53 protein-coding genes and 1 pseudogene (2 of these 54 only partly in view) are annotated in these 55,193 nt (G+C 71.1%); 32 read left to right on the plus strand and 22 right to left on the minus strand.

Annotated elements, in window-relative coordinates; translation table 11 throughout:
- Window positions 1–1,148, minus strand: partial view of a glutamine synthetase family protein gene (locus ACFYY1_RS31680; RefSeq protein WP_388591643.1) — the 5' portion only. The gene continues 217 nt to the left of window position 1, outside the view; the window shows 1,148 of its 1,365 coding nt (coding positions 1–1,148); its start codon is at window positions 1,146–1,148; its stop codon lies off the left edge, out of view.
- A 313-nt stretch (window positions 1,149–1,461) separates the two neighbouring features.
- On the opposite strand from ACFYY1_RS31680, the gene eat reads away from it, so the two are divergent.
- The 3 genes from eat (at window position 1,462) to ACFYY1_RS31695 (ending at window position 5,268) form a co-directional block, all read left to right on the plus strand.
- Window positions 1,462–2,931, plus strand: a complete 1,470-nt coding sequence (gene eat / locus ACFYY1_RS31685; RefSeq protein WP_388591645.1) for an ethanolamine permease — start codon at window positions 1,462–1,464, stop codon at window positions 2,929–2,931.
- Between the two features lie 112 nt (window positions 2,932–3,043).
- On the plus strand, window positions 3,044–3,754 hold the full coding sequence (locus ACFYY1_RS31690; RefSeq protein ID WP_388591647.1) for a gamma-glutamyl-gamma-aminobutyrate hydrolase family protein: 711 nt from the start codon (window positions 3,044–3,046) through the stop codon (window positions 3,752–3,754).
- Between the two features lie 131 nt (window positions 3,755–3,885).
- The gene (locus ACFYY1_RS31695) at window positions 3,886–5,268 is read left to right on the plus strand and encodes a peptidoglycan DD-metalloendopeptidase family protein (protein ID WP_388591649.1); all 1,383 of its coding nucleotides are present in this window, start codon (window positions 3,886–3,888) and stop codon (window positions 5,266–5,268) included.
- Here the strand turns inward: ACFYY1_RS31695 and ACFYY1_RS31700 are convergent.
- Window positions 5,238–6,458: a DMT family transporter gene (locus ACFYY1_RS31700; RefSeq protein WP_388591651.1), complete on the minus strand. Its 1,221-nt coding sequence runs from the start codon at window positions 6,456–6,458 to the stop codon at window positions 5,238–5,240. The genes ACFYY1_RS31695 and ACFYY1_RS31700 overlap by 31 nt on opposite strands.
- A 180-nt stretch (window positions 6,459–6,638) precedes the next feature.
- On the opposite strand from ACFYY1_RS31700, the gene ACFYY1_RS31705 reads away from it, so the two are divergent.
- Window positions 6,639–7,319: a (2Fe-2S)-binding protein gene (locus tag ACFYY1_RS31705; RefSeq protein WP_388591653.1), complete on the plus strand. Its 681-nt coding sequence runs from the start codon at window positions 6,639–6,641 to the stop codon at window positions 7,317–7,319.
- A gap of 88 nt (window positions 7,320–7,407) precedes the next feature.
- On the opposite strand, the gene ACFYY1_RS31710 is transcribed toward ACFYY1_RS31705, so the two are convergent.
- The 3 genes from ACFYY1_RS31710 to ACFYY1_RS31720 form a co-directional block, all read right to left on the minus strand.
- Window positions 7,408–7,863 carry an ATP-binding protein gene (locus ACFYY1_RS31710; protein ID WP_388591655.1) on the minus strand — a complete coding sequence of 152 codons (456 nt, stop codon included), beginning with the start codon at window positions 7,861–7,863 and terminating at the stop codon, window positions 7,408–7,410.
- Between the two features lie 99 nt (window positions 7,864–7,962).
- Window positions 7,963–9,585, minus strand: coding sequence for an ATP-binding protein (locus ACFYY1_RS31715; RefSeq protein WP_388591657.1), 1,623 nt, complete (start codon window positions 9,583–9,585; stop codon window positions 7,963–7,965).
- A complete protein-coding gene (locus ACFYY1_RS31720; protein WP_388591823.1) occupies window positions 9,582–10,841 on the minus strand; it encodes a SpoIIE family protein phosphatase in 1,260 nt (419 codons plus the stop codon). Before ACFYY1_RS31720 ends, ACFYY1_RS31715 begins: the two co-directional genes overlap by 4 nt.
- Before the next feature lie 292 nt (window positions 10,842–11,133).
- Here ACFYY1_RS31720 and ACFYY1_RS31725 point away from each other — a divergent pair, with 292 nt between their 5' ends.
- On the plus strand, window positions 11,134–12,618 hold the full coding sequence (locus tag ACFYY1_RS31725) for an SDR family NAD(P)-dependent oxidoreductase (RefSeq protein WP_388591659.1): 1,485 nt from the start codon (window positions 11,134–11,136) through the stop codon (window positions 12,616–12,618).
- Window positions 12,619–12,697: 79 nt separating this feature from the next.
- On the opposite strand, the pseudogene ACFYY1_RS31730 reads toward ACFYY1_RS31725, so the two are convergent.
- Window positions 12,698–12,937: pseudogene (locus tag ACFYY1_RS31730) on the minus strand (transposase); the annotation flags it as partial.
- A gap of 402 nt (window positions 12,938–13,339) precedes the next feature.
- Between ACFYY1_RS31730 and ACFYY1_RS31735 the strand changes: the two are divergent.
- From ACFYY1_RS31735 to ACFYY1_RS31745, 3 genes are all read left to right on the plus strand, one after another.
- Window positions 13,340–14,515, plus strand: a complete 1,176-nt coding sequence (locus ACFYY1_RS31735) for a Cmx/CmrA family chloramphenicol efflux MFS transporter (RefSeq protein WP_388591661.1) — start codon at window positions 13,340–13,342, stop codon at window positions 14,513–14,515.
- Window positions 14,512–14,652, plus strand: coding sequence for a hypothetical protein (locus ACFYY1_RS31740; protein ID WP_388591827.1), 141 nt, complete (start codon window positions 14,512–14,514; stop codon window positions 14,650–14,652). Before ACFYY1_RS31735 ends, ACFYY1_RS31740 begins: the two co-directional genes overlap by 4 nt.
- 818 nt (window positions 14,653–15,470) lie before the next feature.
- Window positions 15,471–15,647: a hypothetical protein gene (locus tag ACFYY1_RS31745; protein ID WP_388591663.1), complete on the plus strand. Its 177-nt coding sequence runs from the start codon at window positions 15,471–15,473 to the stop codon at window positions 15,645–15,647.
- Between the two features lie 85 nt (window positions 15,648–15,732).
- Here the strand turns inward: ACFYY1_RS31745 and ACFYY1_RS31750 are convergent, their stop codons facing one another.
- Together ACFYY1_RS31750 and ACFYY1_RS31755 are read right to left on the minus strand one after the other, a co-directional pair.
- A complete protein-coding gene (locus ACFYY1_RS31750; protein ID WP_266727529.1) occupies window positions 15,733–16,107 on the minus strand; it encodes a CrcB family protein in 375 nt (124 codons plus the stop codon).
- A complete protein-coding gene (locus tag ACFYY1_RS31755) occupies window positions 16,104–16,574 on the minus strand; it encodes a fluoride efflux transporter FluC (RefSeq protein ID WP_388591665.1) in 471 nt (156 codons plus the stop codon). Before ACFYY1_RS31755 ends, ACFYY1_RS31750 begins: the two co-directional genes overlap by 4 nt.
- A 200-nt stretch (window positions 16,575–16,774) precedes the next feature.
- On the opposite strand from ACFYY1_RS31755, the gene ACFYY1_RS31760 reads away from it, so the two are divergent.
- The 9 genes from ACFYY1_RS31760 to ACFYY1_RS31800 are packed head-to-tail and all read left to right on the plus strand — an operon-like array spanning window position 16,775 to window position 24,960.
- Window positions 16,775–17,737 carry an urea transporter gene (locus tag ACFYY1_RS31760; RefSeq protein WP_388591667.1) on the plus strand — a complete coding sequence of 321 codons (963 nt, stop codon included), beginning with the start codon at window positions 16,775–16,777 and terminating at the stop codon, window positions 17,735–17,737.
- Window positions 17,738–17,797: 60 nt separating this feature from the next.
- Window positions 17,798–18,103: an urease subunit gamma gene (locus ACFYY1_RS31765; protein WP_388591669.1), complete on the plus strand. Its 306-nt coding sequence runs from the start codon at window positions 17,798–17,800 to the stop codon at window positions 18,101–18,103.
- 4 nt (window positions 18,104–18,107) lie between these two features.
- Complete coding sequence (locus ACFYY1_RS31770; RefSeq protein WP_388591671.1) at window positions 18,108–18,929, plus strand: sirohydrochlorin chelatase; 822 nt, start codon at window positions 18,108–18,110, stop codon at window positions 18,927–18,929.
- On the plus strand, window positions 18,926–19,423 hold the full coding sequence (locus ACFYY1_RS31775) for an urease subunit beta (RefSeq protein WP_388591673.1): 498 nt from the start codon (window positions 18,926–18,928) through the stop codon (window positions 19,421–19,423). Before ACFYY1_RS31770 ends, ACFYY1_RS31775 begins: the two co-directional genes overlap by 4 nt.
- Complete coding sequence (ureC, locus tag ACFYY1_RS31780) at window positions 19,423–21,147, plus strand: urease subunit alpha (protein ID WP_388591675.1); 1,725 nt, start codon at window positions 19,423–19,425, stop codon at window positions 21,145–21,147. Before ACFYY1_RS31775 ends, ureC begins: the two co-directional genes overlap by 1 nt.
- A gap of 4 nt (window positions 21,148–21,151) precedes the next feature.
- Complete coding sequence (locus ACFYY1_RS31785; protein ID WP_388591677.1) at window positions 21,152–21,919, plus strand: urease accessory protein UreF; 768 nt, start codon at window positions 21,152–21,154, stop codon at window positions 21,917–21,919.
- 36 nt (window positions 21,920–21,955) lie between these two features.
- Complete coding sequence (gene ureG / locus ACFYY1_RS31790; protein ID WP_388591679.1) at window positions 21,956–22,576, plus strand: urease accessory protein UreG; 621 nt, start codon at window positions 21,956–21,958, stop codon at window positions 22,574–22,576.
- A gap of 1 nt (window position 22,577) precedes the next feature.
- Complete coding sequence (locus tag ACFYY1_RS31795) at window positions 22,578–23,561, plus strand: urease accessory protein UreD (protein WP_388591681.1); 984 nt, start codon at window positions 22,578–22,580, stop codon at window positions 23,559–23,561.
- Window positions 23,562–23,610: 49 nt separating this feature from the next.
- A complete protein-coding gene (locus ACFYY1_RS31800) occupies window positions 23,611–24,960 on the plus strand; it encodes an ammonium transporter (RefSeq protein WP_388591683.1) in 1,350 nt (449 codons plus the stop codon).
- A 36-nt stretch (window positions 24,961–24,996) separates the two neighbouring features.
- On the opposite strand, the gene ACFYY1_RS31805 is transcribed toward ACFYY1_RS31800, so the two are convergent.
- The 6 genes from ACFYY1_RS31805 to ACFYY1_RS31830 form a co-directional block, all read right to left on the minus strand.
- Complete coding sequence (locus ACFYY1_RS31805; RefSeq protein WP_388591685.1) at window positions 24,997–26,433, minus strand: lipase maturation factor family protein; 1,437 nt, start codon at window positions 26,431–26,433, stop codon at window positions 24,997–24,999.
- A gap of 19 nt (window positions 26,434–26,452) precedes the next feature.
- Entirely contained in the window at window positions 26,453–26,977 is a 525-nt protein-coding gene (locus ACFYY1_RS31810; protein ID WP_388591687.1) for a DUF1990 family protein, read from the minus strand.
- Complete coding sequence (locus ACFYY1_RS31815) at window positions 26,974–27,825, minus strand: YndJ family protein (RefSeq protein WP_388591689.1); 852 nt, start codon at window positions 27,823–27,825, stop codon at window positions 26,974–26,976. The genes ACFYY1_RS31810 and ACFYY1_RS31815 overlap by 4 nt, the downstream gene beginning before the upstream one ends.
- A 128-nt stretch (window positions 27,826–27,953) precedes the next feature.
- Window positions 27,954–29,018, minus strand: coding sequence for a FecCD family ABC transporter permease (locus ACFYY1_RS31820; RefSeq protein WP_388591691.1), 1,065 nt, complete (start codon window positions 29,016–29,018; stop codon window positions 27,954–27,956).
- Window positions 29,015–30,052 carry a FecCD family ABC transporter permease gene (locus ACFYY1_RS31825; protein WP_388591693.1) on the minus strand — a complete coding sequence of 346 codons (1,038 nt, stop codon included), beginning with the start codon at window positions 30,050–30,052 and terminating at the stop codon, window positions 29,015–29,017. The genes ACFYY1_RS31820 and ACFYY1_RS31825 overlap by 4 nt, the downstream gene beginning before the upstream one ends.
- 17 nt (window positions 30,053–30,069) lie before the next feature.
- Window positions 30,070–31,119, minus strand: a complete 1,050-nt coding sequence (locus ACFYY1_RS31830) for an iron-siderophore ABC transporter substrate-binding protein (protein ID WP_388591695.1) — start codon at window positions 31,117–31,119, stop codon at window positions 30,070–30,072.
- Window positions 31,120–31,537: 418 nt separating this feature from the next.
- Between ACFYY1_RS31830 and ACFYY1_RS31835 the strand changes: the two genes are divergently transcribed.
- The gene (locus ACFYY1_RS31835; RefSeq protein ID WP_388591697.1) at window positions 31,538–32,590 is read left to right on the plus strand and encodes a chitinase; all 1,053 of its coding nucleotides are present in this window, start codon (window positions 31,538–31,540) and stop codon (window positions 32,588–32,590) included.
- 112 nt (window positions 32,591–32,702) lie between these two features.
- Here ACFYY1_RS31835 and ACFYY1_RS31840 read toward each other — a convergent pair whose 3' ends face one another.
- Entirely contained in the window at window positions 32,703–34,070 is a 1,368-nt protein-coding gene (locus ACFYY1_RS31840) for an FAD-dependent oxidoreductase (protein WP_388591699.1), read from the minus strand.
- Between the two features lie 258 nt (window positions 34,071–34,328).
- Here ACFYY1_RS31840 and ACFYY1_RS31845 point away from each other — a divergent pair, with 258 nt between their 5' ends.
- The 10 genes from ACFYY1_RS31845 (at window position 34,329) to ACFYY1_RS31890 (ending at window position 45,195) form a co-directional block, all read left to right on the plus strand.
- Window positions 34,329–36,395, plus strand: coding sequence for a SpoIIE family protein phosphatase (locus ACFYY1_RS31845; RefSeq protein WP_388591701.1), 2,067 nt, complete (start codon window positions 34,329–34,331; stop codon window positions 36,393–36,395).
- A gap of 139 nt (window positions 36,396–36,534) precedes the next feature.
- Window positions 36,535–37,923 carry a wax ester/triacylglycerol synthase family O-acyltransferase gene (locus ACFYY1_RS31850; protein WP_388591703.1) on the plus strand — a complete coding sequence of 463 codons (1,389 nt, stop codon included), beginning with the start codon at window positions 36,535–36,537 and terminating at the stop codon, window positions 37,921–37,923.
- 212 nt (window positions 37,924–38,135) lie between these two features.
- Window positions 38,136–39,128 (plus strand): aldo/keto reductase, encoded by a 993-nt coding sequence (locus tag ACFYY1_RS31855; RefSeq protein ID WP_388591825.1) that lies wholly within the window; start codon window positions 38,136–38,138, stop codon window positions 39,126–39,128.
- Window position 39,129: 1 nt separating this feature from the next.
- Window positions 39,130–39,441, plus strand: a complete 312-nt coding sequence (locus tag ACFYY1_RS31860; protein WP_388591705.1) for an L-rhamnose mutarotase — start codon at window positions 39,130–39,132, stop codon at window positions 39,439–39,441.
- Between the two features lies 1 nt (window position 39,442).
- A complete protein-coding gene (locus ACFYY1_RS31865; protein WP_388591707.1) occupies window positions 39,443–40,297 on the plus strand; it encodes an amidohydrolase family protein in 855 nt (284 codons plus the stop codon).
- 106 nt (window positions 40,298–40,403) lie between these two features.
- Complete coding sequence (locus ACFYY1_RS31870; RefSeq protein WP_388591709.1) at window positions 40,404–41,264, plus strand: Fpg/Nei family DNA glycosylase; 861 nt, start codon at window positions 40,404–40,406, stop codon at window positions 41,262–41,264.
- 88 nt (window positions 41,265–41,352) lie between these two features.
- Entirely contained in the window at window positions 41,353–42,105 is a 753-nt protein-coding gene (locus tag ACFYY1_RS31875; protein WP_388591711.1) for a LytR/AlgR family response regulator transcription factor, read from the plus strand.
- A gap of 62 nt (window positions 42,106–42,167) precedes the next feature.
- Window positions 42,168–42,530, plus strand: coding sequence for a hypothetical protein (locus ACFYY1_RS31880; RefSeq protein WP_266727491.1), 363 nt, complete (start codon window positions 42,168–42,170; stop codon window positions 42,528–42,530).
- Entirely contained in the window at window positions 42,527–44,008 is a 1,482-nt protein-coding gene (locus tag ACFYY1_RS31885; protein ID WP_388591714.1) for a cation acetate symporter, read from the plus strand. The genes ACFYY1_RS31880 and ACFYY1_RS31885 overlap by 4 nt, the downstream gene beginning before the upstream one ends.
- Window positions 44,005–45,195: a sensor histidine kinase gene (locus tag ACFYY1_RS31890; protein ID WP_388591717.1), complete on the plus strand. Its 1,191-nt coding sequence runs from the start codon at window positions 44,005–44,007 to the stop codon at window positions 45,193–45,195. The genes ACFYY1_RS31885 and ACFYY1_RS31890 overlap by 4 nt, the downstream gene beginning before the upstream one ends.
- A gap of 19 nt (window positions 45,196–45,214) precedes the next feature.
- Here the strand turns inward: ACFYY1_RS31890 and ACFYY1_RS31895 are convergent, their stop codons facing one another.
- Window positions 45,215–45,733: a hypothetical protein gene (locus ACFYY1_RS31895; RefSeq protein ID WP_388591719.1), complete on the minus strand. Its 519-nt coding sequence runs from the start codon at window positions 45,731–45,733 to the stop codon at window positions 45,215–45,217.
- Window positions 45,734–45,858: 125 nt separating this feature from the next.
- Between ACFYY1_RS31895 and ACFYY1_RS31900 the strand changes: the two genes are divergently transcribed.
- Window positions 45,859–46,056, plus strand: a complete 198-nt coding sequence (locus ACFYY1_RS31900; RefSeq protein ID WP_388591721.1) for a zf-HC2 domain-containing protein — start codon at window positions 45,859–45,861, stop codon at window positions 46,054–46,056.
- Here ACFYY1_RS31900 and ACFYY1_RS31905 read toward each other — a convergent pair.
- The 3 genes from ACFYY1_RS31905 to ACFYY1_RS31915 all read right to left on the minus strand — a co-directional run bounded on the left by ACFYY1_RS31905 (window position 45,990) and on the right by ACFYY1_RS31915 (window position 48,751).
- Window positions 45,990–46,559 carry a sigma-70 family RNA polymerase sigma factor gene (locus tag ACFYY1_RS31905; protein ID WP_388591723.1) on the minus strand — a complete coding sequence of 190 codons (570 nt, stop codon included), beginning with the start codon at window positions 46,557–46,559 and terminating at the stop codon, window positions 45,990–45,992. The two genes, ACFYY1_RS31900 and ACFYY1_RS31905, sit on opposite strands and share 67 nt — an antisense overlap.
- 178 nt (window positions 46,560–46,737) lie before the next feature.
- Window positions 46,738–48,180: an amino acid permease gene (locus ACFYY1_RS31910; protein ID WP_388591725.1), complete on the minus strand. Its 1,443-nt coding sequence runs from the start codon at window positions 48,178–48,180 to the stop codon at window positions 46,738–46,740.
- A 109-nt stretch (window positions 48,181–48,289) separates the two neighbouring features.
- Window positions 48,290–48,751 (minus strand): universal stress protein, encoded by a 462-nt coding sequence (locus ACFYY1_RS31915; RefSeq protein WP_259929010.1) that lies wholly within the window; start codon window positions 48,749–48,751, stop codon window positions 48,290–48,292.
- 201 nt (window positions 48,752–48,952) lie between these two features.
- On the opposite strand from ACFYY1_RS31915, the gene ACFYY1_RS31920 reads away from it, so the two are divergent.
- On the plus strand, window positions 48,953–49,795 hold the full coding sequence (locus ACFYY1_RS31920) for a polysaccharide deacetylase family protein (RefSeq protein ID WP_388591727.1): 843 nt from the start codon (window positions 48,953–48,955) through the stop codon (window positions 49,793–49,795).
- A 113-nt stretch (window positions 49,796–49,908) separates the two neighbouring features.
- Here ACFYY1_RS31920 and ACFYY1_RS31925 read toward each other — a convergent pair whose 3' ends face one another.
- The 3 genes from ACFYY1_RS31925 to ACFYY1_RS31935 form a co-directional block, all read right to left on the minus strand.
- Window positions 49,909–50,436 (minus strand): hypothetical protein, encoded by a 528-nt coding sequence (locus ACFYY1_RS31925; protein WP_388591729.1) that lies wholly within the window; start codon window positions 50,434–50,436, stop codon window positions 49,909–49,911.
- 175 nt (window positions 50,437–50,611) lie between these two features.
- Window positions 50,612–51,379: a hypothetical protein gene (locus ACFYY1_RS31930; protein WP_388591731.1), complete on the minus strand. Its 768-nt coding sequence runs from the start codon at window positions 51,377–51,379 to the stop codon at window positions 50,612–50,614.
- Between the two features lie 16 nt (window positions 51,380–51,395).
- Entirely contained in the window at window positions 51,396–51,527 is a 132-nt protein-coding gene (locus ACFYY1_RS31935; protein WP_351252274.1) for a hypothetical protein, read from the minus strand.
- Between the two features lie 1,020 nt (window positions 51,528–52,547).
- Between ACFYY1_RS31935 and ACFYY1_RS31940 the strand changes: the two genes are divergently transcribed.
- Window positions 52,548–53,366, plus strand: a complete 819-nt coding sequence (locus ACFYY1_RS31940; protein WP_388591733.1) for an SAM-dependent methyltransferase — start codon at window positions 52,548–52,550, stop codon at window positions 53,364–53,366.
- A protein-coding gene (locus tag ACFYY1_RS31945; protein WP_388591735.1) for a putative bifunctional diguanylate cyclase/phosphodiesterase crosses the window boundary here: on the plus strand, window positions 53,363–55,193 show its 5' portion. The gene runs 344 nt beyond the window's last position; 1,831 of the gene's 2,175 nt are visible here — the first part of the coding sequence; it begins with the start codon at window positions 53,363–53,365; its stop codon lies off the right edge, out of view. The genes ACFYY1_RS31940 and ACFYY1_RS31945 overlap by 4 nt, the downstream gene beginning before the upstream one ends.

The raw sequence follows: 55,193 nt of genomic DNA on the forward strand, positions 1-55,193 counted from the left end.
GGCAGCTCCAGCTCGTGCTCCACGCCGTACAGGCCCGCGGCGACCAGTCCGGCGGTGGCGAGGTACGGATTGACGTCCCCGCCGGGCAGCCGGTTCTCGAAGCGGCGGGAGCGGCCGTGGCCCACCACGCGCAGGGAGCAGGTGCGGTTGTCGTGGCCCCAGGCGACGGCGGTCGGGGCGAAGGAGCCGGGCTGGAACCGCTTGTAGGAGTTGATGTTCGGTGCGTACAGCAGGGAGAAGTCACGCAGGGCGGCGAGCTGCCCGGCGAGGAAGTGCCGCATCAGGCGGGACATGCCGTCCGGGCCGTGACCCGCCATCGCGTTGTCACCGTTGGCGTCGGTGAGCGAGAGGTGGATGTGACAGGAGTTGCCTTCGCGCTCGTCGTACTTGGCCATGAAGGTGAGCGAGACGCCCTCCTGCGCGGCGATCTCCTTGGCGCCCGTCTTGTAGATCGCGTGCTGGTCGCAGGTGACCAGCGCCTCGTCGTAGCGGAAGGCGATCTCGTGCTGGCCGAGGTTGCACTCGCCCTTGGCCGACTCGACGGTCAGCCCGGCCGCCTGCATCTCGTTGCGGATGCGGCGCAGCAGGGGTTCGACGCGGCCGGTGCCGAGGATGGAGTAGTCGATGTTGTACTGATTGGCCGGGGTCAGCCCGCGGTAGCCGCGGTCCCAGGCCTGCTCGTAGGTGTCCTTGAAGACGATGAACTCCAGCTCCGTGCCCACCTGGGCGCGGTAGCCGAGGCCGGCCAGCCGGTCCAGCTGCCGGCGCAGCACCTGGCGCGGGGCGGCGACGACCGGGCCGCCGTCGTTCCAGGCGAGGTCGGCGACGAGCATCGCGGTGCCCTCGTGCCAGGGCAGCAGCCGCAGGGTTTCGAGGTCCGGGACCATGGCGAAGTCGCCGTAGCCGCGCTCCCAGGAGGACATCGCGTAGCCGTCGACGGTGTTCATGTCGGTGTCGACGGCCAGCAGATAGTTGCAGCCCTCGGTACCGTGCTCCAGAACCTCGTCGAGGAAGAACCCGGCGGCGAACCGCTTTCCCTGGAGCCGGCCCTGCATATCGGGAAAGGCCAGGACGACGGTGTCGATGGCCCCGTTCGCGACGAGCGAGCGCAGCTCCTCGACGGCGAGCGGGGGTTTGCGGTCTGCCACGGGATTCCTCCTTGGGTGCACCGAGATCCATAAGGTATGACAGGGAACCATTGCTTGGGAAGAGGGTCCGGCAGTGGCGGCGAATCCTCGGCAGGCGCCTGGAGCCTGACGGTGAATCCTCGCCTCGGAAGCACCCGGTGCGTTTGTCGCGAGCGCGGCGCACACACGTAACCACTGTTTAACGCGCGCCCCTTGTGTTTCACCTGGCGTTCCATAAAGGTGTGCCGATGAACCTTTGAATGTGAACCCTTGACGTGCCCTTTCGCCTGCCACGCCTCGACGCAGCGCCGTCGACACACATCTGGAGCGCCCCATGGCCCAGGGAACCGACACACCCACCAGCCCACCCGGCGGCACGGCCGGCCTGGTGACCGGCGAGGACGAGTACCTGCACCGCCGAACGCTGCGCCGGGGCAGCGCGGGCTGGCTCCTGCTGACCGGACTCGGCGTCGCCTACGTGGTGTCCGGCGACTACTCCGGCTGGAACATCGGCCTGTCCAAGGGCGGATTCGGCGGGCTCGCCGCGGCCACCGTGCTGATGGGCCTGATGTACGCGTGCCTCGTCTTCGCGCTGGCCGAACTCTCCGCCATCCTGCCCACCGCGGGCGGCGGTTACGGCTTCGCGCGCCGCGCCCTGGGCACCTGGGGCGGCTTCCTGACCGGTACGGCCATTCTCATCGAGTACATCCTCGCCCCCGCCGCCATCTCGCTGTTCATCGGTGACTACGTGGAATCCCTCGGCCTGTTCGGGCTCACCTCCGGCTGGCCCGTCTATCTCGCCTGCTTCGCGGTCTTCATCGGGATCCACCTCTGGGGCGTCGGCGAGGCACTCCGGTTCAGCCTGATCGTGACCGCCGTCGCCGTGGCCGCCCTGCTGATCTTCGCCATCGGCGCGTTCACCGATTTCGACGCCGACCGCCTCAACGACATCCCGGTGGACACCGGCGCACTCGGCTCCTCGTCCTGGCTGCCCTTCGGGCTGCTCGGCATCTGGGCCGCCTTCCCCTTCGGCATGTGGTTCTTCCTGGGCGTCGAGGGCGTGCCGCTCGCCGCCGAGGAGGCCAAGGACCCGGTCAGGTCGATGCCGAGGGCACTGGCCATCTCGCTGACCGTGCTGGTGGGCCTCGCGGTGCTCACCTTCCTCTCCGCCACCGGCGCGCAGGGCGCGAAGGCCATCCAGGAGGCGGGCAACCCCCTCGTGGTCGCGCTGGAGGGCAAGGGCGGCCCCACCGGCCTGAGCCGCTTCGTCAACTACGCGGGCCTGGCGGGCCTGGTGGCCTCGTTCTTCTCGCTGATCTTCGCCGGCTCCCGCCAGCTGTTCGCGCTCTCCCGGGCCGGCTACCTGCCGCGCTTCCTCTCGCTGACCAACCGTCGCAAGTCCCCCTACCTCGGCCTGCTGATCCCCGGCGCGATCGGCTTCACACTGGCCGCCTGGATCGGCAACGGCGGCCGGATGCTGAACGTCGCCGTCTTCGGCGCCACCATCAGCTACGCGCTGATGGCGCTCTCCCACATCGTGCTGCGCCGGCGCGAACCCCACCTCGAACGGCCCTACCGGACGCCCGGCGGCGCGTTCACCTCGTCCGTGGCCTTCGTGCTGGCATGCTCGGCCCTGGTGGCGACCTTCCTGGTGGACCGGGACGCCGCGTTCATCGCGCTCGGTGTGTACGTGGTGGCGCTGGCCTACTTCGCCTTCTACAGCCGTCACCGCCTCGTCGCGAGCGCCCCGGAGGAGGAGTTCGCCGCCCTGGCGGCGGCCGAGGCCGAACTGGCGCGGGACTGAACAGGACCCCGGCGCAAGGGCGTCGCGGACACACCCGTACCGCCGCTGCCGCACCCGTACGCGGCAGTGGCGGCACCACGACCGAACAGCGGACCAATCGGAGGAGGCGGCCATGACCCGGCCCGTCATCGGCATCAGCACCTATCAGGAACCGGCCCGGTGGGGTGTCTGGGACACCCAGGCCGTCCTGCTGCCCGACGTCTACCCGCGCCTGGTGCGGGCGGCCGGCGGCCTGGCGGTGATGCTGCCGCCCGACGACACCGCCGAAGCGGCCCGGGAGGCAGTGGCGGCACTGGACGGTGTGGTGATCGCGGGCGGCGCCGATGTCGAACCGGCCAGGTACGGCGAGGCACCCGACCCCCGCACCGGTCCGCCGGCCCGCGAACGCGACGCGTGGGAACTCGCGCTGATCGAGGCGGCGATCGACCGGAGCGTCCCGCTGCTGGGCATCTGCCGGGGCATGCAACTGCTCAACGTCGCGCTCGGCGGCACCCTGCACCAGCACCTGGACGGGCACACCGGCGGTCCCGGTGTCTTCTGCGAACACCCCGTCACGCCCGTTCCCGGCACGGCGTACGCGGCGGCCGTCGCGGAACCGGACATGGTGCCCGCCTACCACCACCAGGCCGTGGACCGCCTGGGAAGCGGCCTTGTCGCGAGCGCCCACGCACCCGACGGCACCGTGGAGGCCGTCGAACTCATCGGCCACGAAAGTCTGGTGCTGGGGGTCCAGTGGCATCCCGAGATGGGCCACGACACCCGGGTCATGGCCGCACTCGTGGACGCGGCGGCCCGGCGCCGCGCCGCCACGTTCGTACCCTGACAGCTCGTCGGCGGCGGGACCGCTGGGTCGGCGGTGACGGGTGAGTCCGGTCGCTCTCTTGTCACCGCCCTTTGCCTGCACATAAGTTGGGCGCTTGCGACGTGTCCTACTGTCAGTGGGGGAGCCAAGCCATGGCCGCGAACGGACGGCACCGCAGATATCAGCCCAGCCGGATCAACCGTGCCTCGCTCACGGTCACCGCGGGCGGTGCGGGCCTCGCGCTCCCGCTCCTCACGGCAGCCTCGGCGGGCGCCGCGTCGACGGACGTGTGGGAGAAGGTCGCCGCCTGCGAGTCGACCGGCGACTGGCACATCAACAGCGGCAACGGCTACTTCGGCGGACTGCAGTTCACCCGGTCCACCTGGGCGGCGTACGGGGGCACGGTCTACGCCCCGCGCGCCGATCTGGCCACCCGGGACGAGCAGATCTCCATCGCCGAGAAGGTGCTCGACGCGCAGGGACCCGGCGCGTGGCCGGGCTGCTCGACGAAGGCCGGGCTGACCAGCGGCGCGGACACCGCCGACATCAACCCGCAGTCGCAGCGCACCAGTCAGGTGAAGGCTCCGGACCGGACCGCCCCGGGCAGGACCGTCTCCGGCAAGTCCACGGCGAAGCGGACCTCCGCCGCCGCCACGCCGACCACCGTGCCCGGCAAACGCGAGTCGTACACCGTGACACGCGGCGACTCGCTCTCCGCGATCGCGGCGACCGAGCGCGTCCGGGGCGGCTGGCAGCACCTCTACGCGCAGAACCGCGAGATCGTGGGGGACGACCCCGACCTCATCCTGCCCGGGCAGCGCCTGAGCCTGGACACGGCCCGTGCGCCGAGGACGGGCTCAGCCGCGCAGGCGAAGCCGAAGGCAGAGCCGAAGCCCCGGAAGTCCACCGCACCGCAGCGGTCGGCGGCCCCGGAGCGTCCGAAGGCGAAGACCCAGGACCGGGCCGCCGAACCGAAACAGCAGGCGGCCGCCTCGCGGCACCAGGCGGCGAAGCCCCGTCCGACCACCGCGACACCCAAGCCGCACCACAGCACCACGAAGCCGCAACCGAAGCCGAAGCCGCAACCGAAGAAGACCGAGAACCACCGGCCGAAGCCGCGCGCGGAGCAGCACGCCGGTCTCGTCGCCCCCGTCGCGGCCGGCATCGGCACCCCGTACCACCAGTCCGGCTCCTGGGCCAGCGGCTACCACACCGGGGTCGACTTCCCCGTCCCGACCGGTACGTCGATCAGGGCGGTGGCCTCCGGCACGGTCGTCTCGGCGGGCTGGGGCGGGGCGTACGGCTACCAGGTCGTCATCCGGCACAGCGACGGCAAGTACAGCCAGTACGCGCACCTGTCCGCGCTGCACGTGCGTGAGGGCCGCCATGTCTCGGCGGGCCAGCGGATCGCGCGCTCGGGCTCCACCGGGAACGTCACGGGCCCGCACCTGCACTTCGAGATCCGCACCGGTCCCGGCTACGGATCGGACATCGACCCGCTGGCCTACCTCAGGGCGGGCGGCGTCAGGGTCTGAACGGCCCCCTGGGATCCGGCCACGTCACCGGGTTCGGCGGGGCCCGAGGACGAAGGGCTCTGCTCCTCGGGGCCGGGGGACGGCGACAGGCCGAACGTCACCCGGCCCAGACACTCCAGCGGCATCAGCACCGGCAGCGGACGCGGTGCGGAGAACGTGTCCCGGACCGCCTCGACGGTCCCGGCGGGCGTCGAAGGGCCGGCCGAAGCGGCAGGCTCCGCCGGTGCGGGCCCGGAGAGCATCGTGGCCCCCGGTGCGCGGACCGGGCGGACCCGTTCCGCCGCCGGTTCCGGCGCCTCCGTGTGCCCGTCCGCCGCCGCGGCGTCCGGGAGCGCGCTGCCCGTCGTCGTCGCGGCCCGGTGCTCCGCGCCCAGCCGCTCCGTCGTGAGCAGGATCAGTCCGCCCGCCGCGACCACCGCACAGGCCAGCGCGAGCACGGTCCCGGTCGTGCCGTACCGGAACTGCTCGTCGAACATCGTGATGCCCACGACCGCCGCTATCACCGGGTTCACCACGGTCACCGTCGCCAGCGGTGCGGTCAGTCCGGCACCCCGGTACGCGGCCTGGGAGAGCAGCAGCCCGGCGGCCGCGAATCCGGCGATCGCCAGCAGCGCCGGCAGCCCTTCCGCCACCGCGCCGGACGTCCACCCCACCGCCACCGTCTTCACGAAGACCGAGGCGATCCCGAACGCGATGCCCGCCGCCCCGGCCAGGACCACGCTCCGTACCACCGGCCGGTGCACGCCCGCGGAGACCAGGGCGAGCAGCGCGACCGCGCCGAGTGTCACACCGGCCACGATCAGCTGATCCCGGCCGTTCAGCGCATGTGAACCGGCGTTCCCGGTGAGCGCGAGCAGGCCCGCCAGACCGACGGTCGCCATGATCGCGCCCCGCCACGCGGTGGCTCCCGCCCGGCGGCGTACGAAGAGCGCCGCCATCGGCAGGGCGAAGACGATGGTCAGCGCACCGAGCGGCTGCACGAGGCTGAGCGGACCGTAGGCCAGCGCCACGACATGAAGCACCGCGCCCCCGCCGTTCAGCGCCACGGCGGCCCACCAGACACGGTTGCGAAGCGGCGCCAGCGAGTGGCCTTCGCCGGTCGTCGCCACGCGCTCCTGGACGATCGCCCCGGCCGCGTAGGCGACCGCGGAGACCAGTGACAGCAGCACGGACAGCGCAAGGGAACTCATGTACACCACGATGTCCCTTCGACGCGGCTGCGTCGTCGTCCTTGAGACGGCAATTCGGCGTACTGCCTCAGTAGTACGGCCGTGGTCCCAGTGTCCTCCTGCGGAGGGTGGTTCTCGCTCGGAGGGCTTAGAGTCCTCACCCCGCAGGGTTACGGCGAACGCCGGTGAGGAGCACGTGCGATGGACGGGTCCGCAGCGGCCTCGGTGGGCGGATTCTTCGCGCTGCGGGCCACCGCGCCGCCCCACGGAGCACCCTGCCCGCTGGCGCGGCTGTACGCGGGGGAGCAGGCCCCGCTCACGGCCCGGATCGACACGGTCGCCGCCCGGCTGGGCACCGCCGAGCGCAGAGTGGCCGCCTCGATCGCGCACCTGGGGCTGGCCTCCCGGCTCTGGTCGGTCGCACTCGGACCGGCGGTACTGACCGGCAGCTTCCCCGCCCTCGCGCCCGGCGCCCTCCACTGGGACCCGCGACCCCCGGCCCCCGACGACCTGTGGCTGGACGGCACCGATTCGCTGCCCGGCACCGCCCGCGCGATCCGCGAAGCCGTCCAGTACGGCCATCTCGTACCCCTGGCCGAGGCGGTCCACCGGGACGGTCCGCTGTCCGACCGGCTGCTGTGGGGCAATGCCGGCTCCGCCCTGGCCGGAGCCCTGCGCCAGCTCCTGGCCTGGGCGCGTACGCACCGCCGCCCCGACGCGGCGGCGCGGGCCCGCGCACTGGTCGCCGAGCTCTTCGACCACCCGGACCTCCGGGAGACCGGCACCCCGCACGACGCGGCGTTCCGCCGGCGCAGCTGCTGTCTGTACTACCGGACACCGGCCGGTGGCCTGTGCGGGGACTGCGTCTTCGAGCGCGGCTGAACCACCGCCACCGCACGTACGGCCGCCCGAGCCCCGCGCCGGGCCGGTCATGGTCGTGGGGCGGGCGGCGTCCCGCCCGCCCCACAGCTCAGCTGCTCAGTTCGAACTCGGCCCGGATGCGCTTGCCCACCGGCACCCGCTCCGCGGTCAGCCGGTCGCACAACGCCACCACGATCTCCATGCCGTGGCCGCCGGGGCGCTCCGGGTCGGGTGAGTAGAACAGCGGCAGGGCGGTGCTGGAGTCGTACACCGTGACGCTGACGCGCTCCGCGGTGCCCTCCAGCTCCAGCAGATAGGGGCCCTGGCTGTACCGGTCGGCGTTGGTGACCAGCTCGCTCACCGCCAGCAGCAGATCGCTGCGGGTGCGTTCACCGAACACCGCGAGCCACTCGGCGGCCAGCCGGACCAGGAAACGATCGGCCAGCGCGCGGGCCTGCGCGATGCAGCCGGGCTCGCCGTCGAACACCTCGGCGCTGTGCAGAACCTCGGTGGGCCGGTCCGGGCAGGGACAGTCGGCCGGTCGCGAGGTGACCTGTTCGTTCATGTGCTCCAGCCAGGGCGACGCAGGGGTGTCCGGTGACAGCTTCTCGACGTCCGCCTACCCGCGACGAACGGTCCCACTCCGGGAAGAACCCGGCAGATCTCAGCCATGGCCGCACCGCGCGGCCGCCGTGTCCGCGACGAGCGGTTCCGCCGCGGAGCGCGCGGGCGGGGCGGCGACCGGCAGGGTGAAACGGATCCGGGTGCCTTCGGAGGTCTCCTCGTCCAACCAGATCCGGCCCCCGTGGAACTCCACGATCTTCCGGCAGAGCGCCAGGCCGATGCCCGTCCCCTCGTACTCGTCCCGGCCGTGCAGACGCTGGAAGATGACGAACACCTTCTGCGCGGACTCCGGGGCGATGCCGATGCCGTTGTCCGACACGCACAGGTGCCAGTCCTCGCCCTCCCGGACGCATTCGACCGTGATCCTGCACGGCACGTCCGGCCGCCGGAACTTCACCGCGTTGCCGATCAGGTTCTGCCAGACCATGGAGAGTGCCGTGGCGTCCCCGGTCACCTCGGGCAGCGGGGACTCCCGTACGACGGTGGCGCCGGACTCCTCGATGACCAGCGCGAGATCGGCCAGCGCCCGGTCGAGCGTCCGGTCGAGGCCGACCGGCTTCCACTTGTCGTGCACCCGTCCCACGCGGGAGAAGGCGAGCAGGTCGTCGATCAGCACCTGCATCCGGGTCGCACCGTCCACCGCGTAGTCGATGTACTGACGGGCCCGGTCGTCGAGCGAGGCCGCGGCCCGCTTCTCCAGGAGCCGGCAGAACGAGGCGACCTTGCGCAGCGGCTCCTGGAGGTCGTGCGAGGCGACATAGGCGAACTGCTCCAGCTCCGCGTTGGACCGGCGCAGTTCCTGGGCCTGCTCCGCCAGCAGCTGCTCGCGCTCCCGGGATTCGGCGAGCTCCCCGACGATCCGGCGGCGCATGTCCTCGACGGCCGCCGCGACCGCCCGCACGTCGGACGGTCCGCCGACCTCGATCCGGTTGCCGAACGCCCCCGAGCGGACCGTGTCGGAGGCGGCGGCCAGCCGGTTCAGCGGCCGTCCCACCATCCGGTGCAGCAGCAGCCCCAACGCCACCACGGCCGCCAGGAAACCCACCACCAACGCGATGTACACCCGGTCCCGGGTGGTGCGGGCGTCGCCCAGGTCGGCGCGGGCGCGGTCGCGCGCCGCATCGAGGTGGGCCTGCTCGGCCCGGTACAGCCGCCGCAGCGTGTCGAACTCGGTGTTGCTCCGCCGGATCGGGGCGGAGGACTCGGACGCCGGACCGTCCCGGCGGACCGCGGCGACCAGCGGCTCGGCGTGCCGGCCGCGCCACTCCCGCGCGGCCGCGGCGATCCGGTCGAGGTCGTCGGCGAAGGGCTGCTCGTTCCCGACGAGCGCGCGGACCCGGGCCAGCCGGAGGCTCTCGTCCCGCCTCCCCTCCTCGTACGGCCGCAGGAAGGCCGCATCACCGGTGAGCGCGAAGCCGCGGACCCCGGTCTCCTGGTCCAGCAGGGCGTTCTGCAACTGGAAGGACGCGGAGCGGGCGGGCTGGATGCGGTCCACCAGCTCGGTGGTGCGGTCGGATATCCGGGCCTGCACCAGACCACCGACGACCGCACCGGCGCAGACGATCAGCACGAAGACGGCGAGTATCAGGTGCACCCAGCGCTGGACGGAGAGGCGCGAGGCCGGGCCGGGCCGGGGTTCCGGCGACGCGTCGGAGCCGCTCATCGCGGGCCGCTCCGTCCCCAGCCCAGGTGGAGCACGGCGACGTCGTCCGCGAGACCGCCGTACGGGGACGCCGCCCGAGCGGCCTCGTCGACCAGGGTGTCGACGAAGTCACGGGCCGCCAGCGCCCCGTGCCGCCGGGCCAGGGCGAGCAGCCCCTCCTCGCCCAGCCGGGAGTCCGGCCCCGAACGCCCCTCGAAGAGCCCGTCGGTGAACAGCACGAGGCGGCCGTCCCCGGGCAGCGGCAGATCCGAGGCGCTCCACCGCTCGGTCCCCGTTCCCGCCACCAGCCCCAGCGCCATCCCGGGCTCGGGCTCCTCCCAGCTCACCCGGGCACCGCTGCGCAGCAGCAGCCCCGGGTGCCCGGCCCGCACCACCCGCACCCGGCGCCGGTCCGGGGCGAAGGCCAGTGAGGTGACGGTCGCGAAGACATGGGGGTCGGAGCGCTCGGCGACGAGGATCTCCTCCAGCAGCCGGACCTGTTCGAGCTGGCCGGTCGCGCACAGCACCGCCGTACGCCACGCCACCCGCAGACAGACCCCCAGCGCCGCTTCCGCCGCCCCGTGCCCCGACACATCGCCGATCACCGCGTGCACCGTGCCGTCGGACGTCTGCACCACGTCGTAGAAGTCCCCGCTGAGCAGGGCTTGCGCCCGGCCCGGCTCGTACCGCGCGACCGCCTCGAAGGAGTCGTCGAGCAGCAGGGGCACGGGCAGCAGACCGCGTTCGAGGCGGGCGTTCTCCTGCGCCATCAGCCGGTTGGCGCGCAGCGCCGCCGCCGCCCGCTCGACCTGCTTGCGCTGGAGGGCGTACCGGACCGAGCGGCCCAGCGCCTCCGGATCGAGCCGTCCCTTGACGAGGTAGTCCTGGGCGCCGGTGGCCACGGCCGACAGGCCCGTATCGGACTCCGCCCGGCCGGTCAGCACCACGATGGCCGCGTCCGGAGCCGACTCGACGAGCTGGGTGACGGCGTCCAGACCGAACACGTCGGGCAGATGCAGATCGAGCAGCACACAGCACGGGGTCCGGGTCCCGGACAGGAAACGGCGCGCCTGCGCCAGCGTCTTGCACCAGGTCAGCGCGGAGTCCAGCTCGCTGTCCGCGAGCATCTCCTCCACCAGGAGCGCATCGCCGGCATCGTCCTCGACCAGCAGGATCACGGCATCGACGTCCCACACCGAACCGTGGCCGGCCGGGGGAGGACCCGGCTGTACGGGGACGGCGTCCGAACGCGTGGGTCCGGCCGGAGAGCTGCCCATGGGGAGCCCGGTCACACTGCACCCCCTCGTACGCATGGCACGACCCGCCCCGGCCGTATGGCAGCGAAGCATATGTGACCGTTCCGTGGAGGAGACGTCGGGGCGCCGGCGGCAGGCGGCCGCCCGCATCCGCGCCGAACGCGAGTGGAGCCGTGGCCGCGTGTGGAGTCGCGCGACACGTCACGCGAACGGAGCAGCATCCGGTGCATGGCAGACTTGATCGGGGCGTTCGGCCCGGCAGGAGCAGGTACGGCGGTCGGCGCCACGAGAGACGGACGGCAGAGGAACGGCAATGACGGTGACAGAGGACAGCCCGGAGCTCGCTCCCGGAACTGAGGAGTTCGGTCCCGGTATCGACCCGGAGCGGCTGGCCGTCTGCCTGAGCGTGCTCGACGAACTCGACACCATCGAGGTCGACCACCCCGACGCCATCACCGTGCGCCGTGCCACGGCCGGTATCTACCGCACCGTGAAGCAGCGCCGCCGCCAGGAGCGCCGCGCCGCCAAGACCGCGCACGACAAGGCGGTCACGGAGGCCACCGCGACCGGCTCGGCCGACCGGATCGACGACGAGACCCAGGGCGTCCTGCCGTCCTCGTCCGCCCGCGCCGAGATCGCGGGAGTGCTCCAGCGGCCCCGCTCCTGCTACATCTGCAAGACCCGTTATGTCGAGGTGGACGCCTTCTACCACCAGCTCTGCCAGCCGTGCGCGAAGGAGAACCGGGCGCGCCGCGACGCCCGCACCGACCTCACCGGCCGGCGCGCGCTGCTGACCGGCGGCCGGGCGAAGATCGGCATGTACATCGCGTTGCGGCTGCTGCGCGACGGGGCGCACACCACCATCACCACCCGCTTCCCCAACGACGCGATCCGCCGCTTCAAGGCGATGCCGGACAGCGACGAGTGGATCCACCGCCTGAAGATCGTCGGCATCGACCTGCGCGACCCCGCCCAGGTCGTCGCGCTCGCCGACTCGGTCGCCGCCGAGGGCCCGCTGGACATCCTGATCAACAACGCGGCGCAGACGGTGCGCCGCTCCGCCAACGCGTACAGCGAACTCGTCAACGCCGAATCGGCGCCGCTCCCCGCGGGCGAGCTGCCCGCCGCCGAGGTCATCGGCACCTTCGGCAGCGGCACCGTCGACCGGGTCGCGGCCCTGCCGGCCGCCCGCAAGGAGGGCTTGAGCGCGCAGGACGTCACCGAGCTCGCGCTGGTCACCGGCTCCGCGTCGCTGGAGCGGATCGCCGCCGGGACGGCGATCGACGCGGGCGGACTGGTGCCCGACCTGCACGACACCAACAGCTGGATCCAGACCGTCGAGGAGGTCGAGCCGATCGAGCTGCTGGAAGTCCAGCTCTGCAACTCCACCGCCCCGTTCATCCTGATCAGCAGGCTCCGCCCGGCCATGGCGGCGACGGCCGCCAAGCGCGCCTACGTGGTCAACGTCTCCGCGATGGAGGGCGTGTTCAGCCGCGGCTACAAGGGCGCGGGCCACCCGCACACCAACATGGCCAAGGCCGCCCTGAACATGCTCACCCGGACCAGTGCCCAGGAGATGTTCGAGAAGGACGGCATCCTGATGACCGCCGTCGACACCGGATGGATCACCGACGAGCGCCCGCACCCCGACAAGATCCGTCTCGCCGAGGAGGGCTTCCACGCCCCGCTCGACCTGGTCGACGGCGCCGCCCGCGTCTACGACCCGATCGTGCGCGGCGAGGACGGCGAGGATCTGTACGGCTGCTTCCTCAAGGACTACGCACCCGCCAACTGGTAGTCGTGCGGTGACGCAACATGCGTGAACCGGGCAGGGCCCGGTCGGGATCGGCTTTCTGACTGGAGTATTAGACCGTGTCCTATGTGGTGAGTCTGACCAGTCGTTTGTAGCAGCAGAGGGCGGCGGCGAGTCCGAGAAAGGCCAGGTAGTTGCCTGGTCTGCGTTCGTAGCGGTGGTTGAGGCGGTGGTCTCCGGTCAGCCAGGACATGGTGCGTTCGATGACCCATCTGCGGCGGCCGAGTCGTTCGCTGGAGTCGATGCCCTTGCGGGCGATGCGGACTCCGATGTGTTTGCCCCAGAGCCATCTTCGCAGGTGGGGGACTCCAGTTGCCCCGCCCCATGACGACCTCAACGACCGCCTCACCACATAGGACACGGCCTTGTTCGCGTAGTCGAGCGTTGCCGCCTTCACCGCCGCAGTGGGCGAGGTCCAGGTCCTCAACCAGTTGTTGCGGGTCATGACGTTGGTGACACATGTCGGCATGTCGGCAGTTGTGAAACCGATGTGCATCGACGGGCATCGGTCGGGTACCGTGCGGGCCATGTCGAGTCCTGAGTCAGACAAGGTGGGGGCTTTCGGTCACGCCGTCGGCCCCCTGAACCACTGAGTTCGTAGTCCTGCCGTCTCCCCGCGTTCTGCGGTCGGACGAGTGCGGCCCTGGGGGCTGACCGCGGTGACGAGATGACCTTCTCGTGCTTCTCCTCACCTCGGAGCCATTCGATGCCTCTCCCGCTGTATCTGCTCGCCGTGGCGGTTTTCGCCATGGGCACCTCGGAATTCATGCTTGCCGGCCTCTTGCCGGACATCGCCTCGGACCTCGACGTGACAGTCGGGACAGCAGGCATGCTCACCTCGGCTTTCGCGATCGGAATGATCGTCGGTGCCCCGCTCATGGCCGGGCTTTCTCGCAACTGGCCTGGACGGTCCAGCCTTCTGGGGTTCGTCCTCGTGTTCATGGCAGCCCACGTCGTGGGCGCTGCCACCTTGAGCTTCCCGGTCCTGATGGTGACGCGGGTGGTCGCAGCAGTCGCGTACGCGGGGTTCCTCGCCGTAGCGCTGACGACCGCCACCACGCTTGTCTCGCCCGACAAGAAGGGACGCGCGCTCGCCGTACTGCTGTCGGGCACCACGGTGGCCACGGTCGCCGGTGTCCCCGGGGGATCGGTGCTCGGCACGCTGTTCGGCTGGCGGGCCACTTTCTGGGCCGTCGCCGCTCTCTGCCTGCCCGCAGCCATCGGCATCGTCAAAGGCATCCCAGCGCGACGTGTGCAGAAGGTCGCTGCTGACGGGCCGGCCTTGCGAGCGGAACTCGCGCAGCTCAAAAGGCCGCGGTTGCTCCTGATCATGCTGCTCGGCGCCATGGTGAACGCGGCAACCTTTGCCGGCTTCACCTTCCTCGCCCCCGTCGTGACCGACACCGCCGGGCTGGGCGAGCTGTGGATCTCCGTCGCCCTGGTGCTCTTCGGTGCCGGTTCCTTCACCGGGGTCACCGTCGCCGGCCGCTTGTCCGACCAGCACCCCGGCCCGGTCATCGCGGTCAGCGGCCCACTGCTGCTCATCGGCTGGCCGGCCCTGGCCGTGCTGGCCGACAAGCCGGCCGCCCTGCTCGCCCTCGTGTTCGTCCAGGGCGCGCTGTCGTTCGCGCTGGGCAGCACTCTGATCACGCGGGTCCTCTACGAGGCGGCAGCAGCGCCCACCATGGCCGGCTCCTACGCGACCGCCGCGCTCAACGTGGGCGCAGCCGTCGGACCCCTCATCGCCGCGACGACCCTCAGCACGGCAGCCGGGGGCCTCGGGCCGCTCTGGGTAAGCGGACTCCTCGTCCTGGTCGCGCTACTCGTCGCGTTCCCCTTGCGCGGTGTGATCGCAGCGGGTCGGAGCGAGGTGCTCCAGTGACGCACGCGAACTCCCCATTGAATATCGAGGGGCGACGAAGGCTCGTCGAACGCTGCCGCACCCGGCCGATCGCCCACATCACCACCGAGGTCGGCATCTCCCGCGCTCGCCTGGACGCCATGGCCGGCAACAACTAGGCGGCCCGTGGTCGGGTCTGTGGTCGCGCCCGACCACAGACCGGCGTAGGCCGACCATCTGACCCTCGAAGCCGTCGATGCGTTCGCAGTCATACTCCCGGTGCTCAAGGTGGAAGCTGCGTTCAGCGTCGCTGCGAACCCATCCCTCGCCCTGTGCTCGGGCATCGGGATCGCTCTTCTTGGGGCGGACGTCCACAAATGCCCGGTGGCCTGGCCGGGATGCTGGAACTTCCGCAACCAGCCTCCTCCACCGAGACGGAGCGCGGTGAGTTTGTCCACGGGCCGGCTCGATCCGTCGTTCATGAGGCTTCATTCCGGCCTGGTCACGCATGGGCGAGTAGCGCGGCCCAGGCGGTGACTTCTGGTGATTGCACAACCGGTCGCTACCAAGGCGCACCACCACCACCACGCCGCCGAGGCTGCAACAGCGGCTCGACCGGGACCTCCCCGCCGAGCCTCTGCCTACACTGCTCACGCTTGATCAACTCACCGCGTGTTGCAACGATCCCTCGAATCCACCCGGCTCCCGACCGGGCCCTTTGCGCATGCGGTGGCTGAAAGTGACCTAGAGCACACGTTCCATCGAGCACGAAGGCGCTCATTTGGTTACCCTGATGTGAACGGACGTAATCGAGGAGTCCACAAACCTTCCTCGACCGTCCCGGGACAGGCTTTCAACCAAGTCGCCGTCCCGCCCCGTACCCGGCGCCACCGCGACCGAACTGTTCTTGCCCCTGCCCACCACGGGCAGCCGATCCCCGGTGATGAGGCCGGAACATCGGCGCTGCCCGGGGCTACGCGACACAAAGGAGTGCGCGGTGACGACACCGGAACTGACGAAGCACGAGAAGCGACCGGCCGAACGGCACGGAGAACGGACCCGCAGGCCCGAGAAGCTCCGGAACATCGAGGTCTGGGCCAGGTCCGCACCGATCCGGCTGGCCGGCTACGAGGACGACCTTGCCGAGCCGCACATCCTGCCCGGCATCGACTGACCCCGCTTCACCCCCGGCGCCACCACATCCGAGCTCCGGACCGCATCGCGCGGTCCGGAGCTCGGCCGGTCGGGGCGTGCGCCGTTCACAGGGCCGCCCGCGCCACGGCCGCCCCGGCGAACGACAGCCCGACGCCCGCACCGACGGTGAGCACCAGATATCCGGCCGCCATGGCCAGCCGACGGGCCGACGTCAGGGTCAGCAGCTCGTACGAGAACGTCGACCAGGTCGACAGCGCACCGCAGAAACCGGTGGCGAGGAGCAGTTGGAGCCGGGGCCCCAGCTCCCCGTCGGTCACCGCCTCGGAGAGGAAGCCGAGGAACAGCGCCGCGCCCGCGTTGGCCGCGAAGGTCCCCCACGGGAACGCGGTGTGGAGGCGGAACTTGGCGTCCACACCGAGCAGATAGCGCAGCGGAGCGCCGAACAGTCCGCCGACGAGCACGAGCAGCCAGTCGGTCATCGGACACCGTCCTGGTCCGCGTAGCCGTGTCCGAGGGCCAGATGCGCGGCGAAGGCGCCCGCCGTCACGGCGGCCAGCGCCGCCACGACCGTCAGCAGCAGACAGCCGACCGCGTATCCGGGCCGCCCGTTCTCGAAGAGCTGCCGCACATTGTCCGTGTAGTGGGAGAACGTGGTGAAGCCGCCGAGGAACCCGGTGCCCAGCAGCGGACTGATCAGCCGGGGCGCCCCGGGAAACCGCCGCTTCAAGGTGACCATCAGGACACCCATGAGGAAGCAGCCCACGGTGTTGACCAGCAGAATCGTCCAGGGGAACGCCGAGGCGCCGGTCGGCCAGAGACGCTCGGCGCCGTAGCGGGCCATGGCCCCCGCGGCGCCGCCGATCGCGACAGCCGCCACGACGGCCGGCTGCGCCCCGGGGTGGTGATCGGGGTGGGTGTGGTGATGCAGGCGCATCCTGGGGGCCATCCGGCGAACCTAACCAGCCGGTCCCGGCGGTCCCGCGCGGCGCGCGCGGCGGCGTACTTCCGGACTCGAACGGCGCAACGAAACACCGCACGGCGAGAAGAGCCGCCCGGCATATGCGTGGATGGCGGTGAGCCGATGCCCGCCCCTCTCCGCGCCATGAACGAGAGCGGCACCCTTCCGCCGAGCCGCTGGAGCCTCCCTTGCCCATCGCCGAGCCTGCCGTCGTCCGGAAACTCGAAGGCCGGCAACCGACGGCCTTCCTCCTGGCCTCGGTGCGCGGAGTCGGGCAGGTGGACCTCCAGCCGGGCATCTGGACCGGCGCGTTCATCCTCGCCGGGCTGTGGGCGGCCGGCTGGCAGACCGGGCTCTTCGCCACCCTGGGCACCGTCGTCTCGACGCTGACCGCCTACGCACTCGGCATCGACCGTTCCGGCATCGCCCTCGGCCTCCACGGGTACTCCGGCTGTCTCACCGGCATCGCGCTGGTCAGCTCGCTGGGACACCACCCCGCGACCTATGCGCTCGCGGTCATCGGCTCGATCATGTGCACCGTACTGACGATGGCGCTGACCGCTGTGCTCAAGCCGTACGGACTGACCGCGCTCACCGCACCGTTCTGCCTGGTCTCCGGAGTCATGGTGCTCGGGGCGCCGTCCTTCGGACGGATCTGGCACGGAGCGCCGAATCCCGTGTCCAGCACCACCAGCGGGGACACCGCGATCTCCTGGGACGATCTCTGGCACGCCTTCTTCACCAATGTCTCGCAGGTCTTCCTGGTGGACGCGTGGTACGTCGGGCTCATCATGCTCGTCGGCCTGGCCTTCGCCGGGCTGCGCGTGGTGCTGTACGCGGCAGCCGGCTCCGTCGTCGGGATCCTCGCCGCCTGGGCGCTGGGCGCCCCCACCTCGCTGATCGCCAACGGGATCTACGGATACAACGCCGTGCTCGTGGCCATCGCCATCGGCGCGGTCTTCCTCACCGGCACGGTGTGGAACGGGGCGTACGCCCTCTTCGGCGCCGCGGCCTCCACCGGCCTGACCGCCTCCCTGACCTCGTTCTTCAAATCGTTCGGCGGCCACACCTTCACCTGGCCGTTCATCCTCGTGACCTGGGCGCTCATGGCGGCCGTCCCGCTGCTGCCCCGCTTCCGCCGGAGCGGCTGACCTCGCCCCGCCCCCGGACCCACCCCTGCTCCCGCCCGTTTCCAGAGGAAGGTACTGACGATGAACCTCGCACCTCGCGAGATCGACAAACTGCTGGTGTACGTCGTGGCCGATCTGGCCCGCAAGCGCCGGGACCGCGGCCTCAAGCTCAACTACAGCGAGTCCGTGGCGCTGATCAGCGAGGCGATCCTGGAAGCCGCGCGCGACGGCAGGAGCGTCGCCGACTGCATGGAACTCGGCCGTCACATCGTCGGTGAGGACGACACCATGCCGGGTGTACGCGAGATGCTGGGGCTGCTCCAGATCGAAGCGTCCTTCGTGGACGGCACCAAGCTGGTGTCCTGCCACGACCCCATCGGCGGCTGAACCGGTGTCCGACCACTGCCGGGTGATCGCCGTGTGCGGCCACGAGGCCGCGTACGGGGAGGCGTTGCGCGATCTGGTGGACCCAGGGGTGAGCGTCGTGTCCGGCGGGCGCGAACTGTTCCGGGCGGTCGCGGCGCCGAGCCGCCGGGGCGAGGAGAGCTGTGTCGTCCCTATGACGCTCGGCCGCGACCCGGAACTCGTCGCGGACGCCGCCCGCACCCTGCGCGCGCTGCCCGCGGCCGACCGGGCCCGGACCGCACTGGCCGAGCCCTTCGGCACCTCCCAGCACCTGACCGGCTGGCTGCGCGCGGCGGCGGCCCGTGTCCCGGACTCCGCCGCACTGCTGGTCACCGCCCCGGCCGGCGACCCGTTCGAGGACGCCGAGCTGTACCGGGTCGCCTGCCTGGTCCGCCGCTACGGCAGCCACGACCTGGTCGAGGTCGCGTTCACCGGGGGAGACCCCGACCCGGCCGAGGGGGTCCGGCGCTGCACCCTGCTCGGCGCCCGGCACGTGGTGCTGCTCCCGGCGGCGTTCGCGCGGCCGATCCTGCCCGACGCACCCGGTACGCGCGTCGAGTGCGCCGGTCCGCTGCTCGCTCCGGCGGCACTGGCCCGGGTGCTCGCCGAGCGCGTGGCCGACGCCCGGCGGCAGCGGGGCGAGCGCGGGGACGACGGCATCGCGGCCGGACTGACCGCCGCCGACCACCACGGCCACTCCCACACCCACCCACCGGGCACCGCACACCACCACGGTCACGGACATCCGCACCCGCATCGGCACACCCACGGACATGGTGCGGGCCAAGTCATCAGGAGCATCGCATGACGCCCCGTCAGAGGTACATCTACGGCAAGGAACCGATCGAGATCAACGCCGGCCGCCGGACGGTCCAGCTCACCGTGCACAACACCGGGGACCGCGCGGTCCAGGTCGGCTCGCACTACCACTTCTTCGAGGTCAACTCGGCGCTGTCGTTCGACCGTCAGCAGGCGCTCGGCATGCACCTGAACATTCCCGCCGGCACTTCGGTGCGCATCGAGCCCGGCGGCACGCGCGACGTGGAGCTGTGCACGTACGCCGGAACGGGCCGGCTCGTCGGCTTCAGCGGGCTGCTCGACGGCAGTCTCGCCTCGCACCCGGTGAAGGTCGAGGCCGTCCGCAGGGCGATCGAGCTGGGATTCCAGGGGGCGCGGGAGGGCGACGGCTCCGCAGCACCGAAGAAGAGCCCCAAGGACAGCAAGAGCACCAAGAACACCAAGAACGCCAAGGGTTCGAAGGATGCCAAGGACTCCAAGGGAAAGAAGAAGGGTTCGCGCTGATGCCCATCCTGCCGCGCAAGCAGTACACGGACATGTTCGGCCCGACGGTCGGTGACCGCTTCCACCTCGCCGACACCAACCTCGTCGTCGAGGTCGAGAAGGACTACAGCGAGGGCCTGTACGGCGACGAGGTCGTCTACGGCGGCGGCAAGACCATGCGCGACGGCATGGCCGCCGACCCGCAGGCCACCGCCGCCCAGGGTGCGCTCGACACCGTCATCACCAACGTCGTGGTCATCGACCCCGTCGTCGGGGTCGTCAAGTGCGACATCGGCATCAAGGACGGCTTCATCGCCGGCATCGGCAAGTCGGGCAACCCGCAGACGCAGAACAACGTCCACCCGGACCTGGTCATCGGACCCGGTACCGAGGCCATTGCCGGTGAGCACCTTATCGCCACCGCGGGCGCCATCGACACCCACGTGCACCTGATCTCGCCCCAGCAGGCCGAGCAGGCGCTCACCAACGGCATCACCACCCTCATCGGCGGCGGCACCGGCCCCTCCGACGGCACGAACGGCACCACCTGCACGCCCGGTCCGTACAACATCGCCCGGTTCCTCCAGGCCGCCGAGACCTTCCCCATCAACCTGGGCATCATGGGCAAGGGCAACGGCAGCCTCCCGGCGGCGCTCGACGAGCAGATCGAGGCCGGGGCCTGCGCGCTGAAGGTCCACGAGGACTGGGGCGCGACCCCCGCCGTGATCGACAACGCGCTGAAGGTGGCCGACCGGCACGACGTCCAGATCGCCATCCACACCGACAGCCTCAACGAGAGCGGCTTCTTCGAGGACACCCGTTCCGCGATCGACGGCCGCACCATCCACACCTTCCACAGCGAGGGCGCGGGTGGCGGCCATGCCCCGGACATCCTGCGGGTGGCCGGCGAGCCCAACGTACTGCCGTCCTCCACCAATCCGACGCTGCCGTACACCAAGAACTCGGTGGACGAACTCCTCGACATGGTCATGGTCTGCCACCACCTCAGCCACGACATCCCCGAGGACGTCTCCTTCGCCGACAGCCGGGTCCGCGCCGAGACGATCGCCGCCGAGTCGGTGCTCCATGACCTCGGCGTGATCAGCATGTTCTCGTCCGACTCGCAGGCGATGGGCCGGGTCGGGGAGTCCGTCACCCGCGCCTTCCAGACCGCCCACCACTGCAAGGACAAGCTCGGCACGCTGGAGGGCGACTCCGCCCGCAACGACAACCAGCGGGTGCTCCGCTACCTCGCCAAGGTCACCATCAACCCGGCCGTCGCCACCGGGATCTCCGACCACGTGGGCTCGATCGAGAAGGGCAAGCTCGCCGACATCGTGCTCTGGCCCATCCACTCCTTCGGGGCCAAGCCGAAGATGGTGATCAAGGGCGGCATCATCTCCTGGGCGCAGATGGGCGACCCCAACGCCTCGCTGCCGACCCCGCAGCCGGTGATCTACCGGCCGATGTTCGGGCAGTACGGCAAGGCGCTGCCGACGACCCATGTCACCTTCATGTCCCAGGCCGGCATCGCCGCCGGGGTCCCGGCCGAACTGGGCCTGGAACGCAAGGTGCTGCCGGTCAGCCGCACCCGGACCATCGGCAAGCACAACATGATCCGCAACGACGCGCTGCCGGACATCAAGGTCGACCCGGAGACGTTCAAGGTCACGCTCAACGGCAAGGTCGCCACCATCGACCCGGCCGAGGAACTGCCCCTCAACCACCTGTTCTTCCTCGTCTAGGCCGATGTATCGCGACGAGAACGACCTCCTGGGCGAAGCCGGCCGGACGCCGGGCGCGGCCACCGCCGGAACACCGGTGCCCGAGTCCGCGCTCGGGCCGCTGCTGGTCAGCCTCCAGCTGACCGACTCGGCGTTCCCGAGCGGCTTCTACACGCTGTCGCACAGCCTGGAGGGATTCGCCCAGGCCGGGGCGGTCGACCGGGAGAGCCTTCCGCTGCTGCTGGAGGACCTGCTGCTGCACGGCGTCGGCCCGGCCGACGCCACCGCGCTCGCGCTCGCCCACCGGGCGACGCGGGCGGGCGACGCGGCGGCCGTCGTCCGTATCGACGAGCACCTCTTCGCCACCAAGCTGGGGCGGGAGATGCGCCAGGCGGCCACCCGGACGGGGCGGCAACTCCTGGACCTCGCCGCCGAGGTGTTCGACCGGCCGGAGATCACCGAGCACTTCGACCGTGTCGTACGCCGCGAGTCCCCCGGGACCCAGGCCGTGGCCGCGGGCGTCATCCACGCGGCAACCGGGGTCCCGGTGGGCCAGGCGGTCGCCTCGGACCTGTTCGCGTTCTGCGCCAGCTTCGCGGGCGCCGCACTGCGACTGCGGCTCACCGACCACCGCGGGGCGCAGACCCTGCTGCGGGGCGCCGCCCCCGTCATCGAGGCGGCCGTCGAGGCGGCGCTGCGGCGCGAACTCGCCGACGTCGGTGCCACCGTCTTCGCCTCGGACATCATGTCGGGCCGTCATGAACGCGCCGAGGCACGCCTGTTCGCCAGCTGATCCATCCACACCCACCCCCACGAGCCAGGGAGCACCATGGACGACAACGTACTGCGGGTCGGCATCGGCGGACCGGTCGGTTCCGGCAAGACCGCGCTCATCGAAGCGCTGGTGCCGGTACTGATCGAGCGCGGCCACCGCCCCTCTGTCATCACCAACGACATCTACACGCAGGAGGACGCCCAGCACGTCCGCCGCACCCTCGCCGGAGTGATCGAACCGGAGCGGGTCGTCGGCGTCGAGACGGGGGCCTGCCCGCACACCGCCGTTCGCGACGACCCCACGATGAACCTGGCGGCCGGTGCCGAGATGCTGGAGCGCTTCCCCGACACCGACACGCTGCTCTACGAGTCCGGTGGCGACAACCTCACGCTCACCTTCAGCCCGGCCCTGGTCGACCTGTTCGTCTTCGTCCTGGACACCGCCGAGGGCGAGAAGATGCCCCGCAAGCGCGGCCCGGGCATCACCGACTCCGATCTGCTCGTCATCAACAAGATCGACATCGCCAAGTACGTACGCACCGACATCGGCGTCATGGAGTCCGACGCCCACCGGGTCCGCGACAACCGCCCGGTCATCCTCACCGACTGCCTCACCGGCATCGGCGTCGACGACGTCGTGGGCTTCCTCGAATCGCGCCGCAAGGCGCTGATCTGAGATGCGCCCCGCCCCGTCCGCGCACCCCGGCTCCTCGCCGCCCCGGCCGGACCGGCTCGACCCCGGCTACTACACCGCGGTCCGCGTCCCCCCGGACGTGGCGGCCCTGGCCTCCGTGCCCGACACACTCGGGCCCGGCTCCCCGGCCAAGGTCGGCATCCTCGATCTGGCCTTCGCGGTACGGGGCGGGCGCACCGAACTCGTGGAGCGTTACCAGAAGACCCCGCTGCAGATCATGCGGCCGCTCTGGATCGACCCGGCGACGCCCGCCATGAGTTACGTCTATCTGATGGCGACCGGCGGCGGCATCGCCCAGGCCGACCGCTACCGGATGGACTTCCGCTGCGGGCCCGGCACCGAGGTGCATCTGACCACCCAGGCAGCCACCAAGGTCTTCCGCATGGAGCACGACTACGCGAGCCAGCGCGTGCACATCGCGGCGGACGAGGGCGCCTACGTGGAGTATCTGCCGGATCCGCTGATCCCGTTCAAGGACTCGCGGTTCTACCAGTGCACCGAGGTCACGGTCGCCCCCGGCGCCACCGCGGTCGTCGGCGACACCCTGACCGCCGGGCGGCTGGCCCGCGGCGAGCGCCACGAGTACCGGGTACTCGCCACCGATCTGCGCGTGGCCCGGCCCGACGGCACCCTCCTCGCCATCGACACCCTGCGCCTGACCCCGGGAGCCGGGGCGCGCGGCAACGGCGTCGTGGGCCCCGGTGTGTTCGCCGGGTACGACCACGTCGCCTCGCTCTTCGTCGTCACCGACCGGGCCCCGGCCACCGCGATCGCCGACACCCTCCACGAGGCGCTGGCCGGGCTCGGCGTCCTGTACGGAGTCAGTGTGCTGCCCCATGACTGCGGCGCCTGGGTCCGGCTCCTGGGCGACAGCCCCGTCGGGGTCGCCGCCGGGCACAACACCGCCTGGGACGCCGTGCGCCGACTGCTCACCGGCCACCCGGCCCCCGCACTGCGCAAGCCCTGACGCACCGCCGCCCCACCCCACCGACCACACCCCTGCGAGGTATCCGCCGATGAACACCGCTCCCGCGCCGATGCCGGCCGCGTACGACTCCGGCGACACCGCATGGCTGCTCGCCTCCACCGCCATGGTGCTGCTGATGACGCCGGGGCTGGCGTTCTTCTACGGCGGCATGGTGCGCACCCAGCACATCCTGATGATGATCAAGATGAGCTTCGCGGCGCTCGCCTTCGGCACCCTGCTCTGGTGGGTGATCGGCTACTCGCTGGCGTTCGGCCCGGACGTCGGCGGCGCCGGGCTCATCGGCAACCTCGACCACGTGTTCATGCGCGGCATCGAGCTGAACACACTGACCGGCCACATCCCCACCTACGTCTACAGCACGTTCCAGATGGGCTTCGCGATCATCACGGTCGCGCTGATCAGCGGCTCGATCGCCGACCGCGCCACCATGAAGGGCTGGCTCGTCTTCGTCGTCCTGTGGCTGCTCATCGTCTACATCCCGCTCGCTCACTGGGTGTTCGACCAGGACGGGTGGATCGTCAAGCACCTCGGCGCGCTGGACTTCGCCGGCGGTCTGCCGGTGGAACTCAACTCCGGGGTCGCCGGACTCGCCGTCGCGCTCGTGCTGCGGGCGCCGCGCGACTTCGCCCGCCGCGAGGAGCGGCCCAACAACATTCCGCTCGTCGTGATCGGTGTCGGGCTGCTCTGGTTCGGCTGGTTCGGCTTCAACTCCGGTTCGGCGCTCAGCGACCAGGGCACCGCGGCCGCGGCGTTCATCAACACCCAGCTCGGCGCGGCGGGCGCCATGATCACCTGGCCGCTGGTCGAGAAGTGGCGGACCGGCACGGTCACCACCATGGGCGTCGTGTCCTCCGCCGTCGCGGGCATGGTCGCCATCACTCCCGCCTGCGGTGAGATCAACACGCTCGGTGCCGTCATCACCGGTCTCGTGGTCGGGGCGGTCTGCGCCTTCGCCATCACGCTCAAGTACCGCTTCGACGTGGACGACACCCTCGACGTGGTGGGTGTGCACGGCGTCGGGGGTCTGATCGGCCTGATCATGGTCGGTCTCTTCGCCACCGCGCGGATCAGCGGCAAGGAGGGGCTCTTCTACGGCGGAGGCTGGGGGCTGCTGGGCAAGCAGCTCGTCGCCATCGTCTGCGTGATCGCGTTCTCCTTCGTCCTCACCTGGATCATCGCGAAGGCGGTCCAGCTGACCGTGGGCTTCCGCGCGGCGGACGAGTACGACAGTGTTCCCGGGACGGACCGGGAACGCGCCTACGACTTCCAGACCGCCGAACGCCTCGGTGCGCTGGTCTCCGGCAAGGCCGTGACCAGCGACGACGAGCTCGTCAGACAGATCACCAAGCTGCTGCGGGCCCGGGAGGAGTCCAAGTGACGGGCTCCGCCCCGGCAGCGGGACGGGCCCGGGGCCTCAGGACCGCCGGGCCGGCCCGGTCCGGGCGGGGCCGAGCGAGACCGGGGGCATGAACTCCCGTACATGGGTCCGGTGCCACCAGCGCCCGGTGGCGCGCAGCTCCCGCCAGGTGGTGTACCGGTAGTGGTACACCCTGGCCCGGACATGAGTGGGCGGGGCATAGGGGAACGGGTTGTGGCGCAGCAGCCGCAGGGTGTCCCGGTCGTTCTCCAGCAGTCGCTCCACGAACGGGCCGAACCAGGGGTGGGCGTACGCGGGGGAGAGCGCCGCGAACCACATCAGCCAGTCCAGCCGCAGATGGTACGGGGCGAACTGGCGGGGCATCCGGCGTGGGTCGCCCGGTTTGCCGCGGAAGCCGTACTCCTGCCAGACGGTGCCGTCGTGGAGCACCGGTTCGTCCGTGCCCTCGACCGCCACCTCCAGCCGGACCCGGCTGATACTGCCGAACGCGCCATAGGTGTTGACCAGGTGCAAGGGGTCGAACGAGCGGTTCATCACCTGACGGCGCGAGATCAGATTGCGCGCCGGGCGGTAGCTGAGGAACACGACCAGCGCCGTCACCGCGATGACGACGATCTCGTACCAGAGCGGTGGCGCGGACTGGGCGGGCGGCGCGGTGAACAGGGACCAGTCGACGGCGGACAGGGCCAGGGTGATCGTCAGCCAGTTCAGCCAGGCGAAGTTGCCCGAGACGACCAGCCACAGCTGGGTGACGATCATCAGCCCCGCGGCGGCGCTCGCCACCGGCTGCGGAGTGAACAGGAGCACCGGCACCAGGAGCTGGGTGACGTGGTTGGCCGCCACCTCGGCCCGGTGGACGGGTTTCGGCAGCCGGTGGAAGAACCAGCTCAGCGGCCCCGGCATCGGCTGGGTCTCGTGGTGGAAGTACAGACACGTCAGTTTGCGCCAGCACTCGTCGCCGCGGATCTTGATCAGCCCGGCACCGAACTCCACCCGGAACAGCACCCAGCGCAGCAGCCACAGCACCAGCACCGGGGGAGCGGTGTGCGCGTTGCCGAGGAAGACGGCGAGGAAGCCGGTCTCCAGCAGCAGCGACTCCCAGCCGAAGCCGTACCAGGTCTGGCCGACCTGGACGATAGAGAGGTAGAGGGCCCAGGGCAGGGCCCAGAGCAGCATCGCCGCCCAGAGCGGAACGTACGAATCCGCGCCCGCGAGCAGGGCGACGGCCAGCGCGCAGCCGGTCCAGGCCACGAGTGCGAAGAAACGGTCGGAGTAGTGGAGCCGGAAGAGCCCGGGGCCGTCGCGCCAGTGGGTGCGGCGCAGGAAATCGGGCACCGGCAGCATGCCGCGTTCGCCGATCAGCGCCCGGAACTGGAGCGCGGCGGTGAGGAACGCGAACAGGTAGACGGCGGCCAGCGCCCGCTGGAAGATCAGCCGGCTGAGCCAGTACCCGTCTGCGGTGAACCACTCCATCACCTCCAGTATCGGCGATTCAGCCCTGTCCGCCGCGCTCCTCGTCCACGATGCGCCGCAGCGCGCTGCCCAGCCGCCGGGCGTACCACCGCTGGAGCACCGGTACGACGGGCCCCGCGAGCCGGGTGTACCAGGCGGCCGGGCGGCTGAACGCCATGACCGTGAACCACACCGTCCCGTCGTCGGCCAGCTCCACCACGAAGGACTCCTCGCCGCGTTCCGGGTGCCGGGTCTCGGTCCCGTAAGCGAACCCGACGCGGTCCCGCTCGTACGCGGTCCAGACGACCTGGCAGGGCGCGGTGAACCGGAGCGGGCCGATGCCCAGCGACACCCGGACGCGTACCCCGTCCCCGGCGCGGGGAGCCGACGCGTCGACCCTGGCCCCGCTGGTGCGGTGCATGCGCCATTCGGTGACCGCCGCACCCGCCGCCCGGAGGTCGGCCCGGCCCCGACCGACCCTGGCCCGGTGGTGGAGGTGGTGGTACCCGGCGGGCAGCGGACCGAGGCGGGTGGCGCCGGTCTCGGGATAGCTGAGGGTGCTCATGCGGTCCTGCTTTCTGCGTGGTCGGTGTGGTCGCGGAGCCGCTGCCAGGCGAGCACCGAGCAGAGCGCGAAGCCCAGTGCGTTGCCGAGGCCGTGGGTGGCGGCCATCCAGGTCAGTGTGGGGTGCGGGAGTCCGGTGGCCTCGCCGAGCGCCCAGCTCAGCGCGAGCACCATGGTGACGGCGAGCACGGCGGAAGAGACGGCGAGCAGGGCCCTGGTGATCCGGTCCCGCTGCCCGGCACGGACCGACCGCCAGGTCAGGAGGGCGACGGTCCACATTCCCGCGGTCAGTACGGCGGCCCCCGCGAGCTCGGCCAGGTCCCCGATGAAGTAGCCGATCAGGACGAGCAGGGTGCCCAGCGGCACGCTCAGCGCGGCGAACCTTCCCGCCCGGCTCCCGGTGATCCGGCAGACGAGCCCCGCCACCAGTGCGGCGGCGAATCCGGCGAAGTGGAAGTGCGGCACGGTCAGCGCGAGGATGCCGAGCCCGAAGCCGAAGAGGGTGTGCCCCGAGCGTTCGGCGACCAGGGCCGTGGCGGCGATCGACGGCGTGACCAGGGCGGTGACCAGGGAGATCTCGGCCGGTGCCCGGGATGCCGGGAGACCGCGGAGCAGCAGCAGCCGGGGCGGGGCGTGCAGGGCGAGGAGTACGGCGCCGAGCACGTAACAGACCGCCAGGGCGGTGGCGGCCGTGCCGCGCGGCAGCCAGAGCGAGACGGCGCCGGGAACGGCGAAGAGCGGCCACAGACGCCGCATCGGCTCCAGCTCGGCGGCACCGGTCAGCCGCAGCCCCGCGGGGACCACCACCAGCATGCCCAGCATCACGATCGCATTGACCAGAACGGACATCGCCGACCCCCGACTTGAACGCGTTCAACTGTGCTCGGCGCAGACTCTACGAGCTTTCTTGAACGTGTTCAAGAGGGGGGTTCGCGGGAGCGGGCCGCTTCAGTGGCGAGTGGCGTACGGCGCCGGCATCACAGGGCTCCCCGGCGCCACTCCCGTACCAGCAGACAGCCCAGGTACACGCCTCCGACGGCCATCGTGTAGATCCCGACCGGCAGGTTGTCGAAGAGCGGCAACTGCTGGGCGCAGAGATCCGCGAGCACCAGCAGCAGCGCTCCGGTCAGCGCCGACAGCGCCAGGTGCGGGCCGGAGACCCGGGTGATCCGTTTGGCGATCTGCGGGGCCGTCAGCGAGATGAACGCGATGGGGCCTGCGACACTGACCGCCCCCGCCGAGAGCGCGATCGCCAGCAGCACGGCGGCCGTCTTCGTGCGGCGGGGCTCGGCGCCGAGCGCGGCCGCGATGTCGTCGCCCATCTCCCCGATGTCCAGCCGCCGCGACACCAGCGCGGTGAGCGGGGCCGCCACCAGCAGCACCAGCCAGATCGTGGTCGCGTCCTGCCAGGACCGCGCCGACAGGCTGCCGTTGACATAGGCGGTGAGGACCGCGGCCCGGTCCCGCTCCATGGCGTAGACGACGTACTGGGTGATCGCGGTGCCGATCGCGGCAACCCCGATCCCCGCGATGACCAGCCGGGCCGGGTTGCGGAACCCGGTCCCGGTCGACACATGGACCAGCGCCATCGCGAGGAGGGCGCCGAGCAGCGCGCCCAGCGCCACCGGCACGGTGTCCGGGAACAGCAGCGCCGAGATCGCGGCGCCCGCCCCGGCCCCGGACGCCAGCCCGATCACGTCGGGGCTGCCCAGCGGATTGCGGGTGACGGACTGGAACAGCGCCCCGGAGAGCCCGAGCGCCGCCCCGGTGCCCACGGCGACCGTCAGCCGGGGGCCGCGCAGCCGCTCCAGCACGAACGCGTCCTTGCCCTCGGCCCCGCCGGTCACCGCCCCGGCCAGGTCGGCGAGCGGAATGCCGAGCCGCCCGAGCGACAACGTGGCGACGGCGCCCGCCACGAGCAGCACCAGCAGCACGAGGGCCGTCAGCACCGACACCCGCCGGACCGGCACGGCCACCCTCTTGCCGGCCCTGATCACCTTCCGGGGCGAAGCGGTGCGGAGCCCGACCTGATGCGACGTCATGCGTTGCCCCTCATCCTGCGTACGGCGACGAGCAGTGCCGGCGCCCCGATGAACGCGGTCACGACACCGACCATCAGCTCCTGCGGGCGCATGACCACCCGGCCCACGACATCCGCGAGGAGCAGCAGCGCCGGACCGGCCAGCGCCGAGAAAAGGATCTGCATGCGGAAGTCGACACCGACCACGGCCCGCACCACGTGCGGAACGGCCAGTCCGACGAAGGCGATCGGACCGACCGCTGCCGTCGCCGCCGCACTCAGCAGCGTGGCCGCGAACAGCCCGCCCGCCCGCACCAGCGCCGGATTCGCCCCCAGGGACGCCGCCGTCGAGTCGCCGAGCGCGAGTGCGTTGAGGCCGGGGCCGAGCACCGCGGCCAGCACCAGACCGGCCACGGCGAACGGCAGGACCGACCAGAAGACGTCGAAGTCCCGGCCGCCGAGCGCCCCGACGACCCAGTAGCGGTAGCTGTCGAACACCTGCGGGCGGCTCAGCGTCACCGCCTGGATGAACGCCATCAGCACGGCGGAGAGCACCGCGCCGGCGAGCACCAGCCGGATGAGACCGCTGCCCGAACCCGCCGATCCGATCGCATGGACGAGCAGACCCGCGAGCAACGCGCCGGGGAGCGCCCACCACATGGTGTCCGTGCTGCCCGAGGCCCCCAGGAACGCCGTCGCGGCGACGATGCTCGCGGAGGCACCCGCGTTGATCCCGAGGAGCCCGGGATCGGCCAGCGGATTGCGGGTCACCCCCTGCATGAGGGTGCCCGCGACGGCGAGGCAGAGACCGGCCAGCACACCGAGCGCGGTGCGCGGATAGCGGCTCTCGACGATGGTGGTGACATTCGGGTCCGCGCTGCCGGACAGGACGTGCAGCACATCGCCGAACGAGGTGGTACGGCTGCCGAACATGACGCTCGCCAGGACGGCGAGTACCAGGACGGCGACCGCGACGACGACGGAGAACGCCCGCCGAGCGGTGCCGGTCCGTGAAGTACCGGCACCGCTCGGCGGTGCGTGCGTGGTGATGGCCATGGGGGTGGTGGTCCGCCTCAGCCCTTGGCGGCGGACTCGACGGCCTTGTCGATCAGCGGCAGGTAACGGTCGATCACCCACGGCACGGTGAGCGGGTTGATGATCGAGGAGGCCGTGACGAAGGAGTTGTCCGTGCCGGCCACCACGGCGCCGCTCTTGACCGCCGGGATCGCCGCGTACAGCGGCTGCGCCTCGATCTCCTTGCGGGCCTTGTCGTCCATGTAGAAGGTGAAGACCAGGTCGCTGTCCTTCAGCTTCTCGGCGTTCTCCAGGCCGATGAGCGCCGAGTCGGTGCCCTTGGTCTCCTTGAAGGTGTTCACCACCGGGTCGACCGTGAGGCCGAGCGAGGAGACCATCTTGACGCGCTGCTCGTCGGGCTTGAAGACACCGAGGGTGCCGGGACCGGTGTTGTAGATGTACGAGAACTTGTACTTCTTGTACTCCGGCCGGGTCGCCGCCGCGTCGGACAGCTGCTTCTCGATCTTCGAGGTGAGGGTCTTCGCCTCGTCCGGCACGCCCAGCGCCTTGGAGATGATCTCGATCTGCTGGTCCCAGTCCGTGCTCCAGGGCAGGTCGGGATAGGCGACGGTGGGGGCGATGTCCTTGAGGATGTCGTAGTCCTTCTGCGTGATCCCCGACCACGGCGCGAGGATGACGTCCGGCTCCAGCTCGGTGATCGCCTCGAAGTCGATGTCCTCACCGCCCGTGAACTGGGTCGGCAGCTTGTCGCCGGACTTCTTCACCGCGTCGTGGATCCAGGGCAGATAGCCCGTCTTGTCGCTTCCCCACTCGTACTTCTCGATGCCCACCGGGGTGTGGCCGAGCGCGATGGCCGTCTCGGCGGAGCCCTGGCCGAGGGTGACGACCCGTTCGGGCTGTTCCTTGATCTCCGCGGTGCCGAGCGCGCTCTTGATGGAGACGGGGAACGCGCCGCCGCTCTTCCCGGACGCGCCGGAGGTCTCCTTGCCGTCGTCGCTCGACGAGCAGCCGCCGAGGGCGAGAACGAGCGCTGCGGCGGCGGCAGTTGCGGCGAGCGTCCGGCGACGCGCGCGGGTGAACCGGGACATGGATGTTCCTCATGTTTGAACGGATGGAGCAGCGGGTCCCCGCGACCGCGTGAGGGCATGCCGAAGGAGCGGCCGTACGGGGGTACGACAGGCGGCCCCCGATGCAGATCGCAAGGAGTTAGGCAAGCCTAAGCTAAGCCTTTGTGCGGCGACAACCGGCCCCTGGGAAACGTCTTCGAGGTCTCCCGCGTGGTTGCGCCACCGGCCCCGGGGGTCGGCCCTGTCGCCGCTTTGGTCCAGACCTATTGACGGGCGAGCCAGGCATCCCTAGCGTGTGGCGAGCCGTGAAATGCGAGACCGCATTCCGCCTGAGGTTGTCAGGCGCATGCCATTCACGCGCCAACTCGCCCCGCGCCGGGCCGCCTCGGGCAGCAGGACCGCCCCGGCGGCACCGGCCGCGACAGGAAGGGAACTGAGCATGTTCGGTCGGACATCGCGCCTGCTGGGGGTCGGCCTCGCGGCGGCATGTGCCGTACAGCTGCTGGTGGGTGCGGAGCCGAGCGCCGCGCAGGACGAGACGTGCGCGGTCAAGTCGAAGCCCGCCGGAAAGGTGCTCCAGGGGTACTGGGAGAACTGGGACGGCGCGGCCAACGGGGTGCACCCGCCGCTCGGCTGGATCCCGGTCACCGACACCCGGATCGCGCAGCACGGCTACAACGTGATCAACGCCGCCTTCCCGGTCATCCTCTCGGACGGCACCGTCCTGTGGGAGGACGGGATGGACTCCACGGTGAAGGTCCCGACCCCGGCCGAGATGTGCCGGGCGAAGGAGTCCGGACTCACCACCCTGATGTCCATCGGCGGCGCGGCCGCCGGCATCGACCTCAACTCCACCGCCGTCGCCGACCGGTTCGTCGAGACGATCGTGCCGATCCTGAAGAAGTACAACTTCGACGGCATCGACATCGACATCGAGACCGGTCTGACCGGCAGCGGCAACATCAACCAGCTGTCGGCCTCGCAGTCCAACCTCATCCGCATCATCGACGGCGTGCTGGCGCAGATGCCCTCGAACTTCGGGCTGACGATGGCGCCGGAGACGGCCTATGTCACCGGCGGGAGCATCACCTACGGCTCGATCTGGGGCGCGTATCTGCCCATCGTGAAGAAGTACGCGGACAACGGGCGCCTGTGGTGGCTCAACATGCAGTACTACAACGGCAGCATGTACGGATGCGCCGGGGACTCGTACTCCGCGGGCACGGTCGAGGGATTCACGGCCCAGACCGACTGTCTGGACAGGGGGCTCGTCATCCAGGGCACCACCATCAAGGTCCCGTACGACAAGCAGGTGCCGGGGCTGCCGGCCCAGCCGGGCGCGGGTGGCGGTCACATGACGACCGGCCAGGTGTCACAGGCCTGGAACCACTACGGCAACGCCCTCAAGGGCCTGATGACCTGGTCGCTCAACTGGGACGGTTCGAAGGGCTGGACCTTCGGGGACAACGTCAAGGCGCTGCAGGGCCGCTGAGGCGCCGCACCACCACCGCCGGACCGGGCGGCTCCGCCGAGGTGGACGGAGCCGCCCTTCCGGCGGCCCTTCCGGCCGGCCGTGAGACCGGCCGGCCGGTAGGTCGTACGGGTCAGGAGCGGGGCTCGGAGGCGTCCAGCATGGCTTCGCGCTCCACGACCTTGATCCGCTCGCGGCCCTGCTCCTCGCCCAGGGCCTTCTCGTGCGCGTCCAGGCGGTACCAGCCCTCGCGGGTGGTGTACCGGACGCCGCGCTCCTCCAGGAGGGCGGTGACGGCCTCCGGCTCGGGCCGGACCGGCGCGGGCAGCCGGCCCTCGGCCTGGTCCTCCAGCAGGCAGGCCACGGTCTCGTTGGCGTCGCCCTTGGTGTGGCCGATCAGGCCGATCGGGCCGCGCTTGATCCAGCCCGTGACGTAGACCGAGGTCATGTGCTCCCCGCCGTCGACGACACGTCCGGCGGCGTGCGGGACGGTGCCGGAGACCACGTCGAACGGGAGCTTGGGGAGTTCCTGCGAGTAGTAGCCGACCGCGCGGTAGACGCTCTGCACGTCCCAGTCGGTGAAGTCGCCGGTGCCCTTGACGTTGCCGGTGCCGTCCAGCTCGGTCCGCTCGGTGCGCAGGCCGATGACCCGGCCGTCCTCGCCGAGGATCTCCACCGGGGACTCGAAGAAGTGCAGGAACAACTTGTGCGGCCGGTCGCCGACGTCGCGGATGGCCCAGTTCTCCAGCGTGGAGGCGACCATGTTGGCCTGCTTGTTGCTCCGCCGGGTCTCGATCGAACCCGCGTCGTACTCGATGTCCTCGGGATTGACGATGACCTCGATGTTCGGCGAGTGGTCCAGCTCCCGCAGCTCCATCGGGCTGAACTTGGCCTGCGCGGGGCCCCGGCGTCCGAAGACGTGCACTTCGAGGGCCTTGTTGGCCTTGAGGCCCTCGTAGACGTTGGCGGGGATCTCGGTCGGCAGCAGCTCGTCCGCGGTCTTGGCGAGGATGCGGGCCACGTCCAGGGCCACGTTGCCCACGCCGAGGACGGCCACCTTCTCCGCCTCCAGCGGCCAGGTGCGGGCCACGTCGGGGTGGCCGTCGTACCAGGAGACGAAGTCGGCGGCGCCGTGCGAACCGTCCAGGGTGCTGCCGGGGATGTCGAGCGCGCGGTCCGCGTCGGCGCCGGTGGAGAAGATCACGGCGTCGTAGAAGGACCGCAGATCGTCCAGATCGATGTCGTTGGGGTAGTCGACGTTGCCGAACAGCCGGAGCTGCGGCTTGTCGAGCACCTGGTGGAGTGCCTGGACGATGCCCTTGATCCGCGGGTGGTCCGGGGCCACGCCGTAACGGATCAGGCCGAAGGGGGCGGGCATCCGCTCGAACAGGTCGATCGAAACACCCGGTTCCTGGGCGGCCTCGGATTTCAGCAGCGCGTCCGCTGCGTAGATGCCGGCGGGGCCGGCTCCGACTATGGCGACGCGGACGGGGCGGGTCATCAGGTGCTGGTCCTTAGAACGTGCTGATGCGGGCAGTGCAGCTCAGGGTAAAGGTAAGGCTGGGCTTACCGTGCTCCATGGAACACCGTATCCGTTGCCGGTCCGCGGCCTCGGGGCGGTTCGCCCTACGAGACGTCCGGCGCCTGTGTGCGGGGCCCGAAAGGGCGTGAAGTGCACTCGGGTGGCGCGAACGCGGGATTCGCCCGGTCGTGCGATGTTCGCTCGAAGAATCGGACAAATGATGGCAGAGTGACCCACATGGATGATCGGGTAGCGGGTGCCCTGTCACTCCCGGACGACTGGCCCGCCCACCCGGATCTCAGTCTCGCCCTGAACCGTATGGGCAGCTTCGACTGGGACCTGGACAGTGGCCTCATGCACATGGACCGGCCCGCGCTCGACGTGTTCGACCTGAGGGCGGAGGAGTACGACAACCGGCCGGAGACGCTGGGGCTGCGGGTGCCGCCGGACGAGGGCGTCCGGCTCGACGCCATGGTCGCGCAGGCGCTCAAGCGGGGGCAGAACAATTACGGGGCGTACTTCAGGATCAGGCGGCGCGACGGCAGCCTGCGCTGGACCCATACCCAGGGCTTCATCCGGCGGGACGGCACCGGCCGCCCGCACCGCATCATCGGCATCGTCCGCGACGCGACCCAGGAGCTGGCAGACTCCACCGCCCGCCACGAACTGGACCTGGAGCGCCGCCGCCGCACCAGCCTGGTGGACGGCACCACGGCCGCGCTGGCCCACGCCCGCACCGTCGGCGACGTCATCGAGGTGCTGAAGAACTCCCAGGGGCTGGCGCATCTCGGTGCGACCAGCCTGGTCATGGGGCTGATAGAGGCCGGACGCATCCATCTGGTGGCCGACGGACCGGAGGACTCCTTCGTGCCCGGCACCCGGTACACCCGGACGGACGAGCAGTACCCGATGAGCGAGGTCGTGCGCACGCTCACCCCCCGCTTCATCGAGTCCGCCACCGACTTCGCCACCTCGTACCCGATCCTGTGGCCCCACATCAGCCACCTCGGCATCACCTCGGCCGCCTACCTGCCGCTGATCGCCCAGGCCCGCCCCATCGGCGCGCTCGGCCTGCTCTACAGCGACAAGGACGGCTTCACCGGCGACGAACGCAATCTGCTGGTCGCGCTCGGCAGCTCCATCGCGCAGAGCCTGCAGCGGGCCATGCTGTACGAGCAGGAGCACGACCTCGCCGAGGGGCTCCAGCAGGCCATGCTGCCGCGCAGGATCCCGGACGTGCCGGGGGCGCAGATCGCCGTCCGGTACCGCTCGGCCCGGCTGGGCCGGGACATCGGGGGCGACTGGTACGACATCATTCCGCTGCCCGGCGGCCGGGTCGGGGCCGTCATCGGAGATGTGCAGGGCCACGACACCCACGCGGCGGCCGTCATGGGGCAGCTGCGCATCGTGCTGCGCGCCTACGCGGCCGAGGGGCACAGCCCCGCCACGGTGATGGCGCGGGCCTCGGTCTTCCTGCACGAGCTGGACACGGACCGCTTCGCGACCTGCACCTACGCCGAGGCCGATCTGACGACCGGGGTGGTGCAGCTGGTCCGGGCCGGCCATGTCGACCCGCTGGTGCGCGAGAGCGACGGCAGCTGCCGCAGGCTCCCCGCGGAGGGCGGGCTGCCGCTGGGGCTCTCGGCCGAGTTCGGGCGGCTCGAATACCCGGTCAGCACCGCGGAGCTGGACCCCGGCCAGACCCTGGTGATGTTCACCGACGGGCTGGTGGAGATGCCGGGCGCCGACCTCGACGAGGGCATCCAGCTGCTGACGGCCATGGTGCGCAGCGGCCCGCAGGACCTCCAGCGGCTGGCCGACCGGCTCTGCGAGGAGGTCGACGAGCGCGGTGGCGAGGACGACGTCGCCGTCCTGCTGCTGCGCCGCAAGGCCGCCCACGCACCCCAGCCCGGCGGCCGGCTCCAGCAGCACGTCGCGCAGAGCGACCCGGAGGCGCTGAGCTCGGCCCGTCACATGATCCGAGCGGCGGTGCGGGCCTGGGGCGCCAAGGCGCGCGCCGACGAGGTCGAGCTGGCCGCCGACGAGCTGATCACCAACGCGCTGATGCACACCGACGGCGGGGCCATCGTCACCATCCGGGTGCTCACCGGCCCCGAGCGGCGGCTGCGGGTCGACGTCGAGGACCGCTCCAGCGCGCTGCCCAGGCGCCGGGACGCGGGGGAGGCCGGGGTGTCCGGGCGGGGGCTGATGCTGGTGGACCGGCTGGCGGACCTGTGGGGCGTGGAATCCCGGGGTGGTGGCAAGTGTGTCTGGTGCGAATTCGTCATCCCGGCACACGAGTGACGGAAACGCGCTCTCTACCCGACAGTAACAGAACGTAACATGTCTGTACTTGACCGTAACCGATCACGAGCGATTGACTGCGACTGCGCCAGTCTTTGGCGACTTCGTCAGTCTTTGTCTTCGACGACATGAGGACCCGTTGGGAACTGAGCTGCTGGCACCTCTCGATCTTGCCTTCTGGCACCTCGAATCCGATGCCCACCCGATGCACCTCGGCGCGCTCGCCGTCTTCTCCCCGGCCCCCGGCCCGGCGCGCGGCGCCGACGCGGAGACCGTGCTCGAACTGCTGGGCGCACGCGCCGCCGCCATTCCCCGGCTGCGGATGCGGGTCAGGGACGTACTGCTGCCCGTCGGCGGCGCGGCCTGGTTCGTCGACAAGGACTTCGACGTCCACCGGCACATCGGGCGGGTGCGGCTGACCGGCGCGGAGGCGCGGGACGAGGACGGCGGTTTCATGGCGGGCGCCACCCGGCTCGCCGGTGAACTGATGGAGCGGCCGCTCGAACGGGGGCTGCCGCCCTGGCAGATGTACGTGATCGGCGGCGCCGACGGCGGCCCCTTCGCGGTGCTCGTCAAACTCCACCACGCGCTGGCCGACGGCATGCGCGCGGTCGCCATCGGCGCCGGGATCTTCGACGAGATCGCCACCGTCGGCCGGATCCGCGCCGGAACCCCCGCCCGCCGGACCCGCGCCGTCCCGCCCCGCTCCTGGATGCCCGGCCCGCGCCAGGTCGCCGGTTTCGCGCTCGGCCGGATCGAGGATCTCGGGCGGGCGTTCGGCGTCGGCGCCTCCATGGTGCGGGCCAGCCGCCTCGATCCGCGCGGCACGCCCGCACTCACCGCGAGCTCCAGCGGCACCCGGCGGCTGGCCACCGCGGACCTGGACCTCGAAGCCGTCCGGCGGATCCGCCGCGTCGCCGGCGGCACGACCAACGACGTCCTGCTCGCGATCGTCGCCGGCGCGCTGCGCCGCTGGATGCACGAGCGCGGCGAACCGCTGCCCGCCGAGGACCCGCGCGCCCTGGTGCCGGTCTCCCGGCGCCGGCCGGGCCAGGCCGCGGCGACCGGGAACGAGCTCTCCGCCTATCTGCTCGGGCTCCCGGTCGGCGAACCCGACCCGTGGCGGCGGCTCGCCGCAGTCCGCGCCGCCATGGACCGCAACAAGGCCGCGGGACCCTTCCGCGGCGCCGGCGCGGTCGCCGTGCTCGCCGACCAACTCCCCTCGCTCGCCCACCGCTTCGGCGCGCCGATCGCCGGGAACGCCGCCAGGATGCTCTTCGACGTCCTGGTCACCAGCGTGCCCCTGCCGCGCTCGGCGCTCTCGCTCGGCGGCTGCCCGCTGCGCGCCGTCTATCCGATGGCGCCGCTCGCCCGCGGCCAGTCCCTCGCCGTCGCGCTGTCCACGTACGGCGGCCGGGTGCGGGTCGGGCTGGTGGCCGACGGCAAGGCGCTGCCCGATCTGGACCGGCTGGCGCGCTGCGCCGACGACGAGCTGGCCGAGCTGCTCGCGCTGCTGCCGAAGAGCTGAGCCGGCGAACTGAGGCAGGTGCGCCGTGCAGGTGCACTGAGCCGACGTCACTTCGATCAGATCGGTGGTGGATCGGTGATGGATCGATCATAGATCGGACAGATATCCGGGAAAGTGTCACAGTTGGTGGCCCCTGAGGTGTTGACGCGCCCAAGTGATCCGATGAATATTCCTGTGTGCAGGAAGCGATCACCGGGGAGGGCGGCGGAAGCATGCGGCGCAACAGGCTGGGAAACAGCGCGGTCGAGGTCACCGAGCTGTCCTTCGGGGCGGCCGCCATCGGCAATCTCTTCACCGCCGTCGACCCGGCACGGGCGGCCGCCGCGGTCGACGCCGCCTGGGACGAGGGCGTCCGCTACTTCGACACCGCACCGCACTACGGACTCGGCCTCTCCGAACGGAGGCTCGGCGAGGCCCTGCGCTCCCGGCCCCGCGACTCGTACGTGCTGTCCACCAAGGTGGGGCGGGTGCTCGACCCGCTGCCCGCCGACGCCACCGGCTCCGGCTACTACGCCGACGGCCTCTCCGAGGGCTTCGCCGTACCCGCCACCCACCGCCGCCGCTGGGACTTCAGCGCCGACGGCGTACGCCGCAGCATCGAGGACAGCCTGGAGCGGCTCGGGCTCGACCGCATCGACATCGCCTACCTGCACGACCCCGACGACCACGCGCGGGCCGCGTTCGACGAGGCGTACCCGGCACTGGAGAAGCTGCGCGCCCAGGGCGTCGTCGGCGCCATCGGCGCCGGGATGAACCAGACCGCGATGCTGACCCGGTTCCTGCGCGACACCGACGTCGACGTGGTGCTCTGCGCCGGGCGCTACACCCTCCTCGACCAGTCCGCGCTCGACGAGCTGCTGCCCGAGGCGGCCGCCCGGGGCCGCAGCGTGGTCGTCGGCGGGGTCTTCAACTCCGGGCTGCTCGCCGACCCGCGCCCCGGTGCCACGTACGACTACACGGCCGCGCCCCTCACCCTCCTGGACCGGGCCCTGCGGATCAAGGCCGTCACCGAGGGCCACGGCGTACCGCTGCGGGCCGCCGCTCTCCACTACCCGCTCGCCCACCCGGCCGTCGCCACGGTCCTGGTGGGCACCCGCTCCCCGGACGAGGTGCGCGACGCAGCCGCCCTGCTCCGCCGCGAGATCCCGGACGAGCTCTGGGACGAGCTGAGCGCCGAGGGCCTGCTGACCGAGAACGGACACTGACATGAGAATCGCCCTGCACACCAAGGTCCGCGCCGACCGCATCGAGGAGTACGAGGCCGCGCACCGCGAGGTCCCGGCGGAGCTCACCGCCGCGATCCGCGCGGCGGGCGCCACGTCCTGGACGATCTGGCGCAGTGGCACCGACCTCTTCCACGTCATCGACTGCGAGGACTACACCGCACTCCTCGCCGAGCTGGAGCAGCTCCCCGTCAACGTGGCCTGGCAGGCCAGGATGGACGAACTGCTCGATGTCGCGCACGACTACTCGGCCGACGGCGCCGCAGCCGGGCTCCCGGTCGCCTGGGAGCTGTGACATGACCGGTCAGGAACGGATCGTCGACGCCCATCACCATGTGTGGGACCTCTCGGTACGCGACCAGGACTGGATCAGCGGCGACGAACTCGCCCCGCTCCGGCGGAACTTCACCCTGGCCGACCTGGAACCCGAGGCACACGCCGCCGGGGTGGACGCCACCGTCCTCGTCCAGACCGTCACCGTCGCGGAGGAGACCCCCGAGTTCCTGGCGCTCGCCCACGACAACGACCTCGTCGCGGGCGTCGTCGGCTGGTGCGACCTCACGGCGCCGGACATCGCCGACACCCTGGCCTCCTTGCGTGAACTGCCCGGCGGCGACCGGCTCGTCGGCATCCGCCACCAGGTCCAGGGCGAACCCGACCCCGGCTGGCTGCTGCGCCCCGAGGTCCTGCGCGGACTGCGCGCCGTCGCCGACGCCGGACTCGTCTACGACCTGGTCGTCCAGGCCGGCCAACTGCCCGCCGCCGTCCAGGCGGCGGCGCTGCTGCCCGAGCTGGCCTTCGTGCTCGACCACGCAGGCAAGCCACCCGTCGCCGCCGGTGAGCTGCGCCCCTGGGCGGACGACATCAGGGCGCTGGCCGCCCGCCCCAACACCGTCTGCAAACTCTCCGGCCTGGTCACCGAGGCCGATGTGCGCTCCTGGACCGTGCACGACCTGCGCCCGTACGCCGACACCGTCCTCGACGCCTTCGGCCCCGACCGGCTGATGTTCGGCTCGGACTGGCCCGTGTGCCGGCTCGCGGCGACGTACCAGGAGGTGGTCGACACGGCACGCACCCTGACCGATGCCCTCACCGGGGACGAACGGGCCCGGGTGCTCGCCACCACGGCCGAACGGGTCTACGGCCTCTGAGAGCCACCACGGCCGAACGGGGCCATGGTCTCTGACAGCCACCACGGCCGAACGGGGCCACGGCCCACGACAGGCACCGGGCCGGAGCTTCCGGCAGTCTGGGACCATGCCCGAGCTGCCGGAAGTCGAAGCCCTGCGGGTCTTCCTCGACGACCACCTGGTCGGCAAGGAGATCGACCGCGTCCTGCCGCTCAACGTGAGCGTCCTCAAGACGTACGACCCACCGCTGTCCGCCCTGCACGGTGCCGTGGTCACAGGGATCGCCCGGCACGGCAAGTTCCTGGACATCGGCGCCGGGCCGCTGCACCTGATCACCCATCTCGCGCGGGCCGGCTGGCTGCGCTGGAAGGACACCTTCCCTGCCGAACCGCCACGCCCCGGCAAGGGGCCCCTGGCGCTGCGCACCGTCCTCACCGGCGGCGACGGCTTCGACCTCACCGAGGCGGGCACCACCAAGCGCCTCGCCGTGTACCTGGTGCACGACCCGGCCGAGGTGCCGGGCATCGCCCGGCTGGGCCCCGACCCCCTCGCCGACTCCTTCGACCGCGACGCGTTCGCCGCGCTGCTCGCCGGGGAACGCCGCCGGATCAAGGGCGCGCTGCGCGACCAGTCCCTGATCGCCGGCATCGGCAACGCCTACAGCGACGAGATCCTGCACGTCGCGAAGATGTCGCCGTACCTGCTCACCGCGAACCTCACCGACGAGCAGATCACCACGCTCCACACGGCGACGCGCACCACGCTCCAGGAAGCGGTGGCCCGCTCCGGCGGACTCGCGGCCGGGAAGCTCAAGGCCGAGAAGAAGAGCGGGATGCGGGTCCACGGACGCACCGGCGAGCCCTGCCCGGTCTGCGGGGACACCATCCGCGAGGTGTCCTTCAGCGACTCCTCGCTCCAGTACTGCCCGACCTGCCAGACCGGCGGCAAGCCGCTGGCCGACCGCCGCCTGTCCAGGCTGCTGAAATGACCCGCCGGGGTGCGCGGGCGGGCCGGTGCGCGAAGAAGCGGTGAATCACCCGGCCCCGCACCCCCGTGCGCGCTCTACACTCCGGCCCATGCTGCGCGTACTCGCCGTCGATGACGAAGAACCCGCCCTGGAGGAACTCCTGTACCTCCTGCGCGCCGATCCCCGGATCAGCAGCGCCGAGGGGGCCACCGGGGCCACCGAGGCGCTGCGCCGCATCGGCGCCGCCGTCGAGGCGGGCCCGGACGACCCGGCCGCCATCGACGTCGTGTTCCTGGACATCCACATGGCGGGCCTCACCGGTCTCGACGTCGCCCAGCTGCTGGCCGGCTTCGCCGCGCCTCCCCTCATCGTCTTCGTCACCGCCCACGAGGGCTTCGCCGTCCAGGCCTTCGACCTGAAGGCCGTCGACTACGTCCTCAAACCCGTACGCCGTGAGCGGCTGGCCGAAGCGGTGCGCCGCGTCGCCGAACAGGTGGGCGACCGCTCCGCGCCCGTACTCGACACCGCGGGCGACCAGATCCCGGTGGAGCTCGGCGGAGTCACCCGGTTCATCCCGATCGACGACATCGCCTACGCCGAGGCCCAGGGCGACTACGCCCGGCTGCACACCGCCACCGGCAGCCACCTCGTCCGGGTCCCCCTCACCACCCTGGAGGAGCGCTGGCGCTCCCGGGGCTTCGTCCGCATCCACCGGCGCCACCTCGTCGCCCTCGGCCGGATCGACGAACTCCGCCTCGACGCGGGCAGCATGAGCGTCCGCATCGGCACCGCGGAGCTCGCGGTGAGCCGCCGCCACACCCGGGCGCTGCGCGATCTGCTGATGCGCCAGACCGGCCGCTGACCAGCGCCGACCAGGATCCGGCCCTTCCCACGGCGGTCCGGTGCCGCATACACTCCGGGCCCATGTCCGCAGAGCCAGCGCCCCGGCGCGAAGTGGTGACGGGGGAGCCCCGGCGGGTGCGCCCGCTGCCGCGCTACCGCACCCAGTCGGAGATCGACGAGCAGACCGCGCTCGGCGGCGCGTACGTCCGTTCGCTGATGCGCAGCCAACTGCGCGCCGGACTCACCGCGTTCACCGTCCTCGCCGTGGTCGTCGGGACGCTGCCACTGGTCTTCGAGGCCCTGCACAGCGCCGCGCTCGTCTGGGCGGTCCTCGGCTTCGCCGCCTACCCGCCGCTCACCCTGATCGCCTGGTGGTACGTGCGACGGGCCGAGCGCAACGAACGCGACTTCGCCCGGCTCGTGGAAGGCCGCCCCGCACAGTGAGCCGAACGTACGCGGTGGCGGCGGTCGCCGCCGTCGTCCTCGCGACCGTCCTCGTCGGCGGCTTCGGACTGCGCATCTCCCGTACCACCTCCGACTTCTACGTCGCCTCGCGCACCGTACGGCCCCGGCTCAACGCCGCCGCCATCAGCGGCGAGTACCTCTCCGCCGCCTCCTTCCTCGGCATCGCCGGCCTGGTGCTCGTGCACGGCCCGGACATGCTCTGGTACCCGGTCGGCTACACCGCGGGCTATCTGGTGCTGCTGGTCTTCGTCGCCGCACCGCTGCGCCGCTCGGGGGCGTACACACTGCCCGACTTCGCCGAAGGACGGCTGGAATCACGGCAGGTACGCAGACTGGTCAGCGTCTTCGTGGTCGCGGCGGGCTGGCTCTATCTCGTACCGCAGCTCCAGGGCGCGGGGCTGACGCTCAAGATCCTCACCGGGGCGCCCGGCTGGCTCGGAGACGTGCTCGTGGCCTCCGTCGTCGTCATCGCCGTCGCCGCGGGCGGCATGCGCTCCATCACCTTCGTCCAGGTCTTCCAGTACTGGCTGAAACTGACCGCGCTCCTGGTGCCCGCGATCTTCCTGGTGCTCGCCTGGCAGGGCGACGGACGACCCCGCGTCAGCTTCGACGAGCAGCTCTCCGTCTTCCGCGCCGACCACCCGCTGTACGCCACCTACGGGCTGATCGTCGCGACCTTCCTCGGCACCATGGGACTGCCGCACGTCGTGGTCCGCTTCTACACCAGCCCCAACGGCCGCGACGCCCGCCGCACCACGGTGGCCGTCCTCGCCCTCATCGGCGTGTTCTACCTGCTGCCCCCGGTCTACGGCGCACTGGGACGGCTGTACGCCCCCGAGCTGATCCACGGCGGGGACGCGGACGCCGCCGTGCTGCTGCTGCCCGGCCGGATCGTCGGCGGACTCGGCGGGGACCTGCTCGGCGCGCTCGTCGCGGGCGGCGCGTTCGCCGCGTTCCTGTCGACCGCCTCCGGGCTCACCATGGCCGTCGCCGGGGTCATCACCCAGGACGTCCTGCCCTCGCGCGGGGTACGGCACTTCCGGCTGGCCACCGTCCTCGCCATGTGCGTACCGCTGGCCGGTTCGCTGATCGTCAGCCGGGTGCCGGTGGCCGACTCCGTCGGCATGGCGTTCGCCGTCTCCGCGTCCTCCTTCTGCCCGCTGCTGGTCCTCGGCATCTGGTGGCGGCGGCTCACCCCGCCCGGCGCCATCGCCGGACTGCTGCTCGGCGGCGGCTCCGCCTTCCTGTCCGTCGCCATCACCGTCAGCGGCGCGGTCCGCCCGCCGGGCTGGCCCCACACCCTGCTCGCCTGGCCCGCCGTCTGGTCCGTGCCGGTCGGCTTCCTCGCGATGATCCTGGTGTCCCTCGCCACCCCCGGCCGGATACCCCCGGGCACCAACGCCGCCATGACCCGCTTCCACCTGCCCGAAGCACTGACATCGGGGAGGCACCGATGACGAGCGCCGGATACGCCGCACTCGTCCTGCTCGCCCTGCTGCTGCTCGGCGCGGGCTTCCTGCTCGGCCGCCGCACCGCCCGGCCCCTGCGCACCAGCGACGTCGGGACCCCCGTCGAGCACGCCACCTTCGAGACCCTGCACACCGCCTCGCTCGCCGCACCCCCGCTGCGCGCCGGGCTCACCGAGGAGAGCGCCCGCAGGTCCGCCCGCCGGCTGCGCTCCCTGCTCGGCACGGAAGCGCTCTGCCTCACCGACCGGGACCGGGTCCTGGTCTGGGACGGAGAGGGCGAGCACCACGGCCGTCACGTCATGGACCAGGTGCAGGACCTGCTCGCCAGCGGCCGGGACACCGCCTTCCGCAGCGACTGCGACGACCTGGACTGCCCGCTGCGCTGGGCCGTCGCCGTGCCGCTCACCGTCGACAACCGGGTACTGGGCACCCTGATCGCCTACGCCCCGCGCGAATCCGCGGTGCTGGCCCGCGCCGCCGGAGAGGTGGCCCGCTGGGTCTGCGTACAGCTGGAGCTCGCCGAGCTCGACCGCTCCCGCACCCAGCTCATCGAGGCCGAGATCAGAGCGCTGCGGGCCCAGATCTCCCCGCACTTCATCTTCAACTCGCTCGCCGCCATCGCCTCGTTCGTCCGCACCGACCCGGAAAGGGCCCGCGAACTCCTGCTGGAATTCGCCGACTTCACCCGCTACTCGTTCCGCAGCCACGGCGACTTCACCACGCTCGCCGACGAACTCCACTCCATCGACCAGTACCTGGCACTGGTGCGCGCCCGCTTCGGCGAACGGCTCCTGGTCACCCTCCAGGTCGCCCCCGAGGTGCTGCCGGTCGCCCTGCCGTTCCTCTGCCTCCAGCCGCTCGTCGAGAACGCCGTCAAGCACGGCCTCGAAGGAGCCGTCACCTCCAGCCGCATCACCATCAGCGCCCTGGACGCCGGCTCCGAGGCCGAGGTCGTCATCGAGGACGACGGCACCGGAATGGACCCGGAGCGCCTGCGCCACATCCTGCGCGGCGAGGGCGGCCACTCCACCGGAATCGGACTGCTCAATGTCGACGAACGCCTGCGCCAGGTGTATGGGGACGACTACGGCCTCGTCATCGAGACGGGCATCGGCGCCGGGATGAAGATCACCGTGCGGCTGCCGAAGTACCGTGCCGGGGTGCACGGTTCCTGACCGGCCGAGCGGGGCCCGGTCAGTGGAGATGGATCGCCAGATGCCCCAGCGGCAGCCCGAGTTGCCAGGCCGGCGTCCACACCTGGGCCGCCTCCTCCGCGTCCGGCCCGTCGCCCACCGGCTCCCACGGCGGCGGCGCGATGGCGTCGAGGTCGGCCGCGAGCAGCTCGGTCTCCTCCAGCCAGCGCCAGGCCGCGCGGGCCAGGGCCAGATCGGGATCCGGGCCCGCCGGGCCGGCCACCGGGGCCGCGTCGAGCACGTCCAGCCGCTCACGGACCCAGCCGCACCACGTCGCCCCGTACGCCGTCAGCAGGCGCAGCTCGTCCAGCCGGGCCGCGGGCAGCGCGTCGGCCACCGCGCCGTCCGACAGGAATATGGTGAGCGCGAGGGCATCGCGCCCCGCTCGGTACTCCAGTGTGGACGGCTCCATCAGATCGCCGGTCCGCAGCAACTCGTCGGCGATGTACTCCGCGTACATCCAGGCCATCGGGACCAGCAGCCCGGCCCCACCGGTTCCATCCTGACGCTCCGGGCGCATCCCGTCTCGCCTCTTTCTCTGTTCGGCACCGCTTTTCACGGAGCATTGAACCGGGGGAGCGCGCCCCGCGTGGCCAGAAGGGCAGGATCCGTCACCACCGGATGCGTCGACGACACGAGGATGCGATGACCACCGATCCCGGGGAGGGCCCGCACGTGCGCCATGTGCTGGGTGCCTACGTACTCGACGCGCTCACGGCCGGCGAGACCCGCACGGTCTGTCGCCATCTGCAGTCCTGCGACCGCTGCGCCGCCGACTACGTGGAGGCCGCGGAGGCCGTCTCGCTGCTCGCCCTGCTGCGCGAGGAGGACCTGCGGGAGTAGCCGGGGAGGCTGTGGGAGAGCCGGCGCAGCGCGTAGTAGGAACGCGACTTGACCGTGCCCGCCGGAATACCCAGGACCCGGGCCGTCTCGTCCACGGTGAGCCCGCGGAAGTACATCTGGACGAGGACCGCGCGGTGCTCCGGACTGAGGGTGCGTACCGCGTCGCGTACGTCGAGTGCCGAGACCGTGGCGTCGGCGGTGTCCTCGAAGGCCGGGGTGGTCTCCAGCACGGCGTCGCCGACCTCGGCCGGCCGGGCCTGCCTGGAGCGGCGCGCGTCGATCGCGAGCCGCCGCGCGACCGTGAAGAGCCAGGGCCGCATCGAGTCGTACGGGGCGTCGAAGGCTTCCGGATGCTGCCAGGCCCGGACCAGGGTCTCCTGGAGCAGGTCCTCGGCGCGCTGCCGGTCGCCGAAGGTCAGACCGAGCAGGAAATGGAGGAGGGCGGGTCCGTGCTCCCGCTGCAGATCCGCGAGGGTCCGCTCATCGGTCGTCGTGATGGTCATCGTGAACGCCCTTTCCGCCGAGGCCCTGCGGCTTCGCTGCCGACTGGCGTATACGAACGCATCCGGGCGCCGAGGAACAGGCGGCGGGCGGCCTCGTGCGACGAGCGGTCGCACAGTGCGGCGAATGGTGCGGTGAACGGTCGGGCGGTGGCCGGGAGGCCGCCGCCCGATCACCCGATCAGCCCGTCCCCGTCCCCGTTCCGGAGGTGTTCGCCATGTTCGACTTCCGGTACGAGTAGCCGAAGTAGATGACCAGACCGATCAGGAACCAGATCACGAAGCGCACCCAGGTCTGCCACTGGAGGAAGGTGATCAGCCAGATCGAGAACACCACCCCGAGCGCCGGGACGAACGGCATCCCGGGGGTGCGGAACGTGCGCGGCAGCTCCGGCTGCTTGTAGCGCAGCACGATCACCGCGATGCACACCACGACGAACGCCAGCAGAATGCCGATGTTGGTCAGTTCGGCGGCCTCGCCGATCGGCAGGAACCCGGCGATCAGGGCCGAGGCGAAACCGACGATCCAGGTCACCCGGGTCGGCACGTGCCGGGTCGGGTGGGTCTTGGCGAACCACTTCGGCAGCAGTCCGTCACGGCTCATCGAGAACCACACCCGGGTCACACCGAGCATGAAGGTGAACATCACCGTGAGGATGCCGATGATCGCGCCCACCGCGATCACATCGGCGAGCCGGTCGAGCCCCACCGACTTGAAGGCCGTGGAGAATCCGGACTCCGGGTCGATGTCCTCGTAGCTCTGCATCCCCGTCAGTACCAGGCACGCCGCCACGTAGAGCACCATGGAGATCCCGAGGGAGTACAGGATCGCCTTCGGCATGTGGCGCTGGGCGTCCTTGGACTCCTCGGCCGCCGTCGACATGGCGTCGTACCCGAACACCGCGAAGAACACCGTGGCCGCACCGGTGAAGGCCCCGCTGATCCCGAACGGGAAGAACGGGTCGTAGTTGGCGGTGTTGATGTGGAACACACCGACGCCGATGACCAGCAGGACGACCAGGACCTTCAGGACCACCACGACTGTCTCGAAGCGCGCCGCGTTCTTGATGCCGAGGGTGAGCAGGTACGCGACGAGCAGACAGAGCAGCGCGGCGAACAGGTCCACCTTGTGGCCGTCGCCGGTGCCGGGCGCGCCCAGCATCCACTTCGGTACTTCGAGCCCCATCTCCCCGAGCAGGAAGCTGAAGTAGCCGGAGATGCCGATCGCGACCACCGCCACGATCGCCGTGTACTCCAGCAGCAGGTCCCAGCCGATGAACCAGCCCACCAGCTCGCCGAGCACCGCGTACCCATAGGTGTAGGCCGAGCCGGCCTTCGGGATGAGGCCCGCGAACTCCGCGTAGCTGAAGGCGGCCGCGGCACTCGCCACACCCGCGATCAGGAACGAGATCAGGACGGCGGGACCGGCGGTGCCGTTCGCCACCGTGCCGGCGAGGGTGAAGATGCCCGCGCCGATGATGCCGCCCACGCCGATGGCCGTGAGCTGCCACAGTCCGAGCGTTCTGGTGAGCTGAGTGGAGGCATCCGCCGCAGGCCCTTTCTCGTCGATCTGCCCGATCGGCTTGCGGCGCAGTACACCCTCGCCCACTCGGAGCCTTGCCATGAGTCACCTCTCCGCTGACGGCAGTCCCTGACGGGCGCTCATGATGGCCCAGGCGGAGCCGGTGCGGAAGACGGCGTGCCGTCCGCCGGAATGAAGGATTCCGCGATGCCTACGGGACCACCGTGACGGGCCAACGGCCCGCCTTCACCAGCCGGATCGCGACCGAGCCGATGAACCGGTGCCCGGCCGATTCCGACGCGCCCACGACGACGGCGTCCGCCTTCAGTTCGTCCGCAGCGGTCACGAGTCCGTTGTAGGGGTCGCCGCGGAAGGTGTGGAACTCCCAGCGCACGTCCCATATGTCCTTCATCCGCCGGGTAGCCTCCCGGATCTCGCTCACCAGCCCCTCCGCGACCTCGCCGGTCGTATCGGCGATCGGTGCGCCCAGCGCGGCCCCCGCGGGCAGCACCGGCTGGACGTAGACGAGCGCGAGCATGGCGCCCTGACGGCGGGCCAGCCCCGCAGCGTAGGCCGCGGCACGCATGGAGGAATCGGACCCGTCGAGGCCTGCGACGATCACTTTCGGGCCGTCTGTGCCACGTTCGAACTTATGAGGCTGCGGTTCTGTCACGGCAGTGAGGCTATCCGCTGCTCGGGCCGACTCCGGAGCGGGCTGCGGCGCGGCCTCGGCCGGGGATGCCGGATGACCCCGCCGCCACGGCTTCGGCTGGGGGTGCCGGATGACCCGCCGGGGTCCCTCCATCGGGTGCAAAACCGGCCGGAGTCGGTGTCGGTGGCGCAGATGGATCCGTCGCCGTGCGAGCAGTTGGTCATGCAATATGATCAGAGGCTGTCAGGGCGCAGGGCGCTGCTGCGACTGGCCGCCGGACTCGGCGCGACTGCCGCCGTTCACATGATCGTCGCGGATCCGGCCAGGACACCGGCCCGGACCCCCGCACCCTCCGCGGCCGGAGCGGCCGGGCCTGGTTCGACCGTCCGGGCCGCACCCACCGGCTACCGGCTCCAGCCCATGACCGAGGGCACCCCGACCCGTCTCCGTTCGGGGACGCCGCCGGTCCGGACGAGGCCGTTCGAGGAACTGCCCGGGATCGGGCGTGCCATGGTGCTCAGCTTCGACGACGGGCCGGACCCCCTGTACACCCCGCACATCCTCGCGACCCTGCGCGAGCACGATGTCCGCGCGATGTTCTTCGTCTGCGGAGAAATGGCCCGGGACAACCAGGACCTGGTGCGTGCCATCGCCGAGGAGGGACACACCATCGGGAACCACTCCTGGACCCACCCCCTGGTCACCAAGCTGTCCCGGGCCGGCGTCCGTGACGAGCTCGGCGCCACCAGCGAGGTGATCGAGAAGATCACCGGCGCCGCACCGCTCTGGTACCGGGCACCGTACGGGGCGTGGAACCGCAACTCGTTCGAGATCGGTGCCGCCCTGGGAATGGAGCCGATGGCCTGGACGGTGGACACGCTGGACTGGACCGAACCCGGTGTCGGCACCATCGTCCGCCGGGTCCGCGAAGGGGCCGCGCCCGGCGTCGTCGTGCTGTCGCACGACGCGGGAGGAGACCGTTCGCAAAGCGTGGACGCGCTGCGCAGGTACCTGCCCGAACTGCTCGACGACGGCTACCTCGTCACGGTGCCGCAGCGCCGCTGAGCGGGACGGGGCCGCGGCTTCGGCGCCGGCGTGGGGACCGGTCCGAAACGCCCGTCGCCCCAGGTCCCGCTACGGGACCCGGGGCGACTTCTCGGTCGGCACCTACCCTGCTGTCAGTGCGATCGGCGCTCCCTGCGACGGCGTGCCACCAGGACGGCGCCGGCGGCCGCTGCCACCACCGCCGCTCCGGCGGCGATCTCCGCGGCGTCCATCGTGCCGATGCCGCCACCGAGCCCGCCCTGCGTACCGGCCGGAGCCACCGCCGGCCGGCCGGCCGGTGCGGGAGCCGCGGCGATCGTGAGACGGGACTTCGCCGTGGGGTCGGGCGACGTGCTGCAGATGAATGTCACTTCGTAGGAGGCGCCGGGTCTCGCGTCCCAGTCGACCGTGGCCGCTCCGGTGCCACCCGCGGGGATGGTGACGGTGTCGAAGACGGCCGAGCCGGCGGTTGCGGTCGTGGAGCACCCCCGGGCGGCCAGGGTGACCCGGCTTCCCGGCGCGATCACCGACGGGGTGACGGTGAACCCGGTCGCAGAGGGCGCGCCTCCCGACTTCGTTCCGGACGCGGTGGCGGACGGAGCGGTCAGGGCGAGAGCGGCGGCGCCGAGCAGGGCGACGGGTGCGACGCCTATTGCGCGCATGGGTGAGCCTCCGGATCCCCGAGGAGCACGTGCGGAACGAATTTCCACAAAGCGTCAGAAATGCACCTCGACGTGTCAAACGCTAGGAGCCGTGCATACCGCTCGCGATCGGAGTGCGCCGCTCGGGCTCCGGGTTCGCCCGAGCGGCGCACTCCGGCCGTTTTCTGACGGACCGCTACCCGCCCGCGGCGCGGGGGAACAGATCGAGGAACGGCGCCGCGGTGGCCGAGATCCCCCGCCCGAACGGGGAGTCGAAGTCCCAGATCAGGAACAGCAGAAAGGCGATCAGAACACTGAAGAGGCCCGCCAGCAGGAGTTCGCGGAACGTTCTGCGGATCTGCAGCGTGAACATCAGCCCGATGGTCACCAGGGCTCCGATGATCAGGCCGAACCAGACCACGCCGGGCATGGTCGCACCGGCGCTCTGCCCGCGCGCGCTGCGCGCGTCGTCGGCCGCGGCCACCTCGTCGACCAGTGGCTGATATGCCTGCCCTTCGTGGTCGTTCCGCGGCTGGTACTGGGTGACGTCGGCGCGCACCTTGGCCAGCAGACGGGTGCCTTCGGCGGTGAGGCTGCCGTGTTCGCTCATCGCCCGCCACTCGTCGTCGACGACGTGGTGGACGTAGGCGTCGACATCGGCGCGGATGCGGGAGCGCACCTCGGCCGGGTAGACGGCGGAGCGGACACTCACCTCGTGCAGCGCCTGGGCCTCCTGACGTACGTATTCCTGCGCGGCGCCACGCCCCTCCCAGACGCCCGCGATGGCGAGGCCCAGCACGATCGCGTAGACCACGCCGATCATCATCGTCATGTACTCGATGACGTCAGGGGTCTCGGACGGGTCGTCGTCCTCCCCGATCCGGCGGTTGTTGAGCACGGCGATGGTCAGGACGACGGCGCAGGCCGCGCCCATGGCGAGGGCGAGAACAAGCCATTCCGACATGGTGATCCTCCAGAGGTCAGCGGGAGCGGGGACGCAGTACGGCGACGGCGAACACCGCGGGCGCCGTGATCAGCAGGGTGAGGTTGACCAGGGAGGTGCCGTGCCGCACGACCTTGCGCGGTGGCTTGCGGTAGGTGGGCAGCGCCACGGGCCGGGGTGTGGGGCGTACGGACGGCGAGGGGGAGGGCGTCGGTGTGGGGGACGGCGTGGGTGCCGGCGCCGGTGCGGGGGGTGGCGGCACGGGCGCCGGCTTCACCCGAGGCGGTGCGGGCGGAGGCGGCGGTGGTGGCGGGGGAGGTGGCGGCGGAGGCGGAGGCGGAGGCGGCGCCGGCCGTGGCGTGGGTGGTGGCGTCGGCTCGGGTACCGGGCCCGCGTGGCAACTGCCGTCGCCCGACGTGGCGACCGATGAACTGCCGCCGCTCTCACCGATGGAGGCGTACGCGCAGCTGTCCGCGACCGCGGGTGCCGGGGTGCCGAGCAGCCAGAGAAGGGCGACGACTGCCGTGAGCCGTCCTATGAGTGATCCGTACACGACCGGGAGCATGTTCCGGCAGCTCGCGGGACACGCGGAGCGCGGGCGTGATTCGCCTGATGGTGGGGACCTGGAGCGGTGGGTGTTTGCCGTCGGGGGAGAGTCGGGGACCAGGCGGAACGCGGCCGGGACGGGGCCGGTGCCCGACGTCATGGGCGGTGCGCGTGCTCTTCGCAACTGGGACGAGCCATACGGAAGTTGACGCCTCCCACCGGCCGGACCGGTGAAGTGGCGGTGAAGTGACCGGGCATTGCCTCATTGGTAAAGAATGCTTCCAAAGGCGTCATGGCCAAGGCATTTGTCACCGTCAATCGATCCGACGGACACAACTGCCGGTACATCGGCGGCCGGCCGGTCCGGAACCGAATCCGCCGATGCGTAACCGGTGGCCTCACCGGATTCATCAACAACCAAGGCTGCGACGGCGCATGGAGCTCGCGGAGACGTCGCCGGGACCGGCCCGGCAACGAATGTCACCCGCAGCGACGGCCCGGTTGCACATGCCACTGGTGTGTGACCAATAACGGACGGGTAATTTCCGTTTCCGCTCGCTCTCTTGGCAGTCGATCAGTAGCCTCTGGACAACACTGACCATGAACATGGCCGGATCGCCGTGGCGACTTGTTGGAGACATCGATGGAGCGTCCCGCCTGGGCACCGCAAGGCATTGACATTTCAGTGCCCAGCGTGTCTCGAATGTACGACTTCTATCTGGGCGGATCGCACAATTTCGAGGTGGACCGGGAAGCTGCACGCAAGGCCATGGAGTTCATGCCGGGACTCCCCAAGATCATGCAGGCGAATCGCGCCTTTATGCGGCGAGCCGTGCGTTACGCGGTGAGCGAGGGCATCAGTCAGTTTCTGGACATCGGCTCCGGAATACCGACCTTCGGCAATGTGCACGAAGTCGCCCAGGCCGCCGACCCCGAGGCCCGGGTGGCGTACGTCGACCACGACCCGGTCGCGGTCGCGCACAGCCGGGCCGTGCTCGAAGGAAACGACCGGGCGGTGATCGCCGGCGCCGATCTGCGCAGCCCGCAGGAGATCGTGAAGAGCCCGGAGATCTCCGGACTGCTCGACCTGGAGCGCCCGGTGGCCCTGCTGCTGGTCGCGGTGCTCCACTTCATCGAGGACTCCGACGCCCCCCGGGCCGCGCTCGCCGAACTGCGCGAAGCGCTCGCCCCCGGCAGCATCGTCGTCATGACCCACGCCTCGTACGAGGGCGTTCCGCTCACCCGGGAAGAGGCGGGCGGCGCGGTCGACGTCTACAAGAACATCCGCAACCCTCTGGTCATGCGGTCCCGCGACGAGATCGCCCGCTTCTTCGAGGGGTACGAGATGGTCGAGCCCGGCCTCGTATCGATGCCGAACTGGCGCCCGGACGCCCGGGTGGGGGCGGAGCAGGAGGACCCATACGCGTTCTCGGGCTTCGCGGGAGTGGGACGCAAGGCGTGAGCATCCCCGCCCAGTCGTCCGGTGCGCCGGACACGGATCCCGACGGCCCCGAGGATCGGCTCCGGCGATTCGCCACGATCTGGAGCCGGGCCATCTTCCCCTCGACGGCCACCTCCTTGACGCGCACGGAGTTCGAACAGCATCTGCTGCCGCTCGCCCGCGAGCTCAGCGACATCCTGCACGCCCGGCCCTTCGACGCGGCGCCCGCCGTCGAGGTGGGGGCGGCCCTGGTCACCGCGCACTGCACCGACCCGGACGCGCTGAGCAGCACGCTCGGCGTCATCGACTCGTACCTGGTGCTCTACTGCGGAAGCAACGGCGCCACGGCGTTGTCGACCGAGGACGCCAGGGCCCGCTGCGCGCGGATCCAGCACACCCTCGCGGCCGGCTTCACCCAGGCGCTGCGCGAGCGCACCCTCGCCGAGCAGGAGGCCATCGCCCGATCGGCGCTGACCGCCCGCACCGACGCCGAACACGCGCTGCACGCGACCGAGGCGCGCTTCCGCGCCGTCTTCAAGGACGCGGCCATCGGCATCGGCATCGCCGACCTGGACGGCAAGGTGCTGGAGGTCAACGACACCCTCACCCGGATGTTCGGTGGGCTCGACCACCATGTGCGCAGCCACCGGCTCAACGAATGGGTCCACCCCGAGGACTCGCCGCACGTGTGGAAGTACTACGACGAGCTGGTGCGCGGCGAACGCGAGCACTACCGGGTCGAGAAGCCGTACTACCGCAACGACGGGACCGTGCTGTGGACCAATCTGACGGTGTCGCTGCTGCGTGACGCCGACGGCAAGCCGCAGTACCAGCTCGCGCTGATGGAGGACACCACCGAGCGCCGGCTGCTCAATCTCCGGCTGCGGTACGAGGCCACCCACGACGCGCTCACCGGCCTGCCCAACCGGACGCTGTTCTTCGAACGGCTGGAGAAGGCGCTGTCCGCCGCCGACAGCAGCCGGTTCGGCCTGTGCTACCTCGACCTGGACGGCTTCAAGGCGATCAACGACAGCCTCGGCCACGCGTCGGGGGACCGGCTGCTGGTCGAGGTGGCCGACCGGCTGCAGAGCTGTGCGACCGCGCCCGGCGAGATGGTCGCCCGGCTCGGCGGCGACGAGTTCGTGGCCCTGACCACCGGACCCGACACCGAGACGGAGGTCGCCGAACTCGCCTGCCGCATCCTCGGTGTGCTCGGCACCCCGATCCGCCTGGACGGCCGCGAGCTGACCGTACGCGGATCCATCGGGGTCGTCGAAGGACCGGCCCGCGAGCGCAACGCCGCCGAGGTGCTGCGCAGCGCCGACATCACGATGTACCGGGCCAAGTCGGCGGGCGGCAATCGCTTCGAGCTCGCCGACGACGAGGCCGACGCCCGTGCCATCACCCGGCACGGGCTGACCACCGCGCTGCCCGCCGCCCTGGACCGAGGCGAGTTCTTCATCGAGTACCAGCCGCTCGTGCACCTCGACGACGGCACGGTGCACGGCGCGGAGGCGCTGGTGCGCTGGTGCCATCCGCAGCACGGGGTGCTCGGCCCGGACCGCTTCATCCCGCTCGCCGAGCACACCGGGCTGATCGTGCCGCTGGGCCGCTGGGTGCTGGAGGAGTCCGTACGGCAGGCCAACTTCTGGCAGGAGCGGCACACCGACGGCGGGCCGTTGCGGATCAACGTCAACCTCTCACCGACCCAGCTGCACCATCCGCAGCTGGTCGCCGAGACGGTCGACGTGCTGGAACGCTCGGGGCTCGAACCCGGGGCGCTCTGCCTGGAGGTCACCGAGTCCGCGCTCATCGGCGCGGACGACGACCTGCTCAAGCCGCTGCGGC

Source organism: Streptomyces sp. NPDC001890 (genome assembly GCF_042891445.1).
Lineage (GTDB): Bacteria > Actinomycetota > Actinomycetes > Streptomycetales > Streptomycetaceae > Streptomyces.

What these genes read in the sequence shown, in the direction of transcription:
- eat (WP_388591645.1), top strand. Translation starts at nt 1,462, where the DNA reads ATGGCCCAGGGAACCGACACACCCACCAGCCCACCCGGCGGCACGGCC.
- ACFYY1_RS31690 (WP_388591647.1), top strand. Translation starts at nt 3,044, where the DNA reads ATGACCCGGCCCGTCATCGGCATCAGCACCTATCAGGAACCGGCCCGG.
- ACFYY1_RS31695 (WP_388591649.1), top strand. Translation starts at nt 3,886, where the DNA reads ATGGCCGCGAACGGACGGCACCGCAGATATCAGCCCAGCCGGATCAAC.
- ACFYY1_RS31700 (WP_388591651.1), bottom strand. Translation starts at nt 6,458, where the DNA reads ATGAGTTCCCTTGCGCTGTCCGTGCTGCTGTCACTGGTCTCCGCGGTC.
- ACFYY1_RS31705 (WP_388591653.1), top strand. Translation starts at nt 6,639, where the DNA reads ATGGACGGGTCCGCAGCGGCCTCGGTGGGCGGATTCTTCGCGCTGCGG.
- ACFYY1_RS31710 (WP_388591655.1), bottom strand. Translation starts at nt 7,863, where the DNA reads ATGAACGAACAGGTCACCTCGCGACCGGCCGACTGTCCCTGCCCGGAC.
- ACFYY1_RS31715 (WP_388591657.1), bottom strand. Translation starts at nt 9,585, where the DNA reads ATGAGCGGCTCCGACGCGTCGCCGGAACCCCGGCCCGGCCCGGCCTCG.
- ACFYY1_RS31720 (WP_388591823.1), bottom strand. Translation starts at nt 10,841, where the DNA reads ATGGGCAGCTCTCCGGCCGGACCCACGCGTTCGGACGCCGTCCCCGTA.
- ACFYY1_RS31725 (WP_388591659.1), top strand. Translation starts at nt 11,134, where the DNA reads ATGACGGTGACAGAGGACAGCCCGGAGCTCGCTCCCGGAACTGAGGAG.
- ACFYY1_RS31735 (WP_388591661.1), top strand. Translation starts at nt 13,340, where the DNA reads ATGCCTCTCCCGCTGTATCTGCTCGCCGTGGCGGTTTTCGCCATGGGC.
- ACFYY1_RS31750 (WP_266727529.1), bottom strand. Translation starts at nt 16,107, where the DNA reads ATGACCGACTGGCTGCTCGTGCTCGTCGGCGGACTGTTCGGCGCTCCG.
- ACFYY1_RS31755 (WP_388591665.1), bottom strand. Translation starts at nt 16,574, where the DNA reads ATGGCCCCCAGGATGCGCCTGCATCACCACACCCACCCCGATCACCAC.
- ACFYY1_RS31765 (WP_388591669.1), top strand. Translation starts at nt 17,798, where the DNA reads ATGAACCTCGCACCTCGCGAGATCGACAAACTGCTGGTGTACGTCGTG.
- ACFYY1_RS31775 (WP_388591673.1), top strand. Translation starts at nt 18,926, where the DNA reads ATGACGCCCCGTCAGAGGTACATCTACGGCAAGGAACCGATCGAGATC.
- ureC (WP_388591675.1), top strand. Translation starts at nt 19,423, where the DNA reads ATGCCCATCCTGCCGCGCAAGCAGTACACGGACATGTTCGGCCCGACG.
- ACFYY1_RS31785 (WP_388591677.1), top strand. Translation starts at nt 21,152, where the DNA reads ATGTATCGCGACGAGAACGACCTCCTGGGCGAAGCCGGCCGGACGCCG.
- ureG (WP_388591679.1), top strand. Translation starts at nt 21,956, where the DNA reads ATGGACGACAACGTACTGCGGGTCGGCATCGGCGGACCGGTCGGTTCC.
- ACFYY1_RS31795 (WP_388591681.1), top strand. Translation starts at nt 22,578, where the DNA reads ATGCGCCCCGCCCCGTCCGCGCACCCCGGCTCCTCGCCGCCCCGGCCG.
- ACFYY1_RS31800 (WP_388591683.1), top strand. Translation starts at nt 23,611, where the DNA reads ATGAACACCGCTCCCGCGCCGATGCCGGCCGCGTACGACTCCGGCGAC.
- ACFYY1_RS31805 (WP_388591685.1), bottom strand. Translation starts at nt 26,433, where the DNA reads ATGGAGTGGTTCACCGCAGACGGGTACTGGCTCAGCCGGCTGATCTTC.
- ACFYY1_RS31810 (WP_388591687.1), bottom strand. Translation starts at nt 26,977, where the DNA reads ATGAGCACCCTCAGCTATCCCGAGACCGGCGCCACCCGCCTCGGTCCG.
- ACFYY1_RS31815 (WP_388591689.1), bottom strand. Translation starts at nt 27,825, where the DNA reads ATGTCCGTTCTGGTCAATGCGATCGTGATGCTGGGCATGCTGGTGGTG.
- ACFYY1_RS31820 (WP_388591691.1), bottom strand. Translation starts at nt 29,018, where the DNA reads ATGACGTCGCATCAGGTCGGGCTCCGCACCGCTTCGCCCCGGAAGGTG.
- ACFYY1_RS31825 (WP_388591693.1), bottom strand. Translation starts at nt 30,052, where the DNA reads ATGGCCATCACCACGCACGCACCGCCGAGCGGTGCCGGTACTTCACGG.
- ACFYY1_RS31830 (WP_388591695.1), bottom strand. Translation starts at nt 31,119, where the DNA reads ATGTCCCGGTTCACCCGCGCGCGTCGCCGGACGCTCGCCGCAACTGCC.
- ACFYY1_RS31835 (WP_388591697.1), top strand. Translation starts at nt 31,538, where the DNA reads ATGTTCGGTCGGACATCGCGCCTGCTGGGGGTCGGCCTCGCGGCGGCA.
- ACFYY1_RS31840 (WP_388591699.1), bottom strand. Translation starts at nt 34,070, where the DNA reads ATGACCCGCCCCGTCCGCGTCGCCATAGTCGGAGCCGGCCCCGCCGGC.
- ACFYY1_RS31845 (WP_388591701.1), top strand. Translation starts at nt 34,329, where the DNA reads ATGGATGATCGGGTAGCGGGTGCCCTGTCACTCCCGGACGACTGGCCC.
- ACFYY1_RS31855 (WP_388591825.1), top strand. Translation starts at nt 38,136, where the DNA reads ATGCGGCGCAACAGGCTGGGAAACAGCGCGGTCGAGGTCACCGAGCTG.
- ACFYY1_RS31860 (WP_388591705.1), top strand. Translation starts at nt 39,130, where the DNA reads ATGAGAATCGCCCTGCACACCAAGGTCCGCGCCGACCGCATCGAGGAG.
- ACFYY1_RS31865 (WP_388591707.1), top strand. Translation starts at nt 39,443, where the DNA reads ATGACCGGTCAGGAACGGATCGTCGACGCCCATCACCATGTGTGGGAC.
- ACFYY1_RS31870 (WP_388591709.1), top strand. Translation starts at nt 40,404, where the DNA reads ATGCCCGAGCTGCCGGAAGTCGAAGCCCTGCGGGTCTTCCTCGACGAC.
- ACFYY1_RS31875 (WP_388591711.1), top strand. Translation starts at nt 41,353, where the DNA reads ATGCTGCGCGTACTCGCCGTCGATGACGAAGAACCCGCCCTGGAGGAA.
- ACFYY1_RS31880 (WP_266727491.1), top strand. Translation starts at nt 42,168, where the DNA reads ATGTCCGCAGAGCCAGCGCCCCGGCGCGAAGTGGTGACGGGGGAGCCC.
- ACFYY1_RS31890 (WP_388591717.1), top strand. Translation starts at nt 44,005, where the DNA reads ATGACGAGCGCCGGATACGCCGCACTCGTCCTGCTCGCCCTGCTGCTG.
- ACFYY1_RS31895 (WP_388591719.1), bottom strand. Translation starts at nt 45,733, where the DNA reads ATGCGCCCGGAGCGTCAGGATGGAACCGGTGGGGCCGGGCTGCTGGTC.
- ACFYY1_RS31900 (WP_388591721.1), top strand. Translation starts at nt 45,859, where the DNA reads ATGACCACCGATCCCGGGGAGGGCCCGCACGTGCGCCATGTGCTGGGT.
- ACFYY1_RS31905 (WP_388591723.1), bottom strand. Translation starts at nt 46,559, where the DNA reads ATGACCATCACGACGACCGATGAGCGGACCCTCGCGGATCTGCAGCGG.
- ACFYY1_RS31910 (WP_388591725.1), bottom strand. Translation starts at nt 48,180, where the DNA reads ATGGCAAGGCTCCGAGTGGGCGAGGGTGTACTGCGCCGCAAGCCGATC.
- ACFYY1_RS31920 (WP_388591727.1), top strand. Translation starts at nt 48,953, where the DNA reads ATGCAATATGATCAGAGGCTGTCAGGGCGCAGGGCGCTGCTGCGACTG.
- ACFYY1_RS31925 (WP_388591729.1), bottom strand. Translation starts at nt 50,436, where the DNA reads ATGCGCGCAATAGGCGTCGCACCCGTCGCCCTGCTCGGCGCCGCCGCT.
- ACFYY1_RS31930 (WP_388591731.1), bottom strand. Translation starts at nt 51,379, where the DNA reads ATGTCGGAATGGCTTGTTCTCGCCCTCGCCATGGGCGCGGCCTGCGCC.
- ACFYY1_RS31940 (WP_388591733.1), top strand. Translation starts at nt 52,548, where the DNA reads ATGGAGCGTCCCGCCTGGGCACCGCAAGGCATTGACATTTCAGTGCCC.